The sequence below is a fragment of the Enterococcus sp. DIV0236 genome (genome assembly GCF_050558525.1).
GTDB classification, from domain to species: Bacteria; Bacillota; Bacilli; order Lactobacillales; family Enterococcaceae; genus Enterococcus; species Enterococcus faecalis.
The window spans coordinates 2,735,001-2,784,823 of the sequence record NZ_CP187891.1; the positions used below are offsets into that span (position 1 = coordinate 2,735,001).

At 39.8% G+C, this 49,823-nt stretch carries 42 protein-coding genes, 2 rRNA genes and 1 other annotated feature (1 of these 45 only partly in view); of the genes, 5 read left to right on the forward strand and 39 right to left on the reverse strand.

Annotated features, from left to right (window positions below):
* Positions 1 to 303 (reverse strand): 23S ribosomal RNA (locus tag IGK27_RS13065) (it extends 2,610 nt beyond the left edge of the window).
* A 226-nt stretch (positions 304 to 529) separates the two neighbouring features.
* Positions 530 to 2,090: ribosomal RNA gene (locus IGK27_RS13070) — 16S ribosomal RNA — on the reverse strand.
* The 16S and 23S rRNA genes sit together here, the layout of an rRNA operon.
* A 667-nt stretch (positions 2,091 to 2,757) precedes the next feature.
* Here IGK27_RS13070 and IGK27_RS13075 point away from each other — a divergent pair.
* The 3 genes from IGK27_RS13075 to serS all read left to right on the forward strand — a co-directional run bounded on the left by IGK27_RS13075 (position 2,758) and on the right by serS (position 6,224).
* Positions 2,758 to 3,447 carry a response regulator transcription factor gene (locus IGK27_RS13075; RefSeq protein ID WP_002355963.1) on the forward strand — a complete coding sequence of 230 codons (690 nt, stop codon included), beginning with the start codon at positions 2,758 to 2,760 and terminating at the stop codon, positions 3,445 to 3,447.
* A complete protein-coding gene (locus IGK27_RS13080) occupies positions 3,437 to 4,618 on the forward strand; it encodes a sensor histidine kinase (protein ID WP_002363566.1) in 1,182 nt (393 codons plus the stop codon). The genes IGK27_RS13075 and IGK27_RS13080 overlap by 11 nt, the downstream gene beginning before the upstream one ends.
* Positions 4,619 to 4,658: 40 nt before the next feature.
* Positions 4,659 to 4,865 (forward strand) — a binding site (T-box leader).
* Between the two features lie 87 nt (positions 4,866 to 4,952).
* Entirely contained in the window at positions 4,953 to 6,224 is a 1,272-nt protein-coding gene (serS, locus tag IGK27_RS13085) for a serine--tRNA ligase (protein ID WP_002355965.1), read from the forward strand.
* Between the two features lie 168 nt (positions 6,225 to 6,392).
* On the opposite strand, the gene guaB is transcribed toward serS, so the two are convergent.
* The 32 genes from guaB to IGK27_RS13245 all read right to left on the reverse strand — a co-directional run bounded on the left by guaB (position 6,393) and on the right by IGK27_RS13245 (position 43,415).
* Entirely contained in the window at positions 6,393 to 7,874 is a 1,482-nt protein-coding gene (guaB, locus tag IGK27_RS13090) for an IMP dehydrogenase (RefSeq protein WP_002355966.1), read from the reverse strand.
* Between the two features lie 157 nt (positions 7,875 to 8,031).
* Positions 8,032 to 9,714 carry a 6-pyruvoyl-tetrahydropterin synthase-related protein gene (locus tag IGK27_RS13095; RefSeq protein WP_002378667.1) on the reverse strand — a complete coding sequence of 561 codons (1,683 nt, stop codon included), beginning with the start codon at positions 9,712 to 9,714 and terminating at the stop codon, positions 8,032 to 8,034.
* 166 nt (positions 9,715 to 9,880) lie between these two features.
* Positions 9,881 to 10,570 carry a DUF1129 domain-containing protein gene (locus tag IGK27_RS13100; protein WP_002363563.1) on the reverse strand — a complete coding sequence of 230 codons (690 nt, stop codon included), beginning with the start codon at positions 10,568 to 10,570 and terminating at the stop codon, positions 9,881 to 9,883.
* Between the two features lie 108 nt (positions 10,571 to 10,678).
* Entirely contained in the window at positions 10,679 to 11,794 is a 1,116-nt protein-coding gene (gene ychF, locus IGK27_RS13105; RefSeq protein WP_002355971.1) for a redox-regulated ATPase YchF, read from the reverse strand.
* Between the two features lie 56 nt (positions 11,795 to 11,850).
* Positions 11,851 to 12,036 carry a DUF951 domain-containing protein gene (locus IGK27_RS13110; RefSeq protein WP_002355974.1) on the reverse strand — a complete coding sequence of 62 codons (186 nt, stop codon included), beginning with the start codon at positions 12,034 to 12,036 and terminating at the stop codon, positions 11,851 to 11,853.
* Between the two features lie 117 nt (positions 12,037 to 12,153).
* Positions 12,154 to 13,044 carry a ParB/RepB/Spo0J family partition protein gene (locus IGK27_RS13115; protein ID WP_002355975.1) on the reverse strand — a complete coding sequence of 297 codons (891 nt, stop codon included), beginning with the start codon at positions 13,042 to 13,044 and terminating at the stop codon, positions 12,154 to 12,156.
* Positions 13,037 to 13,798, reverse strand: coding sequence for a ParA family protein (locus IGK27_RS13120; RefSeq protein WP_002355976.1), 762 nt, complete (start codon positions 13,796 to 13,798; stop codon positions 13,037 to 13,039). Before IGK27_RS13120 ends, IGK27_RS13115 begins: the two co-directional genes overlap by 8 nt.
* Before the next feature lie 15 nt (positions 13,799 to 13,813).
* Positions 13,814 to 14,530 (reverse strand): 16S rRNA (guanine(527)-N(7))-methyltransferase RsmG, encoded by a 717-nt coding sequence (rsmG, locus tag IGK27_RS13125; RefSeq protein WP_002355977.1) that lies wholly within the window; start codon positions 14,528 to 14,530, stop codon positions 13,814 to 13,816.
* A 247-nt stretch (positions 14,531 to 14,777) separates the two neighbouring features.
* A complete protein-coding gene (locus IGK27_RS13130; RefSeq protein ID WP_010819115.1) occupies positions 14,778 to 15,764 on the reverse strand; it encodes a DUF3114 domain-containing protein in 987 nt (328 codons plus the stop codon).
* Between the two features lie 558 nt (positions 15,765 to 16,322).
* A complete protein-coding gene (locus tag IGK27_RS13135; RefSeq protein ID WP_002361446.1) occupies positions 16,323 to 18,095 on the reverse strand; it encodes an oleate hydratase in 1,773 nt (590 codons plus the stop codon).
* A gap of 200 nt (positions 18,096 to 18,295) precedes the next feature.
* The gene (locus tag IGK27_RS13140; RefSeq protein WP_002355980.1) at positions 18,296 to 18,973 is read right to left on the reverse strand and encodes a fructose-6-phosphate aldolase; all 678 of its coding nucleotides are present in this window, start codon (positions 18,971 to 18,973) and stop codon (positions 18,296 to 18,298) included.
* 27 nt (positions 18,974 to 19,000) lie between these two features.
* Positions 19,001 to 19,357 (reverse strand): PTS glucitol/sorbitol transporter subunit IIA, encoded by a 357-nt coding sequence (locus IGK27_RS13145; RefSeq protein ID WP_002355981.1) that lies wholly within the window; start codon positions 19,355 to 19,357, stop codon positions 19,001 to 19,003.
* A gap of 24 nt (positions 19,358 to 19,381) precedes the next feature.
* On the reverse strand, positions 19,382 to 20,377 hold the full coding sequence (gene srlE, locus IGK27_RS13150; RefSeq protein ID WP_002355982.1) for a PTS glucitol/sorbitol transporter subunit IIB: 996 nt from the start codon (positions 20,375 to 20,377) through the stop codon (positions 19,382 to 19,384).
* Between the two features lie 16 nt (positions 20,378 to 20,393).
* Complete coding sequence (gene srlA / locus IGK27_RS13155) at positions 20,394 to 20,948, reverse strand: PTS glucitol/sorbitol transporter subunit IIC (RefSeq protein WP_002355983.1); 555 nt, start codon at positions 20,946 to 20,948, stop codon at positions 20,394 to 20,396.
* Entirely contained in the window at positions 20,948 to 21,433 is a 486-nt protein-coding gene (locus IGK27_RS13160) for a transcriptional regulator GutM (protein WP_033626642.1), read from the reverse strand. Before IGK27_RS13160 ends, srlA begins: the two co-directional genes overlap by 1 nt.
* On the reverse strand, positions 21,430 to 23,292 hold the full coding sequence (locus IGK27_RS13165) for a BglG family transcription antiterminator (protein ID WP_002367533.1): 1,863 nt from the start codon (positions 23,290 to 23,292) through the stop codon (positions 21,430 to 21,432). The genes IGK27_RS13160 and IGK27_RS13165 overlap by 4 nt, the downstream gene beginning before the upstream one ends.
* 15 nt (positions 23,293 to 23,307) lie before the next feature.
* Positions 23,308 to 24,108: an SDR family oxidoreductase gene (locus tag IGK27_RS13170; RefSeq protein ID WP_002355987.1), complete on the reverse strand. Its 801-nt coding sequence runs from the start codon at positions 24,106 to 24,108 to the stop codon at positions 23,308 to 23,310.
* 171 nt (positions 24,109 to 24,279) lie between these two features.
* On the reverse strand, positions 24,280 to 26,178 hold the full coding sequence (gene mnmG, locus IGK27_RS13175; protein ID WP_002359195.1) for a tRNA uridine-5-carboxymethylaminomethyl(34) synthesis enzyme MnmG: 1,899 nt from the start codon (positions 26,176 to 26,178) through the stop codon (positions 24,280 to 24,282).
* Positions 26,179 to 26,197: 19 nt separating this feature from the next.
* Entirely contained in the window at positions 26,198 to 27,595 is a 1,398-nt protein-coding gene (gene mnmE / locus IGK27_RS13180; protein ID WP_002355989.1) for a tRNA uridine-5-carboxymethylaminomethyl(34) synthesis GTPase MnmE, read from the reverse strand.
* Positions 27,596 to 27,827: 232 nt separating this feature from the next.
* Positions 27,828 to 32,792: an Ig-like domain-containing protein gene (locus IGK27_RS13185; RefSeq protein ID WP_075320393.1), complete on the reverse strand. Its 4,965-nt coding sequence runs from the start codon at positions 32,790 to 32,792 to the stop codon at positions 27,828 to 27,830.
* 740 nt (positions 32,793 to 33,532) lie between these two features.
* Positions 33,533 to 34,402 (reverse strand): triphosphoribosyl-dephospho-CoA synthase CitG, encoded by an 870-nt coding sequence (gene citG / locus IGK27_RS13190; protein ID WP_033593112.1) that lies wholly within the window; start codon positions 34,400 to 34,402, stop codon positions 33,533 to 33,535.
* Positions 34,403 to 34,408: 6 nt separating this feature from the next.
* Positions 34,409 to 35,581 carry an NAD(P)-dependent malic enzyme gene (locus IGK27_RS13195; protein WP_033626615.1) on the reverse strand — a complete coding sequence of 391 codons (1,173 nt, stop codon included), beginning with the start codon at positions 35,579 to 35,581 and terminating at the stop codon, positions 34,409 to 34,411.
* A 117-nt stretch (positions 35,582 to 35,698) separates the two neighbouring features.
* Positions 35,699 to 37,096 (reverse strand): oxaloacetate decarboxylase subunit alpha, encoded by a 1,398-nt coding sequence (locus IGK27_RS13200; protein WP_002359205.1) that lies wholly within the window; start codon positions 37,094 to 37,096, stop codon positions 35,699 to 35,701.
* On the reverse strand, positions 37,089 to 37,625 hold the full coding sequence (citX, locus tag IGK27_RS13205; RefSeq protein WP_002403986.1) for a citrate lyase holo-[acyl-carrier protein] synthase: 537 nt from the start codon (positions 37,623 to 37,625) through the stop codon (positions 37,089 to 37,091). Before citX ends, IGK27_RS13200 begins: the two co-directional genes overlap by 8 nt.
* Positions 37,618 to 39,150, reverse strand: coding sequence for a citrate lyase subunit alpha (gene citF / locus IGK27_RS13210; RefSeq protein WP_002355996.1), 1,533 nt, complete (start codon positions 39,148 to 39,150; stop codon positions 37,618 to 37,620). Before citF ends, citX begins: the two co-directional genes overlap by 8 nt.
* A gap of 2 nt (positions 39,151 to 39,152) precedes the next feature.
* On the reverse strand, positions 39,153 to 40,040 hold the full coding sequence (gene citE / locus IGK27_RS13215) for a citrate (pro-3S)-lyase subunit beta (RefSeq protein WP_002355998.1): 888 nt from the start codon (positions 40,038 to 40,040) through the stop codon (positions 39,153 to 39,155).
* The gene (gene citD, locus IGK27_RS13220) at positions 40,028 to 40,336 is read right to left on the reverse strand and encodes a citrate lyase acyl carrier protein (RefSeq protein ID WP_002355999.1); all 309 of its coding nucleotides are present in this window, start codon (positions 40,334 to 40,336) and stop codon (positions 40,028 to 40,030) included. Before citD ends, citE begins: the two co-directional genes overlap by 13 nt.
* 5 nt (positions 40,337 to 40,341) lie before the next feature.
* A complete protein-coding gene (citC, locus tag IGK27_RS13225; RefSeq protein WP_002378671.1) occupies positions 40,342 to 41,334 on the reverse strand; it encodes a [citrate (pro-3S)-lyase] ligase in 993 nt (330 codons plus the stop codon).
* A gap of 32 nt (positions 41,335 to 41,366) precedes the next feature.
* Positions 41,367 to 41,501 (reverse strand): OadG-related small transporter subunit, encoded by a 135-nt coding sequence (locus IGK27_RS13230; RefSeq protein ID WP_002356001.1) that lies wholly within the window; start codon positions 41,499 to 41,501, stop codon positions 41,367 to 41,369.
* A 21-nt stretch (positions 41,502 to 41,522) separates the two neighbouring features.
* Positions 41,523 to 42,638: a sodium ion-translocating decarboxylase subunit beta gene (locus tag IGK27_RS13235; RefSeq protein ID WP_002383526.1), complete on the reverse strand. Its 1,116-nt coding sequence runs from the start codon at positions 42,636 to 42,638 to the stop codon at positions 41,523 to 41,525.
* Positions 42,639 to 42,667: 29 nt separating this feature from the next.
* Positions 42,668 to 43,069, reverse strand: a complete 402-nt coding sequence (locus IGK27_RS13240) for an acetyl-CoA carboxylase biotin carboxyl carrier protein subunit (protein WP_010830567.1) — start codon at positions 43,067 to 43,069, stop codon at positions 42,668 to 42,670.
* On the reverse strand, positions 43,053 to 43,415 hold the full coding sequence (locus IGK27_RS13245; RefSeq protein ID WP_002356004.1) for a hypothetical protein: 363 nt from the start codon (positions 43,413 to 43,415) through the stop codon (positions 43,053 to 43,055). The genes IGK27_RS13240 and IGK27_RS13245 overlap by 17 nt, the downstream gene beginning before the upstream one ends.
* A gap of 403 nt (positions 43,416 to 43,818) precedes the next feature.
* Here IGK27_RS13245 and IGK27_RS13250 point away from each other — a divergent pair, with 403 nt between their 5' ends.
* Both IGK27_RS13250 and IGK27_RS13255 read left to right on the forward strand, forming a co-directional pair.
* On the forward strand, positions 43,819 to 45,216 hold the full coding sequence (locus IGK27_RS13250) for a CitMHS family transporter (protein ID WP_002410309.1): 1,398 nt from the start codon (positions 43,819 to 43,821) through the stop codon (positions 45,214 to 45,216).
* A gap of 133 nt (positions 45,217 to 45,349) precedes the next feature.
* On the forward strand, positions 45,350 to 46,045 hold the full coding sequence (locus IGK27_RS13255; RefSeq protein ID WP_002356006.1) for a GntR family transcriptional regulator: 696 nt from the start codon (positions 45,350 to 45,352) through the stop codon (positions 46,043 to 46,045).
* Between the two features lie 43 nt (positions 46,046 to 46,088).
* On the opposite strand, the gene IGK27_RS13260 is transcribed toward IGK27_RS13255, so the two are convergent.
* The 5 genes from IGK27_RS13260 to rpmH all read right to left on the reverse strand — a co-directional run bounded on the left by IGK27_RS13260 (position 46,089) and on the right by rpmH (position 49,301).
* Positions 46,089 to 46,811, reverse strand: coding sequence for a response regulator transcription factor (locus tag IGK27_RS13260; protein WP_002363545.1), 723 nt, complete (start codon positions 46,809 to 46,811; stop codon positions 46,089 to 46,091).
* 177 nt (positions 46,812 to 46,988) lie between these two features.
* Positions 46,989 to 47,765 (reverse strand): RNA-binding cell elongation regulator Jag/EloR, encoded by a 777-nt coding sequence (jag, locus tag IGK27_RS13265; RefSeq protein ID WP_002361456.1) that lies wholly within the window; start codon positions 47,763 to 47,765, stop codon positions 46,989 to 46,991.
* Positions 47,766 to 47,779: 14 nt separating this feature from the next.
* Positions 47,780 to 48,607 (reverse strand): YidC/Oxa1 family membrane protein insertase, encoded by an 828-nt coding sequence (locus IGK27_RS13270; protein ID WP_002356010.1) that lies wholly within the window; start codon positions 48,605 to 48,607, stop codon positions 47,780 to 47,782.
* Positions 48,607 to 48,963 (reverse strand): ribonuclease P protein component, encoded by a 357-nt coding sequence (gene rnpA, locus IGK27_RS13275; RefSeq protein ID WP_002356011.1) that lies wholly within the window; start codon positions 48,961 to 48,963, stop codon positions 48,607 to 48,609. Before rnpA ends, IGK27_RS13270 begins: the two co-directional genes overlap by 1 nt.
* A gap of 203 nt (positions 48,964 to 49,166) precedes the next feature.
* Entirely contained in the window at positions 49,167 to 49,301 is a 135-nt protein-coding gene (gene rpmH / locus IGK27_RS13280) for a 50S ribosomal protein L34 (RefSeq protein ID WP_002356012.1), read from the reverse strand.
* Positions 49,302 to 49,823: the final 522 nt, after the last annotated feature.

Genomic DNA, 49,823 nt, shown 5'->3' on the forward strand with positions numbered 1-49,823 from the left:
CCTACAACCCCAACAAGCAAGCTTGTTGGTTTGGGCTCTTCCCGTTTCGCTCGCCGCTACTCAGGGAATCGAATTTTCTTTCTCTTCCTGCAGGTACTAAGATGTTTCAGTTCTCTGCGTCTACCTCTAATCAGCTATGTATTCACTGAAAAGTAATATCCTATAAAAGATATTGGGTTCCCCCATTCGGAAATCTCTGGATCATAGCTTACTTACAGCTCCCCAAAGCATATCGGTGTTAGTCCCGTCCTTCATCGGCTCCTAGTGCCAAGGCATCCACCGTGCGCCCTTATTCACTTAACCTTATCAACCTTACGGTTGGGTCTTGATCACTTCTTCTAGCGATAGAAGGTTAATCAATAAATAAGCAATTGAACTTATTAAAAAACTCATTCAACGCGGTGTTCTCGGTTTGTTTTGATTCTTTTTACTTCAATATCCAGTTTTCAATGAACGAATGTTTTGAGAGTAGACCTCTCAAAACTGAACAAAGTAAAGACGAAATGTGTATTTCCGTAATATTCCTTAGAAAGGAGGTGATCCAGCCGCACCTTCCGATACGGCTACCTTGTTACGACTTCACCCCAATCATCTATCCCACCTTAGGCGGCTGGCTCCAAAAAGGTTACCTCACCGACTTCGGGTGTTACAAACTCTCGTGGTGTGACGGGCGGTGTGTACAAGGCCCGGGAACGTATTCACCGCGGCGTGCTGATCCGCGATTACTAGCGATTCCGGCTTCATGCAGGCGAGTTGCAGCCTGCAATCCGAACTGAGAGAAGCTTTAAGAGATTTGCATGACCTCGCGGTCTAGCGACTCGTTGTACTTCCCATTGTAGCACGTGTGTAGCCCAGGTCATAAGGGGCATGATGATTTGACGTCATCCCCACCTTCCTCCGGTTTGTCACCGGCAGTCTCGCTAGAGTGCCCAACTAAATGATGGCAACTAACAATAAGGGTTGCGCTCGTTGCGGGACTTAACCCAACATCTCACGACACGAGCTGACGACAACCATGCACCACCTGTCACTTTGTCCCCGAAGGGAAAGCTCTATCTCTAGAGTGGTCAAAGGATGTCAAGACCTGGTAAGGTTCTTCGCGTTGCTTCGAATTAAACCACATGCTCCACCGCTTGTGCGGGCCCCCGTCAATTCCTTTGAGTTTCAACCTTGCGGTCGTACTCCCCAGGCGGAGTGCTTAATGCGTTTGCTGCAGCACTGAAGGGCGGAAACCCTCCAACACTTAGCACTCATCGTTTACGGCGTGGACTACCAGGGTATCTAATCCTGTTTGCTCCCCACGCTTTCGAGCCTCAGCGTCAGTTACAGACCAGAGAGCCGCCTTCGCCACTGGTGTTCCTCCATATATCTACGCATTTCACCGCTACACATGGAATTCCACTCTCCTCTTCTGCACTCAAGTCTCCCAGTTTCCAATGACCCTCCCCGGTTGAGCCGGGGGCTTTCACATCAGACTTAAGAAACCGCCTGCGCTCGCTTTACGCCCAATAAATCCGGACAACGCTTGCCACCTACGTATTACCGCGGCTGCTGGCACGTAGTTAGCCGTGGCTTTCTGGTTAGATACCGTCAGGGGACGTTCAGTTACTAACGTCCTTGTTCTTCTCTAACAACAGAGTTTTACGATCCGAAAACCTTCTTCACTCACGCGGCGTTGCTCGGTCAGACTTTCGTCCATTGCCGAAGATTCCCTACTGCTGCCTCCCGTAGGAGTCTGGGCCGTGTCTCAGTCCCAGTGTGGCCGATCACCCTCTCAGGTCGGCTATGCATCGTGGCCTTGGTGAGCCGTTACCTCACCAACTAGCTAATGCACCGCGGGTCCATCCATCAGCGACACCCGAAAGCGCCTTTCACTCTTATGCCATGCGGCATAAACTGTTATGCGGTATTAGCACCTGTTTCCAAGTGTTATCCCCCTCTGATGGGTAGGTTACCCACGTGTTACTCACCCGTCCGCCACTCCTCTTTCCAATTGAGTGCAAGCACTCGGGAGGAAAGAAGCGTTCGACTTGCATGTATTAGGCACGCCGCCAGCGTTCGTCCTGAGCCAGGATCAAACTCTCATAATAAAAGTTAGAACAATCTTGCGATTGTTAAGCTCAATTTGTTTGCTAGCATATTGCTTGCTTGTTAAAAATGTTTGTTGTCTTGAATTGAATCAAGACGCCCTACACATTTGGTTCGTCTATTCTTTGTTCAGTTTTCAAAGGTCTACGTTACCTCGCAGCAACTTTTACATCATAACAAACTTTCGTTTGAATGTCAAGAACTTTTTTAAAAAAGTTTTTTTAAGTTGTTTTGCTCGGTTGTTGTTGTCTGTTGTGACAACTTCTATATCTTATCATCTCGCTTGTTATTTGTCAACAACTTTTTTGTTGTTTTTTCAAACTTTTTTCGAGAGATTTGAAATCAAGAATTGTTATTTAATTATTGATTTCTGAATCGCTCAGCTGTGTGACTCGCCTTGCGACATGTAATAATATACCAAGATTTCAAGCATTGGTCAATCATTATTTTCACTTTTTTTAAACTTTTTTTCAATACCGATTATTATGATTGGTATAGGTATTTTCGTTCGTTTTTTACCCCCTTTCATCCTTTTTTGGCTATAGTTTATTAACTTTTAGCAAAATCTTCTAAATTTATCGTAATATATCAAGGATTTTGTCCTTTTTAGCAATTATTTGTTAAAATATGGAAAAGAGATTTTTTTATATATGGAGGAAATGAACGCTTATGAAAATTTTAGTTGCAGATGATGATAAAGAAATTGTAGAACTATTGAGTATTTATATTCATAATGAAGGATACGAAGTCGTGAAAGCTTATGATGGAAAAGAAGCGTTATCCAAATTGCACACAACACCAGATATCGATTTATTAATCTTGGACATTATGATGCCAATCATGGATGGAATGGAAGTAGTGAAAGAACTTCGAAAAGAATCGCAAATTCCAATTATTATGTTAACAGCAAAAACAACCGATATGGATAAAATCAAAGGCTTAGTTGCTGGTGCAGACGATTATGTCACCAAGCCTTTTAATCCTTTAGAAGTAATGGCTCGGGTAAAGTCTATTTTACGTAGAAGCCAAATGCAATTAACCAAAGAAGAACCCGATGAATTAGAAGTCGGCCCATTAATGATTAATAAGGACTCTCACGAAGTCAAAACAATAGAAGGAAAAGAAATTCAATTAACCGCTCTTGAGTTTGGTATCCTCTATCTATTAGCTAGTCATCCAAATCGTGTGTTTAGTGCGGATGAAATTTTTGAGCGTGTGTGGCAACAAGAAAGTATTGTTTCTGCTAAAACCGTGATGGTTCACGTCAGTCATTTAAGGGATAAGATTGAAGAAGCAACTGGTGGAGAAAAAGTCATTCAAACAGTGTGGGGAGTTGGATATAAGATCGATGCTCGTTAAACCTAAAAAGATTGAAAAACAAAAACGAATTACCTTAACTTCTAAAGAAATCAGCGAGTTATTAGCAGAAGCAATTGTGACAATTGTTTTATTACTACTATTAAATGTCTCAATTATGTTCCTTTTAGGACAACTACTTAGTGAAAACTCGCCCTTAGCTGGTGTCATCTGGGCCACTAAGGATGCGGTCGCTAAAGAATTAAATACTGATTTGTTTTGGAGCTGGAATAAATTTGTCTTACCTATTTTCTTTTTAGTAGATGCAGCTGTTCTCTATTGGCGCTTAATTCGTCGCTACCATCAAATGCAATTGCGTCATATTATCAGTGAGTTACATTACATCGCTGATGGTAATTACAATCACCGCATTCCGTTTGAATTAAGTGGTGATTTAGCAAAAGTCGTGACGAGTATTAACGGTCTGGTGGATAGTACTGTCGCAGCCATTGAAGATGAACGGCGAATTGAAAAATCAAAAGATGAATTAATTACGAATGTCAGTCATGATATTCGGACACCGTTAACTTCTATTATTGGTTATCTGGGATTGATTGAAGATCGTCAATTTCATAGCCAAGAAGATTTACTGAAATATACGCATACCGCTTACGTCAAAGCGAAACAAATGAAATTATTAGTTGATGATCTTTTTGAATATACAAAAGTCCGTCAACCAAGTGTACCGATTCATACGACGACTTTTGATATGGCACAATTAATTGAACAGCTTGCTGCCGATTTTGAATTGGAAGCGAAAAAGATTAATATGCAAATCCAAGTAAAAGCCAATCCAGCTTCTTTAATGATGGAAGGCGATACGGAAAAACTAGTCCGAGTCTTTAACAACCTTCTTTCAAACGCTTTGAAATATGGCAAAGGCGGCCATCATATTGTAATGGAAGTAGACAAAGTCGGCACCGAAGCAATTATCGCTGTTCGCAATGATGGACCAGCTATCCCTAAACATTCTTTAGATCAGTTATTTGACCGCTTCTATCGTGTCGAAGAATCCCGATCACAAGAAACGGGTGGTACTGGTTTAGGTCTGGCTATTGCACAAAGTATTGTCGCTTTACATGGTGGATATATTTATGCGAAGTCTGATCAAAAGTGGACTTCCTTTATTATTCATCTACCCTTACAGCGTACCAACAAGAAATCAGAGAGTTAATTGACATCCCTGAACTTTTTCGGTATTCTATAGAAAAGAGAAAACTAAGAGAAAAAGTATTTATGGCACTGAATTCCAGAGAGTTTGCGGGGGTGCGAGCAAACATTCATCTATAAAGAAGTCCGTCTCTTCCAGGTGTCCAGCGAAATAAGTTGGAACGGTCTGCAGCCGTTATCTGCAAATCAAGGGCAGTAACATTACTGAACTTGGGTGGTACCGCGAGATTTCCAGTCATTTCGTCCCAAGAATATTTATTTTTGGGGTGAGATGGCTTTTTTGTTGTTTTCTACAACAGTTATTATTGATTATGTACTAATTTTAAGGAGGAAAAAATATGTTAGATGTAAAAATGATGCGTCAAAATTTTGACGAAGTAAAAGCAAAGCTACAAACCCGTGGTGTGAAAGAAGAAATCTTAGTGGAATTTCTGCGTTTAGATGAAAGTCGCCGTGATTTATTAGTCAAAGTCGAAGAAATGAAAAAATACCGGAACGATGTGTCTGCTGAAATTGCTCAATTAAAACGGAACAAAGAAGATGCAACGGCCAAAATCGCGGAAATGAAAGAAGTCGGCGGTAATATTAAAGCGTTAGATGCAGAAATTAATGCTATTGACGAAGAGCTACGTGGGATCACAACTACTTTACCGAACTTGCCAGATGATTCTGTGCCTGTTGGTGCTGGTGAAGAAGAAAATGTAGAAGTACGTCGTTGGAGTGAACCAAGAACTTTTGCTTTTGAACCAAAACCACACTGGGAAGTCGCTGAAAACTTAGGCATTCTAGATTTTGAACGTGGTGCCAAAGTAGCTGGTAGCCGTTTTGTTTATTACAAAGGCCTAGGTGCTCGCTTAGAACGTGCGTTATACAACTTCATGTTAGATTTACATGTTTATGAACATGGCTATACAGAAATGATTACGCCTTATATCGTTAATGACACCGCCATGTTCGGAACTGGCCAATTTCCTAAATTTAAAGAAGATGTCTTCCAATTACAAGATACGGATTTAACGTTAATCCCAACGGCGGAAGTCCCTCTAACCAATTACTACAACAATGAAATTTTAGATGGCAAGGATTTACCAATTTACTTTACGGCCTTGAGCCCTTCTTTCCGTTCTGAAGCTGGTAGCGCTGGTCGTGACACACGTGGGTTAATTCGTTTACACCAATTTAATAAAGTCGAAATGGTTAAATTTAGTGATGCAGAGCATTCTTATGAGGAATTAGAAAAAATGACGAATAATGCCGAAGAAATTCTGCAAAAACTGGGATTACCTTACCGTGTCATGGCTCTTTCAACAGGTGACATGGGCTTCTCAGCTGCGAAAACTTATGACTTGGAAGTTTGGATTCCCGCTCAAGAGACATACCGTGAAATCAGTTCATGCTCAAACTGTGAAGATTTCCAAGCGCGCCGTGCGATGATTCGTTACCGTGATGAAAATGATAAAGTCCAATATGCGCATACACTCAATGGTTCTGGTTTAGCCGTGGGACGGACAGTCGCTGCTATTTTAGAAAACTACCAAAACGAAGATGGCTCTGTGACTGTACCAGAAGTCCTAGTTCCTTACATGGGTAACCTAACAGTTATTAAATAAAGGGAAGATGAAGGTCGTTGTCTGATATCAGATAACGGCTTTTATTCTACAGAAAAAGGAGCCTGATAAACGGTGGAAACAGAAGCAACTCCTTCATTCTACAGAAAAAGAGGCAGACGTCGAAATGACGTCTGCCTCTTTTAAATTTCAAAAAAATCAGCTTTTATTTTATTGAACAGAATAGTTTGGTGCTTCTTTTGTGATTTGAACGTCATGTGGATGTGATTCTTTCAATCCGTTACCACTCATTTGAACAAATTGTGCTTCTTCACGCAACGCTTTCAGGTCTGCTGCACCGACGTAACCCATCCCTGATTTCAAGCCACCGATTAATTGGAAGACAATATCAGAAACGCTTCCTTTGTAGGCAACACGTCCTTCGATTCCTTCTGGCACTAATTTGTTTGCTTCATTGACACTTCCTTGGAAGTAACGATCACTTGATCCTTTTTCCATTGCACCCAATGAGCCCATGCCACGGTAAGTTTTGAAACGACGGCCTTGATAAATTTCAAATTCGCCTGGAGATTCATCTGTACCTGCTAACATACTTCCTAGCATTACAGCATGTCCACCAGCAGCTAAGGCTTTCACGATATCACCAGAATATTTAATACCGCCATCAGCGATAATTGCTTTACCATATTCTCTAGCTACAGAAGCAGCATCATAAATCGCTGTTAATTGAGGAACACCAACACCAGCAACGACACGTGTTGTACAAATTGAACCAGGTCCAATACCAACTTTGACAACGTCCACGCCGACATCATACAATGCTTTGGTTGCTTCAGCAGTGGCAACATTACCAGCAATTAATGTTGCTTCAGGGAACGTTTCACGAATTTCTTTAATTTTGCGAATAACGCCGGCACTATGGCCATGTGCAGTATCGATAACAATCGCATCGGCACCTGCTTCTAATAATGCTTCCGCACGTTCGAACGTATCACTAGTGACACCGACTGCTGCCGCCACAAGTAAACGACCGTGTTCGTCTTTGGCAGCATTTGGGAATTCAATCACTTTTTCAATGTCTTTAATTGTAATTAAGCCACTTAAGCGACCTGCTTCATCAACGATTGGTAATTTTTCGATTTTATGTTTTTGTAAGATTTTTTCTGCATCTTTTAAAGATGTGCCAACTGGCGCAGTGACTAAATGATCTTTTGTCATGACTTCTTCGATTTTGATTTGGTAGTCCGTTACAAAACGCATATCACGGTTTGTAATAATTCCGACTAATTTACGGTTTTCCATTGTTTCTACAATCGGCACACCGCTAATACGGTAACGACTCATTAATTCTTCTGCATCCGCTACTAAGTTTGTTGGTGTTAGAAAGAATGGATCAATGATAACGCCGCTTTCAGAACGTTTGACTTTACGTACTTCGTCTGCTTGTTGGGCGACAGTCATATTTTTATGTACGACACCTAGTCCACCTTGACGAGCCATCGCAATTGCCATATTACTATCTGTAACAGTATCCATACTGGCACTCATCAATGGAATATTTAACTTGATATTTTTAGCTAATTGTACACTCATGTCTACATCATTTGGTAAGACATGGCTTTCTGCAGGGATTAATAGCACATCATCAAATGTAAGACCTTTTTTCGCAAATTTTGTTTCCCAATTTGACATTTTTTTGTCCACTCCTCGACTTAATTTTATATATGAAAATAACAGATAATACTAAGGAAGTCAACTAGATTTGTTTAAATAATCAATGAGGAATAAAGGACAAAACGCCAAAATCGGTTTGTCCTCTATTCAACTCTTCCTAATTAAGGTCCTACTTTCATCGTTGTTCTTTTATCTTGTGTTTCTTTTTTTGTTGTAAAAATCGGCTAAATCCAAAACCGCCGACAGAAAGCAAGGTCATCATTGTCCCTATTTTTTGCACTTTTGTTCTTTGGTAACGGATGTCGACATGTCCTGTACCAGATAAAGAAAGAGCGGCTAAGCCTCCTTGATTGGTTAGGCTCATTTTTTTAGCGCCCGTTTGGTTTTTCATTTGAATCGTGGCTTGATAGCCTAAGTAATAAATAAAAGGAACGGTCACCTTCGCTGATTGATTCACCACTTGGTAGTCAAATGAAATTTTCCCATAAGGCATTCTAACATTTGTAATGGTTACTTGTTCTGCCGAATAATCAAGTTGTCGTTTTTTCTGTTTCAATAATTCCTGATAATTGATTTCATCTGGCAAATATTCATGGCCCGCACCGATATAAAAAGGCGTTGGTTGCTCATACTCAGCTTTTGTTAACAGGCGTCCTTGTTGTGACTGAATACTTTGATATTGATAAATGCCTAAATTGCTGATGGCAAGGAAAACCAACAAAGCCACAGTCCAAGATTTACGGAAAACGCCCCATTCGTCTTGTGCAATGAAAAAAGCGAGCATTACGGAAAGAATCCCTAAAAACCGCCAAGGAAACTGAATCGTATTTAAAGGCGTGTGGTTCAGCAAGTGCCAAGGAAAAAGCGTGGTAACCATCAATAAGAGTACCAGCGTCAAACCAATAAACCGTTTGTCCTGAATTTTTTTGCTGGCAAGCGAAACCACTGCTACAACAAGCCCCACAAACAAAAGGGTTCCTAGATTCGCTGTTTTCGCGTGAAAAACACTGCTCTTTAAACTATTAATGAAAAGAGAAACAATGGGATAACTTCTTTCGGAAATATAAGTGAGTGGATTGGATGTAACTTTAAACACTTGATTTTTCATTTGTTCAGCAACTGGTAAAAGATAAAAGGCCAGCCAAAGCAGCGTCAGACCTGCAGCCTTCGCTAATGCCCACAGGACCTCCTTTTTAAAAAACTGCTGCCAATAAAACAGAATGTATAACCCAATCCAAATAGAAACCATTTCAATAGAAATAAAGTGAGCCAACCCAATGCCAGTCATCGCCAGCGTTAACAACGGCCAATATTTCGTGGTTCCCTTTCGTAATAAAAACAGGCTCGCTAAGACCAACGGAAAAAAACTTAGCGCCAAAAATTCTCCTAACGCTTGGCGATTAAACAAGTCTTGCATGCGGTAAATAGATAAGCCATACAAAATGGCAAAGAGATAGCTTCTTTTTTTAGAGAGCGCCATTAATCGGCCTGCATAATAAGTAAGACTAAATGTTGCCAAGTTTACTGCAAACACAAAAATCGCCATACTAGCGACAAAGGAAAGCCCCAGAACACGCAAAAGCGCAGGTAAATAAAGATACGCATCTGGATAAAACAAACTAGAGGCATAGCCATAGCCTCCCAAGAAAAAATAATTGATTTTAGGAAACCAGTCGTTGTTTTTAATTGCTAATGCGAGACCTTCCACCCGATTTTGATGAAAGCGAAAATCACTTGCTCGTAAAAAATTCTCTTGAAAATAGACAAAATAGAGAGAAAGTCCACTTAATAAGAGAAAACTAATAAAAATGAGTAGCCGCTCGTGTTGACGGCACCAAGACTTCACTTGTTGTCCCATAAGAGGCTCCTTTCTTTAGCAAACTTCTGAAAACAGAAGCCTGGGACACTAGTTTTTTCGACTAATCCCCCAGGCTTTAACTGTTAAAACGCTCTATTGAGAGAGCGACTTTGCTTGTTGCAGTTTCTGCGTCAGCCGAGCGCATTCACAATTGAGCGCGCGCCGTTTATTGACGTGTCATGAAACTACCTTGAATATTGTATTTTTTCTTGAAGAAATAGCGTGCTACAAAGGCTAACGCACCGATTACTAAAGCAATCATCGGATCTAAAATGGGATTGATCACTGGTGGCAACATCGCTGAACCAGCGAAAACTGCAATCCACAAGAACATCCCACCAAATAGAATGGCGGTCGTTTTTAACCAACCAGGACGTTTGCTTTTGTCGCCACCTTGACGATCAAAACGGTAAACATATTTGTGCATTAGATAGAAAACATAACCCCCAGCCATCGCACCTAAGATATATGTGGTTAATCCGAGAGGTTGTGCGGTTCCTTTTGAAAATAGAGACATCGCCGCTAACATGATTGTTAATAAACCAAGTAATAGTAAGGTATTGTCGAGCCAAATCATCCAGCCCGCTGGTTCTTTGACTTCTGCTGGTTTATTTAAAATTGCTTCCGTCCGTTCTGAAACAGTGCCAAATAACTGACGGGCTGTTTTGCCTGTTTTTTGACCGGCTACTAATTCTGGTAAAATACCGTGTAGAGCCAATGCTAACTCTTCTTCTGATAAATTAGCCGCTTTTAATGATTTTTTTAAGTCAAAAATGTATTGTTCATTTCTTTTAGTCAAATTCTGTTCTAATTGACGATTCTCAGCCACGATTGCTCGTAATGCTTCTGCTTCCATAGTTGTATCCTCCTCACCCTCATGTAGAGGGAACCTCTTTCTAAACGGCTGAATGGCCTTAAATATGTGGGCTTAGCCCAAAACAAATTGCTTGTTGGGCACATTTTTTTAAACGTTAAAACGGAACAACATAACATCGCCATCTTGAACGACGTAGTCTTTTCCTTCTAAACGAACACGGCCCGCTTCTTTGGCAGCTTGCATATTGCCATATTTATCTAGGTCTTCATAAGAAACTGTTTCCGCACGAATGAAGCCTCGTTCAAAGTCACTGTGGATAATCCCAGCTGCTTGAGGTGCCTTGATTCCCTTACGGAACGTCCATGCACGAACTTCTTGTTCACCAGCTGTAAAGTAGGTAGCTAAGCCTAACAAATCGTAAGCCGCACGAATCAATTGATCTAAGCCAGATTGTTCAATGCCCATTGCTTCTAAAAATTCAGCCTTGTCTTCTTCAGAATCCAATTCAGCAATTTCTTCTTCTGCTCGCGCACTAACTACGATTACTTCCGCATTTTCACTGGTTGCAAAATTACGAACTTGTTGTACATACTCGTTGTTGTCTGGATCCGCCACTTCATCTTCTGAAACATTTGCTACATAAAGGACCGGCTTTGTGGTTAATAAGAAAAGAGATTTAACAATTTTCTCTTCTTCTGGCGTAAATTCAATCGTACGAGCAGATAAACCTTCTTCTAAAACTGGTTTAATTTTGTCTAAAACAGCTAATTCTTCCACCGCTTCTTTATCTTTTGCTTTCGCCATTTTAGCCACGCGAGTATAGCGCTTATTGATTGAATCTAAATCTGCTAAAATTAGCTCTAAATTAATTGTATCAATGTCTGCTAAAGGATCAACGAAATCCGCATCCCGATTTTGTTCACGCATGATATTTTCGTCATCAAAACAACGAACCACGTGACAGATTGCATCTACTTGACGAATGTGACTTAAAAACTGATTTCCCAGCCCTTCTCCTTTACTGGCACCTTTAACAATTCCGGCGATGTCTGTAAATTCAAACGTTGTGGGAACTGTTTTTTTCGGTTTTACTAGTTCTGTCAAGCGTTGTAAACGGGCATCTGGTACTTCAACCATGCCGACGTTCGGATCAATCGTTGCAAAGGGATAATTTGCAGCTTCTGCTCCTGCTTTTGTAATTGCGTTAAATAGGGTCGATTTACCAACGTTTGGTAAGCCGACAATTCCAGCTGTTAGTGCCATTTGTTTTCCACTCTTTCTCTCAGTCTATTCTCTTTTCTATTAGAGGCATCAAAGCATTAGTCTGCTTTTTTCTCGATTACTTTTTTTAATTTTTTAGTAAAATCACGACGCGGCATCATGACAATATGCCCGCAATTCGTGCACTTGATTTTGATATCAGCGCCCATGCGAATGATTTGCCAACGATTTGCTTGGCAAGCATGCGGCTTTTTCATTTCGACAATATCGCCTAAATCATACATGTTCCAAGCCTTCTTTCTTCTCTTACTTATATAAAAATACCATGATTACAATACCATTTTTTAACGAAACTAGCAAAAGGATTTGTGACTTTCTGTCTTACTTTCTCACTTTGCTTTTTATTCCTCGTCAAAATGAATATCTAAAATATCTAAAATTCTAGCCAAATCCGAAGAGGACAAGTACTCAATTTCAATTTTTCCTTTGCCTTCTTTTTCTTGAATTGCTACGGTTGTCCCAAATTTATCCATTAAGCGGTCTTCACTTTCACGAATATAAATGGGTTTTTCTTTGATGGCTTTTTTCGCTTTTTTGCCCTTTTTGCCTTGTGTTTCGTTTAATTCAGCGACAAGTTGTTCTAATTGTCGAACCGTTAAATTGTCTTTAATACAACGATTAGCTAATGGCAATAGCTGTTCTTTGTTCTTCAAGCCTAATAACGTCCGTGCTTGACCCATTGACATGCTTTGTTTTTGAACCATTGCTTTGACCGCATCAGGTAAGGTTAGCAATCGTAAATAATTGGCAATATACGGGCGACTTTTGCCCAAACGTTCTGCGACTTCCGCTTGTGTTAATTTCAAATTTTTCATTAGCATTTCATAGGCTTCTGCTTCTTCTAGCGGATTTAAATCTTCCCTTTGTAAGTTTTCCAAAACAGCAACTTGCATCATGGATTCTTCATCAAATTCGCGAATAATTGCGGGAATTTTTTCTTTGCCGGCTAATTTAGAAGCCCGGAACCGACGCTCACCTGCAATAATTTCATAGCCTTTAACTGCCGATTTACGAACAATAATCGGTTGAAACACACCGGAATGTAGAATCGAGTTTGCAAGTTCTTGTAAAGAGGTTTCATCAAATGTTTTCCGTGGTTGGTAAGGATTGGGACGAAGTTCGTTTAATAGAATTTCTGTCACTTGTTCATTCTTAACATCGACATCTTCTAGCTTTGCGATATCTTGAAACAAGGCATCGATGCCTCTGCCTAAACCTTTGCCTTTATTCATTCTCCAACACTTCCTTTGCTAGTGCTTGATACACTTCGGCACCTTTTGAGCGAATATCATAGTCAATGATTGGTAAACCATGACTTGGTGCTTCGGATAAACGGACATTTCTTGGAATAATCGTGTCATAGACTTTTTCACGGAAATATTTACGGACTTCTTCCACGACTTCGGCACCTAAATTGGTCCGAGCATCGTACATGGTTAACAAGACCCCTTCAATTTTCAATTCAGGGTTAAAATGTTTTTGAACCAAGCGAATCGTATTTAGCAATTGACTCAAGCCTTCTAATGCGTAATATTCACATTGAACAGGAATTAGAATCGAATCACTTGCTGTAAAAGCATTGATTGTTAAATGCCCTAGAGAAGGCGGGCAATCAATTAAAACGAAATCATACATGTCTCTTACTTCATCAATTGCTAATTTCAAGCGCGATTCTCGAGCCATCATTGAAGTTAATTCAATTTCAGCGCCTGCTAATTGAATAGTTGCAGGGACAATATCTAAATTTTCACGGCTAGTATGTTGAACCACGCTAGTGATTGGTTCTTCATTTACAAGGACATCATACACATCATGTGCGACATCTGGTTTAGGGACACCCATGCCACTGGTAGCATTTCCTTGTGCATCAATGTCGATCAGTAAGACTTTTTTGCCTAAGTTTGCTAAACATGCGCCTAAATTTACAGTGGTCGTTGTTTTACCAACGCCGCCTTTTTGGTTCGCTACAGAAATAATTCGTGTCATGTGTGTGCCTCCATCTTATTTAATCGGTTGTTTATTTGGTAATCCAGGTTTTCTGGGATATTTTTTAGGGGTTTCTTTTTTCTTTTGAATCACGACAATGTGACGTTCGTCTGCCGTAATCGGCAAAGTAAAACCAACTTCTTTTTGAAATTGACCGCCTAATGTAGCGATTGCAGGTTTTGCTTCATTAATTTCTTCTTCACTTTTCGATGCTTTTAAGGCTAAAAAATAGCCTTCTTTTTTAACTAAGGGTAAACACAGTTCACTTAAAACATTTAATCGTGCAACTGCTCGCGCTGTAACGTAATCAAACGCGCCACGAAATTCTGCTTTTTGACCAAATGTTTCTGCACGATCATGATACAAAGAAACATTAGCCAAACCTAGTTGATTCACCAACTCTGTTAGGAAAGTAATTCGTTTATTTAAAGAGTCAACAATTGTGACATTTAATGAAGGAAAAACAATTTTCAAAGGAATACTTGGAAATCCTGCGCCTGCGCCAACATCACAAATGGCTTTGTCACTGGCAAAGTCTTCAAAGAATGCCAACGAAACAGAATCATAGAAATGTTTCAAATAAACTTCTTTTTCTTCTGTAATGGCTGTTAAATTCATTTTTTCATTCCATTCTACTAGTAAATGGAAATATTGGTCAAATTGTGTCATCTGTTGGTCTGTCAATTCAATGCCTTTTGCGGCTAATAGTTGTCTAAATTCTTCGGGTAGCATAAAGACTCCTTCCTTTTTTGTGAAACAGAAAAATGTTTCACAATCATCTTTTCCTACTTTAACGCAAATAGCAATTTCTTGCAATGCTTTTCGGAAGATTTTTACCTGAATGATAAAAGAAAAACCCGCCTTTTTATGTAGTAAAAAGTCTCTAGCCACGGGCCAAAATGTTCAATTGGCGGCAACGAAAACCGCCTTTCTCTAAGAGTAAAACAAGCCAATGTTTCATGTGAAACATTGGCTTGTTTTACTTACTATAATCATCGCACTTTATTTGTCGTTCTCTGCGGTAGTCGTATTCTTGGATACGGGGACTTAACCAACCTTTTTTGGCTGTTTTTCGTAATTGATGATCAAATCTCCCTGGTGGTGAACTATCTAGTAATTCATGGGTACGATTATTCCGATTTGCATAATTAAACGATTCACCATTCAAGACTTTTTCCTGGTATTCATTGTTTTTGGCCGCTTGATAATAAGCTGGATTACTAATTAATCTGCCTCGCCAGTCTTCAACTAACACATCCCACTGGGTTACAAAGGTCCCTTCTTCATTCAAAATAAACTCACTGTGAAAATTAGGCGTCAATCGTTTCTTATTAATCAAAGAATAAGATGCCCCCTCAGGGTATTTGTTGTGTAAACGAGCAGAGCTTTTTTTCAGTTTCCGCCCGCCCATTCCTTGCGGCTTGGCCGCAAAAACATAGCGTTTTAATGCCTGTTCATCGGTGTCCCCTTCTTGTTTAAAAAAATCGCGGATATACGTGATATTTTGACGATCAATATACATTCTTAATTGATGTATCTTTTTCGCTTTCTCTTGATTAAAGCTCCCAAGAAGACCTAACGGATAGGCTTTTTGAACTGTTTTTGCCAACAAATGCCAAAACGTCGCATGCGGTGCAACCGTCTTCGAGAAACGATAAGGTCCTACTAATTGCAACATGCCATGCTGATCCAACACTGCACCTAATTGCCATAACAGTAACGAGAGCTTTTCTTGCGGACGATAAGCCGAAAAGCGAAATAATCGCTCATACGCTGAAGAGCCCACTTCTTCCACTTCAGAAAACAGTTCCGTGACTGCTGTTTTCGCTTGCTCAAGTGGCAAGAAACGCGTGTCTTTTATGGCGCTTTCCACTAATCCATAAACAGCTTGGCGGTCCCAGCCAGCGTCAATCGCCGCCTCTACACCAGCACTCATTGCTTGTTGTAATTCTTGCCAACGTCCCATCTTCTCGCCGCCTTTTTCTATATACTTCTTCTATAATGATAATCCTTTCCCCGCAAAATGCCAACTGCTTTAACGCAAAAAAACAACCCGCCCTTTGGGGAAGGGCGGGCGGAGGAGTTAAAAAATGAAAAAGTGTTTTGTTAGGGTTTTGTTTATCGGGTATGTTTAAATAATAGCCGTTAAATGTGAAGAAACTATGGTAAAAATGCGCCTTCTTTTCAACAAAATTTTGAAAAAGTCTCTTCAGAAATTAAGATTTTTTTGCGAAGTTGTATACTTTCTACCTCCATTCGATATATTATATATTTAATATCCATAAAATCACAAAAGAAATATACATAATAATGAATATTTATTCAACGGTTGATAATCCAACAAAAAAGAGCATGGGACAAAAATCACTTTGGATTTTTGCTCCACGCTCAAAAACTGATAAACGGCGGGAACAGAAGCAACTCCTTCGGAAATAAGCCGAAATTCTCCAAAAATTATAGAACAATTTTCGGAAATTCCTTCTTATTTCTCGGAGTTAAACACTTCTATCCCGACCTCTTTCAACTAAATTAAATGATTTTCTCTTAAAATATCACCAATATACGTATCCTCAAATTTCTTCACAAAGTGTTCAACCATTTTGCGTTCCACGAACGGCATATCCATTTCTGTTAATTTTTTCTTGTCAGATAAATAATAAACAGAGTTTGCTAAGACGCGCAAGTCGTATGCAGAAGCAAACACTTCTGGTACTCCGCGTTCAACCTCTAGCAATTGATAAACAGCTTCCATCGCTGTCCGTACAGAATACTCTGTTGTAAACACCGTATCTCGTTCAGTATCTGCGAAGTTCCCAATGAAAGCAAGATTTTTAGAGCCGTTTGGTACAACTAATGGGCGATCGCCTGGTTCTCTTAACATAAAGTAAGAAGTGATAAACGGCATATAAACCGGAATAGTGGTAGCCGATTCTTCTGAAATACGTTCAATTTCCCCTTCTGGGACCCCTAAATGATAAAGTAACTCTTGCGTAATTTCTTGGCCTGTACATTGTTCGATTGGTTTTTTGATATAATTTCCTGGTTTATTAGAAAGTAATCCATATACCCAAGTTATAGATTGTTGATCATTTTGTTCTTTAAAATGCGGTTGTCTATGCATAGCGAAACTCATCATCCAATTAGAGTCTTTGATAGTAATAATACCACCTGTGACAATTTTTCCTGTGCGTAATTTACGATGTGTTAACCGAGAAAGATACGGTTCAATATCGAAATTTTCCCACGTAATCGTTGCTGAGACAAACCAACTTTCATCTGGTAAATTTTCACAGAAAACTTCTGGGTGCCCAAATTCTGGGGATTGTTTTGCTAAGTTTTTCCAGAGATTCCAACTTCCCCCTAGTTCATGAGTAATTGGTGCTGGTGTATGATGATCTCCTTGCGTCGAACTTTCAGTAATTGAGCCATTCGTTACGAAGACTAAATCATTTTCAGTTAAAGGAATTTCTTTGGTTTTGCCCGCTTGTGTCAACAATAATCGCCGAGCAACTTTAGTAGCTCCTTTGATGTCGACTTGGATATCATTGATTGTTGTTTCATATTGAAAGTCTACCCCTTGATTGGTTAAAAAGCTTAGTAATGGTTTCACTAACGATTCGTATTGATTGTATTTGGTAAACTTCAAGGCTGTAAAGTCAGGCAAACCTTTGATGTGGTGGATAAAGCGCATGATGTAACGGCGCATTTCAATGGCAGAGTGCCATTTTTCAAAAGCAAACATTGAACACCAATAGATCCAAAAGTTGGATTCAAAAAATTCTTCGCCGAAAACATCTTCAATTTTTTTGCCAATTAATTGATCTTCAGAAGTCATAAATAAATCAACGATTTCTTTTTGTGCTTTTTTGGATAAAGTAAATTGTCCATCGTCCGGGACACGTTCGCCACGGTTATGAATAATGCGGCAATTTGAAGAATTTGGATCATCTAAATCTAAACGGTAAAACTCATCTAGGACAGAGGCATCTTCTACTTCTAATGATGGTACCGAACGAAATAGATCCCACAAACACTCGAAATGGTTTTCCATTTCGCGTCCGCCGCGAGTGACAAAGCCATCATGGGGAATAAATTTACCATCTAAAGAACCGCCAGACAGCGTGAGTTCTTCAAAAATGTGAATATTTTCGCCCTTCATTTGACCGTCACGAATTAAGAAAACAGCCGTTGCTAAACCTGCTAGGCCACCACCAACGATGTAGGCACTCTTGTCATCTACACCTTTTGGTTTTCTTGGTCGAGCAAATGCTTCATAATTTCCATTTGTGTATCTCATTCTCGTTTCCTCCTATCATTTGATACCCTCATCATACTGCTACCAAAAAAAATACCCAAAAGATAACCCTTTTTTTTAAGAAATTCTTTGACAAATAAAGGAAATTGTCTAATTTTTAAGCAAGTGAATAATCGTAGATGTTTCATGTGAAACAAAAAAAGAACGAGAAGAAAAATGGCCGCTTTTTCTTCTCGTTCTTTTTATGCTAATTCGTTTACCGTTTCTACTCCAAAAACAGCAACCCAATCTTCCTGAAAATCAGTTACTGCTTTTTGAATGGCGGGCATTGCCAAGCCTTGTGTCACGAGTTCTGGTGCGATAGTGACCGCTTGCGCCCCCATTTGACAGGCTTGATTAATTTGTGCCACGTTTTTAAAACTAGCAGCTAAGATCTTACTCTTTGCGTTCGTCCGTTTAATTTCTGCAGCTAAATGCTCAATAACCTTTTGAGAATCAATTGTTAAATTCTCCATCCTATTATAATACGGCGCTAAATAATCTGCACCTGCCGCAATCGCTAGGTAGCCTTGAAATTCTGTATAAATAGCGGTTGCTGTTATCCGATAATTTGCCTGCTTTAGTTGTTTGATGGCTGCCAAGCCTGCTTCATTGACTGGGATTTTAATGAATGTTTCTTGGCCTAATTGTTGTACAATGGTTTGGGCATCTTCTAGCATCTCTTCTGTCGTTTGACCGACCACTTGGACGTGCAAACTCGCTTGTCCAATCGTTTTTTTGATTTCTTTCATCTGCGCAAAGAAGTCAATTTTTCCTGCTTGTTTAACAATACTGGGATTAGACGTTACGCCTGCCAGTGGTAAAATTTTCTGATACTTTCGAATAGCCTCAAGATTAATTGTATCTAGCATAAATTCCATCTTTTACGTTCCTCCCTTAAACGATAATTATAGAATAGTGATTGTTGTACCAACAGTTATTTCAGGAATAGCTTTTTCTTCAACATATAATGTACCTGGTAATTCAGGTGTTGTTGCGCCATCAAATTTAATAGTAATGTGACCCAATGTGTCTAAATTAGTTAATACTACCTCGCCTACAGCGGTAATCTGGTAAGTTTGTTCATCAATCACTAACGTTTGCTTGTCCGTAATCGCTTCTGTGACTGGCTGAACCTCAATGTTATAACAATAATCTGCTAAAGCATCTGGTGCATCTTTTCCAAATAAGATGACCATTTTTTCTTCTTTAAATAATTCGGCTTCTGGCCCAATAGACTGAACCTTTGTTGTAAATACTGACATTTCCCATCCTCCAAAAAAAATTTTTTAACTATACAATCCAAAACTTGCTAACCAAGCAACTAGTACTCGAGGGGCACCATTTAAGAAACGAGAATATAAAACAGAAGGGACCCCGACTTCAACGGTTTCAGCTTCAGCTTCTTCCAAGCCTAAGCCCACGGGAATAAAGTCGCACGCGTTTTGTGTATTAATAGCAAACAATGCTGGTAAGGCTAGTTGTGGCGGAATGTTGCCTTTCCCAATTTCCACACCAATTAACGTACCAATTACTTGGCTGATTACTGCTCCAGGACCTAATAAAGGAGAAAGAAATGGCAGAGAACAAATAAAACCAATAATTGTTAACCCCACAATGTTTCCTGCCAATGGCGCCATGATATTGGCAAAAAATTCACCAATTCCTGAACCTTGGATTACACCAATTAATAAAGAAACAAATGCCATAAACGGAATCACTGTGTTGATCATCGTTTGTACGCCTTCACGGGCTGATTGGTTGAATGTCGCTACAACTTTTCCTGCACCCATACCAATTTTCGCAACAAAACTTTGTTGTTCCGCTTTTTGTTCAGTAATTTTTTTACTTGTATCATATTTAAATTCTGTTTTTTTCGAGGTGGGCTTTTCTGTATCAGCAGCAGCTTCTTCTGATGTCAATGTAATCTGTTTCGGGCCTACAGCGGAAACATAAATTGTCTCATTAATGTATTGTGCTAAGGGACCACTTTTGCCAGTTGGAACAACGTTAATAGTAGGAATTCCTTTTTTAGGATAAATTCCGCAACGAAGAGTGCCTCCACAATCAATAATGGCTAATGCGATTTCATCATCTGGAATCGATGTCTTAAAACCATTGACCGCTTCCATTCCTGTCAATTCTACGATTTTATCAACGATTGCGGGTTTCTCGCCGCCACCTGTAATGTAAATAAATTTATGTTTTTCTTCTGTCGGTGTAATCACTAAGGGCCCACCATAACCGCCATTTCCTTTAACTACCTTAATACTATTGTACGTCATCTCACCTTGCTCCTTTCTAATCCACAGCAATCTCTACTGTTTTACTAAGGGTAATTCCTTGTTGTTTGCAAACATAGGCGGTAGTGAAATCGGTAACCCAACCGCCAATAAAATTCATTAATATCCCTACAAACATATAGCGAATCGCTAGGTCCATCGAATTTAGTCCTAACGTATCAATCCCTTGCGCAATCCCTAACCAAACGAACAATTCACCAGGATTAATATGAGGAAAAACTCCATTACTGGTATGACAAAATTGCGCTTGTGCAGCATAATAGCTAGGTTTATAGTATTCTGGTAAAAATCGAGCCATCGTAAAGGACATTGGATTGCCTAACATAAAAGCGGATAAAAAAGGCAGCACTAAATATCGCGTAACAGGATTTTTGGCAGAAAGTTTGGCTACCTTGGTTACTCTTTCTTCTCCTAGAAAAGCAATTAAAGTATTCATAGCTACCATTAACATCAAAACAACAGGTACGATGCCTGTCATCCAAGAAATAAATGTTTCTGCTCCTGTTTGGAAAAGGTGCATAAATCCTTCCGCAAATTTTGTAATATAAGACATTACTCGACACTTCCTTTCAATTTTGTTTGTACTTTATTTTTCCATAATTGCCATTGAATTTTGGCTCCATTAAGCGGCGTTAATGGTTGTGTTTCTTGATAATTGCCAAGCTCAACACGTAAGTAAATTTCTCGTGCATTTTCCATCGCTTGTTGGGTTAATTTATTTTCCTTTTGTACGAGTGGATGGTAATGATCCATATAATGAATATCCTCGTTCACGTACTGAGGTAAGGGATGAAATTTAGCTAGAACGGTGACACCTTGCATCTTTCTAGCGGCTAAGATTTTCCCTTGTGAATCCACAGCAAACAAGATAATCGTGCCTGCTTTTAACTTCCCTGCACGTCGACCAATCGCGACTTTTCCTAATTGTCGCAATTCTTGGTAGTTTTGATTAAAGTGTTTAATCTGTTTCATTCCCATAGCTATCTGAACGAAGTAAGCTGTTAAAAAAAGCTCCCCGAATACGTAGATAAAACTCATATGATAATCCCCTTCCTTTGCATCCACTCTTTAACCGCTAAAACATCTCGTTGCTTCCGTAATTCATTACGTAAACGTTCGTCTCCTGCGATTGTAAACAAGCGGTCATATAGTTGTAGTAACTCTGCTTCAACAGTGGCCGTCAGCTCTTCTGGAATACCCAACAGCAAAATAACATCAACTTTACCTTCTGGTGTAACCAGTGATTCTTCAAAAACCCCAATCGATAAAATAATCGTTGGTAAGGCTTGATTAATTGTATGGGGAAAGGCAATCCCCGATTCAAAAATAGTTGTTTGTTGATCTTCTCTAGTAAAAATTCGTTCGATAAATTGGGGATCTACTAATTTTTCTGCTTCTAAATCAGCAATCATTTTCTGGATATTCGCTCGGTAACCTTGAGTATTCTCTAATAATTGATAGGTCATATGAATATTTTGAGATTCCACGGAACGAATTTCTTTTGCTCTCTGCCACTCATTTCTGAGCCAAGTATCGTTAAATAAATTAGTTAAATGGATCATCGGTGTTTGTGGTCGAATATTTTTTAAGGGAATGGTTGTAAAAATAGCAAAATATTGATTCAATTCTCTTCTCTCTGCCTCTTCTTCAGAAAAATGGGCAATCTGGACGTCTGGACCCAAAACTTTTTCCAATTGCCGCTGAATGATCAAGGCCGTTCCATGACCTGTACTGCAGATTACAGCGATTTCTTTTTTGGCTCCCGCTTCATAGTTCCCTCTCAATGCTAGTTCAAAATACAAAGCGAGATACCCAAATTCAACCGTCGGCACACAACGATTCAACAAACGGCCCAATTCTTGCAAGCCAATTTTGGCTAATTCATAGGCCAAAGGATATTGTCGTTCAATTTCTCCATAAAATAAATCGTGACATTCCACATGAAAAACGAGTCGATTCATCACGTTTCTTAAATGATCTTTCATTTCTGAAAACAAGAAGTCCTCATCAAATTCAACAACAACTGAATGATGAATTTTTTTCATCATTTTTTGAAAATAGTCAGCTAAGAGTCCTTCATCAGCCAATAAAGAATTACGAATATGGTTTGTGTTGATGTTAAAAGGAAAGCTGATAAAGGAACGTTCCCATTGGCTTAACGTTACATTATAGGTTATTTCCAAGTGATACATCAGTTCTTCAATCTGCTCGTTATGACGAACATAATCAACATATTCTGGTGGTAGTTCCGTAATGAGTTTTCCAGCTAAAACACGCTGCAAAACAATTGAAACCACTCTTCGTAAAAGAAAACTATCTTGTTTTGCTAGTCTTGTTTCTTTGATTATTTTTTGTATCATTTGTTTGGTAGTTTCATGAAGAAACTGTTCTTCAAAATATTCTTGGACGTAATTCACATGAAGTAAGCGTAAATCAAACTCTTTTCCTTCTAAATGAATGCCACGGTTTGGCGTGCCTACAACCGCAACCTGCCAAGGAGCAATCAGCTCTTTCATGCGCTTAATGTCTTTATTAACTGTGCCGCGACTAACGGCGAGTTCTTCGGATAAATCATAAGTTGAAATAAATTGATCTTCTTCTATTAATCGTTTGATAATGTAGGAAACACGCTTGCTTGAAGAATTAAAATCAGATTCCCTTTTTAGCCGTCCAGACAAAACCTCTTCAAAACCTTCAAAGTTATTGATTTCTAACTGAAAGAGATTTTCCTTCTGAATAATTTGGGCGATACCGATTAATTCATCATTCAATGTATCAATGTTTTTACGAACTGTTTGAGGACTTGCGGCTAATTTCTCTTGCAATTCCTGTAAGCTCATTCCTTTGTGATCAACTAGTAATTTTATTACTTGGTACCATCTATTTACTAGCGTCATTTAGTTTTCCCACCTCTATCCTCTTGTTTTACCTCCAGCTACGTTTGTGGTGATGCCTGTAATATAGCTTGAACGGTCTGATAAATAATAGCATACTAAGTCAGCGACTTCATGGAGTTTTCCGCTACGACCTAATGGAATCGTACTTGTTTTTGAATAACCTGCTCGCAATTGCTCCACAGAAATGTTTCGTGTATAAGCCAATGCTTCTTCGTATGCTAAAGTGCGCAAGCCCGTTTCTTCCATAATGCCTGGCGCAATCCCCACGACACGGACGTTTGATTTTCCTAACTCTTTAGCCCATGAACGTGTATAACTGCTGACCGCTGCTTTCGTTGCAGCGTAGGCGCTTTGCCCTTCGGAGCCTTCTAATCCAGCTTCTGAAGACATATTAATAATGACACCTGCTTGTTTTTGTACAAGAATCCGGCCCACTGCTTGGCTCATTAGGTAGAGCCCTTTTTGATTGATGGCTACAATTTTGTCGAATACCTCATCCGATAATTCATAAGGCCCATGAGGATGATTTTTATCCACCAATAGACGAGGAATATTGATTCCGGCATTATTTACTAGGCCATCTACGGTTCCAAATTTTTCCACCACTTGAGCGACACCAGCTTCTACTTCTGCTCGAGAAGTTACATCGACTTTCACAAAGAGTAAATGCTCATGTTGCGTTTCTGATGCTGAAATATCAAAATTAGCAACATAGACCTCTTGTGCTAACAAGCTTTCAACAATGCTGCGACCAATACCAGATGAGCCTCCTGTAACAATCACTACTTTTCCTTTAATTCCTAACCAATCTGTCATTTGTTCCACTCCTATCATTTGTTTGCGCTTTCAGTATAGGTCAGTTTGTGAAATTATTTAAGACAGTCTTTTTTTGCAGTTTAGAAAAAAAAGTAGACTAATTCAAAACAAAAAAGCAGTTGCTTCTTCACAATCAATCATCCGTGAAGAAGCAACTGCTTCAAATTTTTATTATCCTTGCACTTTCGCGATTTTTCCTTGTTCGATGTAGACCATCAAAATGCTAATGTCAGCGGGGTTCACACCGCTGATACGGCTTGCTTGGGCAATCGTTTCTGGTTGGATTTTTTGTAGTTTTTGTTTTGCTTCTGTCGCCAAGCCGTTAATCGCTTGGTAATCGATGTTTTCTGGAATGCGTTTTGCTTCCATGCGTTTTAGTTTCTCAACTTTTTCCATGGCTTTTTTAATGTAGCCTTCGTACTTGATTTGAATTTCTACTTGTTCAATTACTTTTGGATCGAGCGCCTCTTCAGGTGCGGGAATAAATTGAGCGACTTCTTGATAACTGATTTCTGGGCGTTTCAGAAAATCTCTAGCTAAAATACCATCTTTTAAGCCAGCAGCGCCTTTGGTTTCCAAAAATGCTTGCACTTCTTTGGTTGGTTTAATCCGATGTTTGCCTAAGCGGGCAATTTCCGCTTCAACAGCCGCTTTTTTGACTAGATAGGCGGCATATTGTTCTTCTTTGACTAAGCCAATTTCATGACCCATTTCTGTTAAACGTAAGTCCGCATTGTCATGTCGTAAAATCAAACGATACTCCGCACGTGACGTTAATAAGCGATAAGGTTCGTTAGTGCCTTTTGTAACTAAATCGTCAATCATGACGCCAATATAGCCATCACTACGTTTTAAAACAAGAGGCTCTTTGCCTTGAATTTTCAATGCAGCATTAATTCCTGCCATCAAGCCTTGACCAGCAGCTTCTTCGTAGCCACTAGTTCCGTTCGTTTGACCTGCTGTATAAAGATTCTCAATGACCTTTGTTTCTAATGTTGGGCGTAATTGGTGAGGGACTACCACATCGTATTCAATGGCGTAACCTGTACGCATCATTTCTACTTTTTCTAATCCTTCAATAGAATGAAGCATTTCTGTTTGGACATCTTCTGGTAAAGAAGTAGATAAGCCTTGGACGTAAACTTCTTCGGTATTCAACCCTTCTGGTTCCAAGAACAATTGGTGTCTTGGTTTGTCTGCAAAACGAACAATTTTGTCCTCGATGGATGGGCAATACCGAGCGCCCACACCTTCCACAATCCCAGTAAACATTGGGGCGCGGTGTAGATTTTTTTGAATAATTTCATGCGTTGTTTCATTCGTATAAGTTAACCAACAAGGTTCTTGGTTTTGATTGTAGGCACTATCTGGCGTGCTGTAACTAAAGTGGTTGGGTTCTTTATCGCCTGGTTGTTCCTCTGTCACAGAATAATCAATCGTACTTGATTTTACTCGTGGCGGCGTTCCTGTTTTAAAGCGATCGATTTCTAAACCTAATTCTTTTAAATGATTGGCTAAACCAACGGAAGGTTGCGAATTGTTTGGTCCTGATGAATATTTTAATTCACCAATAATAATTTCGCCACGCAAGGCAGTACCGGCAGTAATCACCACTGCTTGACTACGGTATGCGGCACCTGTTGAAGTTACAACACCACAACAAACGCCATCTTCCACGATTAATTCTTCAACAATCCCTTGACGAAGGGTTAAATTTTCTTCTTTTTCAATGGTATGTTTCATTTCTGTCGCATAGGCATGTTTGTCAGCTTGCGCGCGCAACGCACGCACTGCTGGACCTTTACCAGTATTTAGCATCCGCATTTGGATGTAGGTTTTATCAATGTTTTTACCCATTTCGCCGCCTAATGCATCGATTTCTCGGACAACGACTCCTTTGGCAGGTCCACCAACAGAAGGGTTACATGGCATAAAAGCAACCATATCTAAATTAATTGTTAAAAGTAACGTTTTAACGCCCATTCGTGCGGCTGCTAAGGCTGCTTCAGAGCCAGCATGTCCAGCACCGACGACAATAACATCATATGATTCTGCTTGATATTGATTCATAAAAAATTCCTCTCTTGTCTTATTTTCCTAAACAAAATTGACTAAATAACTGTGTAATTAATTCATCTTGGACACTATCGCCGACGATTTCCCCTAAATAATCCCAACAACGGGTCATATCAATTTGAACTAAATCGACTGGCATACCTGCTTCGATGCCGTTAATCACTTCTTGTAACGAAAGCGCTGCTTGATCCAGCAAAGCAATATGACGTGTATTAGAAATATAGGTAGCATCTTTTTCGCCTGTTTGGCCGCCAAAGAAAAGATCAGCAATTTTCGCTTCTAACTGGTCTAAGCCTGTGTTTGACAACACCGAAACGGATAAAATTTCTTCTGCAGGGACTAATTCTTGTAATTCGTTAGGATCTAGTTTTGTCGGTAAGTCCATTTTATTTAAAAGAATAACGCGTTTTAAGCCTTTCGTTGCTTCCAACAGTTGACGATCTTCCTCTGTCAATTCTTCGCTTTGATTTAAGACTAACAAAATTAAATCCGAATCTGCTAACGCTTTGCGGCTGCGTTCGACACCAATTCGTTCCACAATGTCTTCTGTTTCGCGAATCCCCGCTGTATCAATTAATTTTAAAGGAACGCCGCGAACGTTAACGTATTCTTCAATGACATCACGTGTCGTTCCAGCAATATCTGTAACGATGGCTTTTTCTTCTCGTAACAGATGGTTTAACAAACTGGATTTCCCGACATTTGGTCGGCCAATAATTGCTGTACTTAGGCCTTCTCGCAAAATTTTTCCTTGTTTAGCGGTCGTTAATAATTGTTGAATCTGCGCTTTCACAAATTCGGCTTTTTCTAAAAGTAATTTCGTGGTTAATTCTTCGACATCATCATACTCTGGATAATCAATATTAACTTCTACTTGCGCTAAAGTATTTAAAATTTCTTGTCTTAATGAACGAATTAACGCCGACAAGTTACCATCTAATTGGTTCAATGCAACATTCATCGCCTTATCTGTTTTAGCACGGATTAAGTCCATCACTGCTTCTGCTTGTGAAAGATCCATTCGGCCATTTAGAAAAGCACGTTTTGTAAATTCCCCAGGTTCGGCCATTCGTGCGCCTTCACGTAACAGTAATTGCAATAATTGGTTCACCACGACAATGCCGCCATGACAGTTAATTTCTACCACGTCTTCTCGTGTAAATGTTTTCGGTGCCCGCATCACAGAAAGCATGACTTCATCAATCAATTGATCGTTTTGCGGATCAACAATATGACCATAATGAATCGTGTGCGTGGGGACTTTAGCTAAATCTTTAGTGCCTGACCGATAAACTTTGTTTGCAATAGCAACTGCTTGCTCGCCACTTAAACGAACAATACTAATCGCACCTTCACCTGGCGGCGTAGAAATCGCCGCAATTGTATCAAATTCCATTGTAGCTGATTGCATAATTAGCTTCCTTTCTTCATAACAACAAAAAAAGCGCCCACTCCTCCTGCATTAAAAAATTCAGGTTGGATTTAGCACTTTCACTGCTTGTTCCTTCGATTTTCTGAAAATAGAATAGCACATTTTATTCTATTTGGCAATTTTTCTTCATTAAATGGAACGAGAAAACGTATCATTGAGTGGGGAATTCTCAACAATACGTTTTCTCATCTATAGGAATTAAAGGAGAGAGCTAGTTTTTACGTTTGCGTTTGATGATTCCCATGCTCGCAAGGAGTGCGACAAAGGCGCCAAACAAACTTGTTGTCACGGCTGAAGACTCTTTTTCACCTGTGCTAGGTAAGAAGCCTGTTTTCCCGTGATTTCCAGTGCCATAACTGATGGTGCTTAGTTTAGGGTGGTAGCCACTACCATTTGTACCGAGGCCATTGCCTAGTGAACCTAAGCCAGAACCTGTTGTGCCTAAACCAGAACCTCCATTTGGATTTGAACCTGTGTTTGAACCATTCCCATTATTCCCGCCAGTTGCGCCATTGTTTCCTGTATTGCCGCCTGTATTGCCGTTATTTCCGCCAGTGTTACCATTGCCTCCTCCAGGATTCGTTGGGTCGGCTGGTGTCATGAAGGTTGTAGCCGTACTGTAATGTCCTGCGCCATCGGTAGCTGTCGCAAGTAAACTTTGTTGAGCAGTCGCTTGTCCCGCTGTTAATTGGATAGCGAAGTTGCCTTCAGCATCGGTGGCACCTACAGCAATCACACTTCTTAATAGTCGGTTACTAATTTGAATGATTCGGTTTGGTTCAGCTGTTCCTTTGATGAGGTAGCCGGCTTTAGACGTTCCTAAAACTGAAGAAACAGTTGGTGCCGCAATTTTAATTTCTGGTTCTCCCGTAATATCGGCTGGCGTCATAAATGTGGTTTTAGGACTCACATTTCCTTGTGTATCTGTGGTTAGTGCGGTTAATGTTTCTTTTTCTGTTGCTAACCCTGCTGCAATATGAACGGAGAAGGTACCTCCAGTAGTTGTATTGCCACTTGCCAATAATTGTTCACTGCTATTGTAAAATTGAACCGTGACATTTGGATCAGCAGTTCCAGTGACTGTATAGCCATTGGCTTTGTTTCCTTCAACCTTCGTAATAGTTGGCGCCGCTAAAACGACATCCGCTGGAATAACGGCTGTAGCTGGTTGACTTTCATTACCAGCGCCATCTTTGCTAATAATCGTAATCGTTTCTCCTGGTGTCACTACGCCAGCTGGTAGAGTCACCGTATATTGGCCGGTTTCGTTAACAGTTGTAGCAGCAATGATGGTTCCGTCTGCGTCACGGACATCAATAGTGGTTTTGGGCTCCGCCGTTCCAGTGATTTCGTAACCTTTACCAGAATTTCCGGTAATAGAATCAATGGTTGGTGTGGCTAAGTCGGCTGGTGTAGTTGCTGTAGCCGGCTGACTTTCTTTTCCTGTTGCATTTTTCGCTACAACAGTTATTGTTTCGTTAGCTGAGGCCTTCCCTGGCTCTAAAGTCACTGTGTATTTGCCATCAGTTCCAGTAGTTGCCATGCCAAGGACTGTGCCATCGGCATCACGCACCTCAACTGTTGTACCAACTTCTGCTGCTCCTACTACTTGATAGCCTTTTGTCGTGCTACCAGTGATTTTGTCAACAGTAGGTGTCGCGACTGGTGCATCTGGATCAGCAGGTGTTTTGAAAGCAGTCGGATTACTTTCTTTCCCAGCAGCATCTTTCGCAATGGCAGTTAAGGCTTCGTTAGCTGTTGCTGTGCCCGTCGGAAGAGTGATTGTAAAGGCGCCAGCACCATCAGTCGTTCCCGTAGCAATAACTAAACCTGCTTCATTGTGAATCTCAATGGTGACATTTGGCTCTGCCGTGCCGGTTACTTGATACCCAGTGGCAGTTGTTCCTGTAACAGTCGTCACAGTTGGTGCTGCTACGGTTGCATCTTCAGGGACCGTCACTTCCGTTGGTTGACTTTCATTGCCGTCACCGTCTTTTCCAACAACTGTTAATGTATCACCAGGATTAGCGGCTCCCGCTGGAAGGTCCACAGTAAAGTTTCCTTGATCATCCGTTGTCGTTGTACCAATAATTGTTCCATCTGGGTTCCGTACTTCAATGGTGGTATTAGGGTCCGCCGTCCCAGTGATTTCATAACCAGTTGTTGAATCTCCAGTAATGTCACCAATTGTTGGTGTGGTAACATCAGCGGGTGTCATAGCTGTAGTTGGTTGACTCTCAAGTCCAGTATCATTTTTAGCAACTACATTCACTGTTTGTTTAGCTGTTGCTTTTCCTGAAGCTAACGTCACAGTATATTGGCCAGTCGGTCCAGTTGTTGCGGTGCCTAAAACTGTTCCGTCTGTTGCACGAACTTCAATGGTGGTGCCAAGTTCAGCGGTACCTGTCACTTGATATCCTTGTGTTGTATTCCCAGTAACTTTGTCGACACTTGGCGGTGCCACTACTTCATCTGCTGGTGTTTGGAAGGTTGTCGGTGTACTTGTATTGCCAGCAGGATCTTTGGCTAACGCTGTCAATGTTTCATTCGCATTTGCCGTCCCAGCTGGAAGGTTCACAGCAAAGGAACCAGTCCCATCGGCAGTCCCTGTTGCAATCACGTTCCCATCTGCATCACGAATTTCAATGGTAGCATTCGGATCAGCGGTGCCTGTCACCTGATAACCAGCAACTGAATTACCTGTTACTCCTGTTACAGTTGGTGCTGTAACCGTGGCATCAGCAGGAACAAGGACTTCAGTCGGTTGACTTTCATTTCCTGCGTTATCCTTTCCAATCACTGTTAACGTATCCCCAGGATTGGTCGTTCCCGTTGGTAGCGTTACAGTAAAATCACCATTCGCATCAGAGGTACCTGTACCAATGACTGCCCCAGCTGGATCACGAACTTCGATTGTTGTGTTAGGGTCTGCTGTTCCTGTAATTTCATAACCCGAACCAGAGTTGCCTGTGATGTTATCAACTGTTGGTGCAGTGACATCAGCTGGTGTTGTCGCCGTTGCTGGTTGACTTTCCGTGCCACTAGCGTTTTTCGCTACAACGCTCAGCGTTTGATTTGCTGTTGCTTTTCCTGGATCTAAAGTCACTGTATATTTTCCGTCAGTTCCAGTTGTTGCAGTACCAAGGACCGTGCCAGCTGCATCGCGAACCTCAATGGTGGTGCCAACTTCAGCAGTCCCTTTGACCTCATAGCCTTTTGTTGTACTACCTGTTACAGTCTCAACAATTGGCGTCGCTACGGGTGTATTAGGATCCGCTGGTGTTTGGAACGTTGTTGGCGTACTTTCTGTGCCGCTGGCGTTTTTCGCTACGGCGGTTAACGTTTCATTGGCACCTGCTTCACCTGCGGGAATGGTAACTGTAAACGCTCCTGTCCCATCAGCGGTACCTGTACCTATTACGGTGCCTCCTGCATTTCGGATCTCAACCGTGGCATTGGCGTCGGCGGTGCCTTTGATCTCGTAACCTGCTGTTGAATTGCCTGTTACTCCTGTGATTGTTGGTGCGGTTACGGTTGCTTCATCCGCTGGTGTTTGGAACGTTGTTGGCGTGCTTTCTGTGCCGCTGGCGTTTTTCGCTACGGCGGTTAACGTTTCATTAGCACCTGCTTCACCTGCGGGAATGGTAACTGTAAATGCCCCTGTCCCATCGGCGGTACCTGTACCTATTACGGTGCCTCCTGCATTTCGGATCTCAACCGTGGTATTGGCATCAGCGGTGCCTTTGACCTCGTAACCTGCCGTTGAATTACCTGTCACTCCTGTGATTGTTGGTGCGGTTACGGTTGCTTCATCCGCTGGTGTTTGGAACGTTGTTGGCGTACTTTCTGTGCCGCTGGCGTTTTTCGCTACGGCGGTTAACGTTTCATTAGCACCTGCTTCACCTGCGGGAATGGTAACTGTAAATGCCCCTGTCCCATCAGCAGTACCTGTACCTATCACGGCACCTCCTGCATTTCGGATTTCAACCGTGGCATTGGCATCGGCAGTTCCTTTAACTTCGTAACCTGCCGTTGAATTGCCTGTTACTCCTGTTACGGTAGGTGCGGTTACTTCACTAGTAGTACCTGCAGCAAAATAAATGTTGGATACACCGTCTGCTGTTGCTAATAAATTAACGTCTAAAAGATCTGTTTGAACGACTGTTCCTACAAAACGAGCATCTAAATTATTGGATAAATTTTGAGGTGTTGAAACGGTAGTTGGTAAAGTAACCGTAGTTGCGCCTAGTAAAGAAGCATCCACTAACTCATTCACACCTGAACCACCAACCGCTAATAAAGGCAAAGCACCTGAAACAGCCACGTTTACCGTGCCTTTGACAGGAAGCAAGGCTGCATTTATGGCTGTGGCGACAAGATTACTTGGGATACTGGTTCCTTTTGCCTCCAAAGCTTGAACTGCCGCATTCAAATCTTGTAAGATGTTTGAAACATTTTGGGCTAAAACTAACCCTAAACCATCACTAATTGGTGCGCTAATGTATGAGCCGTCAGCTGCTAACGTTTCCGGAGCTGTAAATGAAGCAGCACCTAAGTTTTCAATGTTATTCACTAATTCCAATTGACGATTCACTTCCGTCAAATCAATATCAACACCAGTTAAATTCCCTAACGCTCCACTGGTAATTTGAGTAATCACATTGGTTAAATCATTGGCTGCATTCAAAACGGCAGTCAAAAAAGTAACTTTTGAAAGATCAATCGTAACGTTGGTATTGATTGCTGCGCTGCCTGCTGCAGCTACATTTCCTCTTAACTCAGGAGGAACCACTAACACCGCTTGTTTTTGTCCACTAAACACAGCGGAAGCATCTGCTAAAGCGCCACCAGAAACCGTGAAATTAACTGGTTGATTTTGGTTTGCGGCTGTCCAACGATTACTCGTTGAAGTGCCACTGTCATTATTTGACGTAACATTTGATAATAGTTCGATATCCAAGACCGCTGCTGATGCACTGATTGTGCCAGAGGTAACAGCTATACTTACAGGGATTGCTAATGACGTAAATAATAAACCACTTGATATTGCTAAATTAAGCATCTTGCGTTTTGTCCATTTTTTATGCTGACTTTTCCGATTAAAATCCTCAACAATTTTCTTTTTCATCTGATCGTCCCTCTTTTCTTTAAAATAAACGATAAATACCAAGATCATTAGCTTCCCCTAGTTGTTCATCTCCCCCTTTAGCGATTTAAATGGATTTAACACCTGCAGTTTAGTACATTTCCTCAGCTTTTCAAAATATAATGCTGTGAATTTTTATATAAAAATTCATTTGATAACAAACATCCTAGATATGTTAAAAAACTCACTAATTCATTAGTGAGTTATTATACAATGAGAGGAAAATGAGGAAGTTTATACATTTCTCCTCAATCATTAAAGATAAATAAATTATTTTATTATAACTTATCGTTTGATAAATCGATAATTAAATAACGGAAATTTTTTTTATTTTTTTGAGAAATTCCACTATTATTTTTTCTGCTTCTTTGACTGTTTTTATCAATTTTATGGCTGTAAGTCATAAAAACTTTACATCAAAAAAATGACTCTAATCTATAACAATTTTTTCTGTTTTTAAGATTTTTTTATGAATTTTTTTATATTAAAAAAATTTCATAAAAAAAGGCGACAGCCGTTTTTGAACGAATGCCGCCTTTTAGATAAACAAAAACCTGATTCTAAAAGAATCAGGTTTAGGAAAAGCAAATCAAGATTCGCTTCAACTGTTTATCATCGTATTTGTATACTCTGATAAGAATGATTTCGTAATAAAATATACTGTGTTTCGTGGTATTTGTCAATCGCTTTCTTGAATTCTCTTGAGACCTTTCCATAAGCATATAAGGTCAAAATAACTGACCAAATCAGCGTTGTAACTATCTTTTTAATTAAGGGGTCAGCCAATTTAATTTCATTAGTTTATCTAAAAACACCACCAAAATTAAAGCATCTGCACTGCCACCAATACTCCAATTTTTTTCTTTGAATAAGTGATTCAATCTTTCTAAACAAAGGGTTCCCCGTAACGTTTGTGTCCCCCCTGAAGCAAAATATTCCTGGATTAACGGTTGATATATTTCAAAAATTTGGACATTTTGACTTCGTTTAATCAAATTCGTATCCTCAACATAGAGCGATAAATAAAGGAGCGTATCAATGAGTTTTTGTTGTTGTGTGCCTTGATGTTTTTGATAATAAGGCACTCCCTGTTCAAAGACAGCGGGATAACCTTGTTGCGCCTCACCACGGATTCCAGTCAAGCCATGCTGAACAAATAGTCGTTCACCCCAAGTTAGTTTTTCTAGCTCATTCGTAGCGAGGTTTTCAAAGTCGGCCAGTAAGTCTTGCGTCATTGTTTGAAGCGTTTGTTGAAACAATTGTAAGGTGCAAGGGGTCTCCCAAATCATTAGACGACCACAGACAGCTAAAAAAATACCTAGAGAAAAAATCGCTCCTTTATGTGTATTGATACCTTCTGTTGCCTCAAACATCGCTCGTTCTGCTTCTAAACCAACTTGTCGAATTGCGCGAAATGTTGCCTCAATCGGCAAATGACGTAGCTCTGTCCCAGCTTGAACGAAGGTTTCAAAATAAGGAGTCAAAACCACACTACTTTCTAAAAAAGTGAAAACATCCATATCTTGATGGGCGCCTGCATCGACTGGATCCACCAAGCCTGGTTTATTTAAACAGGTCACTTCATAGAGTAGTGCCAATTGTGCTTGCTGCGCTAATTTACTCCTTGCTTGCTTTGTCATTGCCTTTTACGTCCCTTCTTCTGCCGTGGTCTTTTCTTGTTTTATATAGTCTAGTACAGCATTAAAAACCGTGTCAACTACGCCGCCATCAAATACATTAGGTATGAATTTTTCTACTGTGGGTTCTGAAATCATAGCGGCCAAGCTTCGTGCTACTGTCATTTGCAAACCGACATCGACTTTTCTGCCTCTCGCTGCCAATAACCCTTTAAAAAGACCTGGAAAAGCTAAAATGTTGTTCACTTGATTCGGATATTTGGAAGAACCAGTTGCTAATAAACGGACGCCATTGGCTTGGGCGAGGGCTGGTTCAATTTCTGGTTTAGGATTTGCTAAAGCAAAGATAATTGGGTCTTGGTTCATTGATTTAATCAGGGCTGGCGTTAGCACATCCGCTTCTGATAAGCCTAAAAAAACATCCTGATTGACGACAGCGGTGGCTAAATCTTTGTTTTCTACTGATGGTTTTATTACCTGTCGAAGCAAAGCACGTTGGTAAGGATTCAATGTCGGGTCTTCTTCTCTTAAAACACCTTGGCGATCTACTAAGGTGAGATGCGTAATCCCCGCTTGAATACATAACTTAGCGGTCGCTACACCAGAAGCACCAACTCCGTTAATCACCACACGTAATTCATTTAAAGGTTTTCCTTTAATTTTGGCTGCGTTGATTAGCCCAGCTAAAACGACAATGGCTGTGCCTTCTTGGTCATCATGATACACAGGAATGTTCAAACGTTGTTGAAGTTTTTCTTCAATTTCAAAACATTTTGGTGCAGAAATATCTTCTAAATGGATTCCTGCAAAACTATTTTGTAAATTTTCAATTGTTTGAACCATCTCGTCCACTGATTTTTGTTCCAGTGCTAAAGGAATAGCATCGACCCCCGCCAAATTTTTATAAAGTAAAGCTTTGCCTTCAACAATTGGCAAGCCCGCTTGCGTGCCCATATTGCCGAGACCCAGAACAGCTGATCCATCTGTAATAACCGCAATTAACTTACCACTAATGGTCCACTCGCGCGCTAATTCATGATTTTGGGCAATCATTAAACTCAATTCTGCGACACCAGGTGTATACATTTTGGCTAAATCATGATGGTTTAATACCGCTTCTGTTGCTTCAAGACTTAGCACACCAATATTTTTTTGATGAATTGCTAGAACTTCTTCTAACACATTGTCACTTCCTTTCACGGGCTGCCTTTTTTCTATTTGATGAAGCAAGGGTTTGAACAACCGTTATCGTCGCTCAAACCCTTGCTTCTTTATACATTTGCGGAGCACTTGCCCGTTCTATTCTGGCAAGTCAAGTTTGACTGTCACTTTCTGTAACGGTACATCGTAAAAAGGATCTTCGCGACGTCCTAAAAAGTCTTTTCCTTGTTGTGGGAACATCGCATATAATAGGACATCCTCTTCAGATTTTGCATATTGTTGGATTTCATTTTCTAAACTATGCAACTCTGGTTTCAATAAATCCGCTGGTCGACAAGTGATTACCTCTTCATCCCCAATGATTTTTTGCTTAATCTCTTCTGCGATAGGTGCTGGTGATTTGCCGTATTCTCCGCGCACATAATCTTTGATTTCATTCGGTATTAAGGAATATCTTTCCCCAGAAATCACATTCATTAAGGCTTGTGTTCCAACCATTTGTGAAAGCGGCGTAACTAGTGGTGGGTACCCTAAATCCGCTCTTACTTTAGGTACTTCAGCTAAAACTTCTTCATATTTGTCTTGTAAACCTTGCTCCGTTAATTGACTTAATAAGTTTGATAACATACCACCAGGTACTTGATAAATCAAGGTTTTCGGTTCCGTATCTTTAACTTTAGGGTTTAAAATGCCTTCACTTCTAAAGCGATCACGAATCGGATTGAAATAGTCAGCAATCTCTGTTACTTTTTCCATATTTAAACCTGTTTCAAAGCCTAAATCTTCTAACGCAATGGCTACAGATTCTGTGGCTGGTTGACTCGTACCGCCAGCGAAAGAAGAGATAGCTGTATCGATGATATCCGCACCTGCTTCAGCAACTTTTAAATAGGTCATCTCAGAAATACCACTAGTCGCATGCGTATGCACCTCTAAAGGTAAATCAATGGCATCTTTCATTTTGCTCACTAATTCAAAACCAGTTTGTGGCGTCAAAACGCCTGCCATGTCCTTAATACAAATGGAATCCGCTCCTGTTTGACTTAATTCTTTGGCTAATTTTACAAAGTAATCGATGGTATGAATTTCACTCGTGGTATAAGAAATCGCTGCTTGACAGTGTCCGCCAGCTTCTTTTGTTGTTTGAATTGCTGTTTGTAAATTACGGACATCATTCAAGGCATCGAAAATACGAATAATATCAATCCCATTTTCAACTGATTTTTCGACAAAGGCCCGCACCACATCATCAGCGTAATGACGATATCCTAGTAAATTTTGTCCTCGTAATAACATTTGAAGTTTGGTATTTTTAACTTCTTTGCGAATTTGGCGAAGACGTTCCCAAGGATCCTCGTTTAAATAGCGGACACAGGAATCAAACGTTGCCCCGCCCCACATTTCTAATGCATGAAATCCTGCCTCGTCCATTGTTTTAATAATCGGCAGCATATCTGAGGTTGGCATCCGTGTTGCAATTAAACTTTGTTGTCCATCCCGTAGCACCGTTTCTGTAAAACGAATTTTTTTACTCACTTGGCTGCTCCTTTCGTGTCAAAATTATTTCTGTTATTTTTTCTTGCATTGCTTCAAGACTGTGACGTCGATTTCGTCCACAGACTTTCGCCTCTTCTTGGCACATAAAACAGCGCCGTGGTGGCAAGCCTAAATCTCCTCGATGAAGGCTTTTTAGTTCTTTATTTCCCCATAAAACATCTAGGTCCACTAAACGACCATAAGGATGTGTTTCTTCAATTTTGACCATTCTTTGTTTTAATTCTTGTGGGGCTAACGAAACCGCCAAATAATATTCAGGCCCTGTTTTTTCATTCCGGTAAAAATTAACAATCGGTACTTGATCCAGCAATTGTTGCTCGACTTCGTCAATTACTTCTAAAAAAACAGCCGTTAAGGTGGGCGAATTTTTTACTTCTCCAGGAATATTCATTGTGGCAGATAAGAGACTAGCTTCTGGTGCTGTTTCTAACAACTCCTTCTGTGTGGCAGCTCTTTGTTCGCGAGCATCCAACATCTCTAAAAGTGTTACTTTTTCCCCATTAAACATTGCGTACCACATCAATTAGACTACCATCTCGGTATTCAATTAACGCAACGACTTTGTCTCCATATTTAATTGGTTCCGGGGTGCCAACAATGTTGTAGGCTTTGTCTTTCAACTCTTCTAACGTAAACTGAGGAACATCTAAGGTTTTAAAACAATCAATTAAGTCTGTTCTTTTTGGATTGATTGCAATGCCGACTTCTGTTACTACGACATCGACACTCGTACCTGGTGTAACGACTGTATTTACTTGCTCAACGATTGTTGGAATCCGTCCACGCACAAGTGGTGCAATCACTAGACTCATTTTACAAGCCATACTTGTATCGGAATGTCCGCCAGAAGCACCACGGATGACACCATCTGAACCAGTAATGACATTTACATTAAAATCTGTGTCCACTTCTAAAGCAGATAAAATAGCTGTATCTAATTGATTAATAACCGCCCCTTTGCTAAGCGGTGAAGCATACATATTGGCATCAATTTCATAATGATTGGCATTTTCTCCTAAAGAAATAGCTGATGGATGATCAAAGTCTTGGACGTCAATAATTTTTTCTACTAAACCTTCTTCCAAAAGTTCCACCATTGCATTCGTAATTCCGCCTAAAGCGAAACTTGCTTTAATGCCATCTTTAAGCATTTGTTCTCTCATGAACCGCGTAACTGCTAGTGAAGAGCCACCTGTTCCTGTTTGGAATGAGAAGCCTTCTTTGTAGTAAGGAGAATGTGTAATTATTTTTGCGGCATATTCAGCAATCAATAATTCTTTAGGATTCTTTGTAAAACGTGTCGCGCCTTTGGCAATTCCATCTGGATCACCAATTGCATCAATTTCTACCACATAATCAACATCTGTTTGTGGAATACTAATAGGGGTATTAGGATATGGTACTAATGTGTCAGTAATGATGACCACTTGATCCGCATATTTTGCATCGACCATCGCATATCCAAGAGAACCACAGGTAGCTTTTCCTTTGGTTCCATTCGCATTTCCATAAGCGTCTGAACTTGGTGCACCTAAGAAAGCTACATCAATATGGATATCGCCTGCTGCTACTGCCCGTGCCCGGCCACCATGTGAACGAATCACCACAGGATTTTCCATTATACCTGCTGAAATAGCGGCGCCTACTTTATCTCTCAAACCTGAAGAAGTAATGTTGGTGACTACTCCATTTTTAATGTGTTCGATCAAAGGTTCATGAACATTTGCAATTGAACTAGGTGCAATCGAAATGTTTTTCAGCCCCATGGCGGCAATCTCGGCTAAAACTAAATTCATCACATAGTCTCCTTCACGGAAATGGTGATGGAAAGAGATGGTCATGCCATCTTTCAACCCTGTTTTTTCAATTGCTTCACGAATACTTCCTAAAAGTTTTGTCTCCCGAGGTTTCACTGGTTTAATTGCTCGGCTCGCTTCTTGATAAGCATCAATGTGTGCTAATTCTCCTTCATAAATGCCATATTGCTCTGCATAAGATTGAGGAATGTCTTTGCCTACTTTATTTACTACCATGTCTATATTTCCTCCTCGGTAATTAATTTAGCCGCCAATGCTAACGCAATGACCCGTTCAGCTCGTTCAACAATTGGTTTATCAACCATTTTTCCATTTACGGAGATAACACCGGAACCTTTTGCTTCGGCTTCCCGAATGCCCCAGATTACTTCCTTAGCATTCTGGATTTCTTTTTCTGTTGGCGCATAAATAGTATTAACTAATGGGATTTGACGAGGGTTAATCACCGATTTCCCATCGAAACCTAGCTGTTTAATCAAACGAACTTCGGCTTCAAAGCCTTCCGTATTGTCTACATCTGAATAGACCGTATCAATAGCTGCAATCCCAGCTGCTCGAGCGGCATGTAAAATCATGCTACGAGCAAAGAATAGTTCTTGGCCATCTGGATGGCGGCGTGTTTTCATATTGGTAACATAGTCTTCGGCGCCTAACGCGATGCCAATCAATCGAGTTGAACTTTTGGCAATCGCGGGCGCATTTAGAACACCTTCAGCCGATTCGATAGCAGCCATCATTTTCGTTGTTCCTACGGGAATGTCATTTTGCTGTTCTACTTCTGTAATGACTGCCTCGACATCAATGATATCTTGGGCTGTTTCTGTTTTTGGTAAACGAATCACATCGACACCAGCTAAGACCATTGCTTCAATATCTTCTGCGCCACCGGCATCTAAAGCATTGATTCGAACAACAATTTCAATATTGCCATAATCGAAAGTTTTCAAAGCAGAATGGACTAAAACACGGGCAGAGTCTTTTTCTTTTAATGAAACTGCATCTTCTAAATCAAACATGATTGAATCTGCCCCATACAAAGGTGCATCTCTTAGCATTGCTGCGTTCGCTCCAGGGACAAACATCATTGTTCTTCTTAAACGTTCCATGAGTCCAACTCCTTCCAATCATACGTTTCTTTTTCAGCGCCTCGATGTAAAACTGTAATCATCCGAGCTTTGATCGTACAATCTAATGCCCCTTTATCAATCGCCTTGACCGCAACGCCTTGGACATCTAAATGTTCCAAAGTTGTCGTAATCACCTGACGAATTTGATTGCCAAATTGTTTTTCGACACTACTTTCTAATTCAATGGTATTTTCTGTTGATTCAATGGGTTGGACGGTAATCATAATATCACTTGATTCTACTGTCCCTGCAGTAGCATTTTTGATAATCTTCACTTTCTTCACCTCATTAGTTTCTTGTGTTCTACTAAGTATTGATAACTTGTTGCTGGTAAAAACTTCTTGAGTGTCTCTTTGTCGCCTTCAGCCATCGCTTTGCGAACTTTCGTCGCACTAATCAGCTCTCCATCACTCGCTAATCGCGGGACAATGGTTAGCGTTATCGTTTGTCCGAAAACTTGTTGCATTGCTTGATTGTAGACAGCGGTCACTTCTGAATAAGGCTCTTCTCCCACATAACGTTGCTGAATTTCAAGTATTGGCGCAATTCTTTCTTTAAATAACGTTGCATCAAGCGTTGCTTGAATTGCAGCTACCTCTAATGGCGCTTTTTCTTTCAAAAAATAGGTAGGAAAAGTCGCAGACGAAACTAAGTAATCTTCTGTAGATAGGACTGTCACATTGGGTAAATGGGCGACCCCTTTTTGCACCATTGCGAAACGTGCTTCTTTTGAAAATAGCGATTTATCTTCAGATAAAACAAACACATAAACGTGCGGACTTTCTTGGGCTGCTTTTTCGACTAAGTACTGATGGCCTTTCGTAAAAGGATTTGCATTCATGACAATGCTACTGGCTGGCCCTGCTTTTTTATGCTGTGTCAGGTAACCAAGATAATCGGCAAAATCTGGTTTGCCTTGCTCCATAAATAGCACCTCTTGATTCGCAACCACTTTTTGAAAGCCTAGCGACTGAAAAATTTGTTCATTTTTTGGTTTTGTATACAAAAAACTGTGTAATTGGTTTTCTTCTCTCAGTTTTTCAAGTAGATGAACCACCAATTGGGTTAACAAATTTTCAGATTGATATTTTTTACAAACGGCCACGCACTTAATCGTTTTGCCTGAAAGCGAGCCAGAGGCGATTAATGCTGTGTCATCATATATGCCAACGGTGTAATCAAGTGCTTCTGTCGTTTGCAATTCGGCTTTTTCCATTAATTCGCGCCAAGCTTGATAAGCTTTTTTATCTTTTTGCAACCAGATTCTTTTCATTGTATATACGCTGCTCACAGCAATAACCTCCTTTATTTTTTAATTGGAAATAATTTTGTTAGTAATTTAGATGCTAGATAAATGATAAATAAAACAACGAAAACGCCGCCCCAACCAAAACCTAACAGTTCAAAAGCAATTTTTAAATCTTCCATGTTAACAGACATGTATTCGTTCTCCTTTCTGTCCTATGTTAAAAAGGCTAATAGTAAGCCACCAGCAATTACAGAAGCGATTTGTCCTGAAACGTTGGCACCAGCAGCATGCATTAAAATAAAGTTTTGTGGGTCTTCATCTGTAGCCATTTTTTGAATGACCCGACTAGACATTGGGAAAGCGGAAATACCCGCAGCACCAATCATGGGATTGATTTTTTCTTTTCTAAATAAATTCAAGAATTTAGCAAAAAGCACGCCGCCGACTGAGTCCATAATAAAGGCGACTAACCCTAAGCCAATAACCATCAATGTATCGACTTTTAAGAACTCTGCATAGTTCATGCTAACGGAAATAGATAGTCCTAGCAAGATACTAATAATATTTACCAATTCATTTTGAGCTGTAATGGATAAACGATCCAAAACGCCACATTCTCTTAATAAGTTCCCAAACATTAAGAAACCAACTAATGGTAATGACACCGGCGCAATTAACCCTGCGACAATCGTAATAACAACCGGGAAAAGAATTTTCGCTGTTTGAGAAACTTCACCGGCCCGATAAGTCATACGGATACGACGTTCGGCTTTCGTCGTCACTGCTTTAATCGCTACTGGTTGAATAATCGGAACTAACGCCATGTAGGAGTAAGCGGCAACCATTATGGCCCCCATGTATTTTGAATGTAAGGTATTTGCTACGAAAATAGACGTTGGACCATCAGCGGCACCAATAATCCCAATCGAAGCAGCATCGTTTAAATCAAAACCTAATAAAACAGCCATAATAACTGTAAAGAAAATCCCAAACTGTGCAGCGGCACCAAACATCAACATAAACGGATTTTGTAACAATGGACCGAAATCAATCATTGCCCCAATCCCAATAAATAATAATAACGGGAATAATTCTGTTTTTATTCCAAAATCAAAAAGAACATTAAACGGACCTGGCTCGCCGCCAGCGCTCAATACGCCGGAATTAGGAAAGTTCACTAAAATCGTTCCTAAACCCATCGGCACTAAAAGTGTTGGTTCATACTCTTTTTTTATTCCTAAATACATTAATAGTCCACCAATCAGCATCATCACAATGCGTCCTGGTTCTTGGCCCATTCCTATAACACCTTGAATCAGTGTCTCCACACAAATCACTTCCTCTTCTTAAATTAATTCTAGTTAATTGTTATTAATGGTTCCCCTGGATTCACAATTTGGCCTTGGGTAACATGAATTCCTGTTACCGTACCTGCTTTTCCTGCAACGATTTCATTTTCCATCTTCATTGCTTCTAAAATTAACAATGGTTGGTTCTCAGACACCGTATCACCAACATTGACTAATACTTTTAACACAGTTCCTGGCATTGGCGCAGGCATTGCATCTGCTCCTGCTGGGGCGGCTGGCTGTGCTGCTGGCGCTGGGGCTTCTTCAACAGCAGGGGCTGGTATTTCTGTCGTAGCAACTGGCGCTGTTGGTTGTGGCGCAACAGGTGCTGGTTGTGGGACGCCACCGATTTCTTCCATCTCGACTAAATATTCTTTCCCATCAATTGAAATTTTAAATTTGCGTAACATAATGATCCTCCTCAAGGTTTTGTTTTGAAATTCTTTTGACAACTAGCTGAGACTCTTCTGAAAGCTCTGCAGCTATACTGGCTGCAATAATGGCAACTTCTTTTGCTTCTGGATTTCGTTTTGCGATTTTTTTGATAACAAAACGACTTTCTGGAAACTCTCCTGCTGCGATGGCAGTGGCCACAATACTTACCAATTGATATTCTTTTGGCTCAGCAGGAATATATGCTGGTATATCTATCCATCGCTTTTCCAAGTTATCCGCTTCACGTTGGATAACGCTTTCATTAATCTCGGTATCCTGTGTGTGTTGCTCTTTCTTGAATAAGGACTTAAATAGGCCCATATTGTCTCTCCTTTCACTAATTCTTGGTATACGTTCATTATAGAAAAAACCGTTAAAAAACCTAGTGAAAACACTAGCTCAGATTGTTCTTTTATTGTTTATTTTGTGAAAAAAACTCTGTAAACATTGGTATATAAGCATTTATCAGCCGTTAAGATTCTATTAATATTATATTAAGTTATTAATAAGAATTTGATTGTTGAATTGTTTTTTTGATGTTCTTTTTGTTTTAGGCTATTTATTCTCTGCGAAAGTTTGTATATTCTCACACTATAGACAAACACAAAAAATATTTTTTGTTGTAAACCAGAATACTGTGAAACATTTCTCATGGCTATTCTTTTTTATTAACACCGGTTGTTAACGCTTACAAAAAAGTTCTAAAAAAGAAAGGAAGAAAAACATGTTACTCACTATTTTAGCTTATGGTATGATTATCATCTTTATGTATGTAATCATGAAAAAGAAATTGTCACCGTTTACATCTTTAGTAATTATTCCTCTTATTTTTACTTTGATTGCAATTGCAACTGGAGTAGCGAGTCCGCCACCTGGTGCTGACGGTGTTGTCCCTGAAGTCAACATTGGGAATTTCGTCTTAGATGGGATTTCAACTACTTCAAAAACTGGTATTATGTTATTATTTGCCATTCTTTACTTCTCTATTATGTTGGATGCTGGTTTGTTTGACCCAATCACCAAAAAAATGATTTACTTTGCTAAAGGCGATCCAATGAAAGTCTTGATGGCTACTGCGGTAGTTGCTGCTGCTGTTTCCTTAAACGGAGATGGAACAACTACGACCTTGATTTGCTGTTCTGCGTTTATTCCCATCTACAAAAAACTTAATATGAAATTGATGAATTTAGGTGTGCTTGTTATCTTACAAAACACCATTATGAACTTATTACCTTGGGGCGGTCCAACAGCTCGTGCCATGGCCGTACTAGAAGTTGATGCCGACATTCTTTCTTATTTAGCACCTGGTATGATTTTATCTGTATTGTATGTTATCTTCTTTGTTGCTTATCGCATGGGGAAAAAAGAACGTGCTCGCTTAGGCGTGACAACACTTACTGATAAAGAATTGGAAGAAATGACTATTGTTAACGATCCTGAGTTATTAGAAATTCGTCGTCCAAAGAATTTTGCATTCAATGGTATTTTAACGATTATCTTAATCGGTTGGTTAGTCCTAAGTTCATTCGTTGGTCAATTAGGTTTGCCTTCGTGGATTGAAATGCCACCGTTATTATTATTCCTAGTTGGTACTTGTATCGCTTTAATGATCAACTATCCAAAATTAAAAGATCAAAGCAGCCGTATCAGTGCAAATGCTGGTGATGCTGTGCAAGTAGTTATCTTAGTTTTTGCTGCTGGCGTCTTCATGGGCTTATTCCAAGGTTCTGGTATGGCCAATGCCTTAGCAAATAGCTTTGTTAATATTATTCCAAAACAATTAGCCGGCGCTTGGGGCTTAGTGATTGCGTTCATTTCAGCACCAGGAACATTCTTTATTTCAAACGACGGTTTCTATTTCGGTGTCTTACCAGTCCTAGCAGAAGCTGGACGTTCTTATGGATTTGACAATATGTCTATGGCTTTAGCTTCCTTAATGGGGCAAGCGTTCCACTTATTAAGTCCATTAGTGGCATTTATTTACTTGCTATTACGTTTAACTGGTTTAGATATGGGCCAATGGCAAAAAGAATCAGCAAAATATGCCTTAGGAATTTTCGTTATTTTCGTTGTTACAATTGTTGCTTTAGGTCACATGCCTTTATTTATTCCACAAAATTAAACGTCGTCGCTGAAACCGTAGGAGTACCTTTTCTCCTCGGTTTTCTTTTCATTTTGTCTTTTCTTGCGTTATATTTTCATTTTTAATATTATATTTATTATCTATAAAAATAACCTATAGGGAGGTGCCTCATATGAATCCAACGGTTGAAGCAGTAAAACGGAACTTAGATTTAACCAGCAGTAAACCTCTAAAAATTTGTACCTATGAAGCCTTTAAAAAAACCATTATTTTAGGGGATATTCCTGCAGGTGAACGGATTAACGAAAAAGAATTTTCCGAGCAATTAAACATTAGTCGGACGCCCATTCGCTTTGCTTTACAAGAATTGGTCAAAGAACAATTGGTGGAACATATACCTATGGTGGGTATCGTGGTTAAAGGGATTAGTATGAAAGATGCTTATGAAATTTATGATATTCGTAAATCTTTGGACACTTTAGCAACCATTAAAGCCATGGAACTCATGACACCAGAAGATTTTGATGAATTGGAAGCCTTACTTCTCGAAGGAGAACAATACAATAAAAATAACCAAGTAGATGACTTACTACAGAACTTTTCAGATTTTAATTCCTTTATTTATACTAAGAGTCAGATGCTACGTTTAAAAAAAATTGTGACTGATCTCCATGCTTACTTAATCTATTTCAGAGATATTGCGATTCGTGCCTCAGAACGTCGTAGTATTGCCCTAGAAGAACATTGGTTAATTTTCCGCGGAATGAAAACAAAGAATATTGACCAGATCACACTTTTAACCCATGAACATCTAAATCGTTCGCTTCAATTTATTTTGAAAGAAATGGAACGTCGACAAATTGAATAATCAAAAAAGGCCCGCAGTCGCTCGTGCAACTGCGGGCCTTTTTTCATTTTTTTTGTACGCAACCATCTGGCGTAAAGGTATAACCAATGCCCCAAACGGTCCGAAGGTAACAAGGTTCTTTCGGGTTTTCTTCTAATTTACTTCGTAAACGATTAATAAAAACCATAATCGTATTCGCATCGACATCCCCAGTACCCCAAACACTGCTGTAAATTTGTTCTTTAGAGAATACTTGCTCGGGATTCTCCAGAAAAAATTGAATTAATTGAACTTCTTTCGAAGACAATGAAATAGGTAAATCCTTTTTAAATAGTTGATAACGACCATAATCAAAACGGAAATCGCCTACCTGTAGCTCTTCTTTTTTATAAACATTCAATTGTTTTCGAATCATTCGAGCTCGATTCAACGAAGCAATCACCTGAGCCTTAAAAACATTCAAGGAAAAAGGTTTCGTTATATAACTATCCACGCCCATTTCCAAGGCTGCAATGATATCCTCTTCTTCTTTTTTGCTACTAAAAAAGATAATTGGCACTAGTGGATATTTCTCTCTAATCATTTGGACTAAGTAGTAACCATCGCTGTCATGTTCCAAGTTATCATCTAAAATGAACAAATCAAAGGTAACTCTGGACACGATATCTTTTGTTTTTTCAATTGATTCACTTTGGTAAATAAGAATACCTGTTGATTGTAATGCTTTCCAAATCAAGCGACGAACTGCTGCATCATCATCTACAACCAGTATTTTCTCCGTACGCATACCTGTTGCTCCCCCTACGTCTCTTTACAAAACTTTTTCATTTGAATTTACTACTGGAGTAATTACTGATTATCATAACATAAAAAAAGAAACGGAGACGGCTAAAAAATCATTTAACAAAGAAACGTTAGCAACTATTCAGTCCCTGCTGAGAGTTGCCAACGTTTCTTTGTTTGTTTAAAAATACTTCTTAACTGGTTCAACCACTAAATACCGATAAGGTTCATCCCCTTCAGAATGGGTTTTGATTTGCTCATCTTTACTTAGCGTGTGATGAATTTGTTTTCTTTCAAAAGCCGGCATTGGTTCCAAGAAGACTGGCCGCCCAGTGCGTTTGGCTTTTTCCGCGGTGCGTTTCGCTAAACGTTCCAAAATTTCATGACGTTTTTCACGATAATTTCCGACATTCACAACAATCGATAGCTTATTGCTTGCAATGCGGTGAATAAAGACTTGCGCTAAATACTGTAACGCATTTAACACTTTTCCGTGTTTTCCAATTAAGATACCTTGTTTTTCTGTTTCTAAATGGAAGATAATATTGCCATTCTCGCGCGCTATGCGAACCATGGCAGGGGCGTTCAGTTCATTTGAAATATTCGTTAAATACATCGCTAATTCAGTAATAGCAGCTTCGTCTTCCAGATTTTCTAAAGAATGTGTTGATTCCTCTGAGAGACTAGGAATTGCTTCGGTTAATTCCTCAACTGCTTCTTCCACTGCTGTTGCTTCATCGGCAACAACAATATCTTCCACTGTTTCTTCGACCGCTTCTGTGACTTGCTCACTAATCGTTGGTTCCATTGAAATTTGGGCAAGTTTTTTTCCTAGACCTAAAAATCCTTTTTTTCCTTCGTCTAACACATCAATTGTAACATCCTCTTTGGTTAAACCAAGTGCTTGTAAGCCTTTCTGCGTTGCTTCTTCGATTGTATTTCCTTCATAAATCGGCATCTGAACGACCTCCTTTATTTTTTCTTCCCTTTTTTCTTAGGACTTTTTGCTCGTTCAAGCGCTCGCTCCCGTGCTTTGGCTTGACGTGCTGCTTCCTCCCGCTCTTTACGGATTTTGAATGGGTTGTTTAATAACAATGTTTGCCCTGTTTGGAAGGCATTTGAGACCACCCAGTAAAGAGATAAACTGCTGGCTAATGAAATCCCCATAAAGAAGATCATCGCTGGCATAACGTAATTCATAATTTTCAGTGAGGCATTTGTTTCTAGTTGGCTCATACTTGAAAGATACGTACTAGCAAACGTAAAGACAGCCGCTAAAATCGGTAAAATTAAATACGGATCCGGCTTATCGAGGCTTAACCACAAGAACGTTCCTTCTTTTAACTCAGGCACGCGTGAAATGGCTTGATACAAAGCCATCATGATTGGTAGTTGAACCAACAGTGGTAAACAGCCAATGTAAGGATTCACATTATTCTCTGCATACAAACGTTGCTGTTCTTCTCGGAATAAGCGTTGTGTTTCAGGATCTTTTGAAGAATATTTTTGTTGCAAGGCCTTTAATTGCGGTTGCAACTCTTGTGTTTTACGCATACTCTTCGTTTGGAAATGCATCAACGGCAATAAAATAATCCGGATGACTAACGTAAATAGGATAATCCCAATTCCGACACTGCCGCCTAATGATAGGAACTTAATCGCTTGGGCAAAATAATAAACAATGTATCGATCCCAAATTCCTGTACTACTTTCACTTACGGGCGCGGTTCCGCAGGCGGATAAAACAAAGACTAAGGTCACTAACCCAGCCATTAATAATAAGCGCTTATACTTCTTCACTACTCAATTCCCTCTCTTACATCTAATATTTTAGCTAAATTTAACACATGTGTTAAATTAGCTTTCACTTCTTCAGACGATAATTTTTCCAATCCTGGACGTGCAATCACGATAAAATCAATTTCTGGAGAGATACGGTCTTTTAATTGAAATAAACTCGCGCGGATTTTCCGCTTCACAGCATTTCTTGTGACCGCGTTTCCAATTTTCTTCCCAACAGAAATCCCCACTCGAAAATGGGCTTGTTGTGGTTTCTCTAAAACGTACACCACGAAACGACGATTTGCACAAGATTGTTTTTTATTAAACACCTGTTGAAATTCTTTTTCTTTCTTGACACGGTAGGACTTTTTCATCGGCATCCCTTTGTTTCTATATTTTTTTACTTCTTAATAATAATAGCATATTTCCGCTCTTTTTTAGTAGCCTTTTCTATAGAATCCTGCTTTCTTTTATTGAAAACAGAAAAAGAACCCTTAGTTATCTTCACATCTTCCAAAAAATTATGGAGATAACTAAGGGTTCTTAGAAATTGACTGTTTAAAAGACCAGACCATCATTAAGCAGAAATAACTTTTCTACCTTTACGACGACGGCTTGCTAATACGCGACGGCCATTTTTAGTGCTCATACGTTTACGGAATCCGTGAACTTTTTGGCGTTTACGTTTGTTTGGTTGATACGTTCTTTTCATGCAATTACACCTCCTGAAATTGTAACTATCCATCAATATATAGACATACTTTGATAGTATAACGAGTAATGGGGTCTTTTGTCAATAAAATTTAAGAAATATTTCCTGAGAAAGATTCGTTTCAATTATCCACAAATTAAATTTTCCTGTGAGTAGCTTGTGGATAGTTTTCCACATTTTTTTCTGTTCACAGCCATTTTTCCACTAGTTTTACACAAAAAAACAGCCTGTTAAAAAGTTTTGCACAGGTGTTTTTTCAGCTGTTGATAAGTTCTTGAAACATGATTGTGCCAAGCTTAATTATTCTCAACTTTTTGTGGATAACTAATTCAGCAACCACTTTCTTCCGCAAGTGTCGACAACCTGTGGAAAACTTTTTTCACCCTTGTGTACTTTTTTTCCACATTGAACAATTGCTTGTGGAAAAAGTTTTAAAAAAATGCTAAAATCGACTATGCTCATTCTTTTAAGTTATCCACATTTTTTAGATAACCAAAATTTAAACATATAGGAGGTCACTGT

Coding starts and splice junctions, on each gene's coding strand:
- jag (WP_002361456.1), bottom strand. CDS start 47,765: ATGCCGATTTATGAAGGAAATACAATCGAAGAAGCAACGCAGAAAGGC.
- IGK27_RS13230 (WP_002356001.1), bottom strand. CDS start 41,501: ATGTCTGTTAACATGGAAGATTTAAAAATTGCTTTTGAACTGTTAGGT.
- IGK27_RS13140 (WP_002355980.1), bottom strand. CDS start 18,973: ATGGAATTTATGCTAGATACAATTAATCTTGAGGCTATTCGAAAGTAT.
- serS (WP_002355965.1), top strand. CDS start 4,953: ATGTTAGATGTAAAAATGATGCGTCAAAATTTTGACGAAGTAAAAGCA.
- IGK27_RS13250 (WP_002410309.1), top strand. CDS start 43,819: ATGTTACTCACTATTTTAGCTTATGGTATGATTATCATCTTTATGTAT.
- citX (WP_002403986.1), bottom strand. CDS start 37,625: ATGTTTAATGGGGAAAAAGTAACACTTTTAGAGATGTTGGATGCTCGC.
- ychF (WP_002355971.1), bottom strand. CDS start 11,794: ATGGCACTAACAGCTGGAATTGTCGGCTTACCAAACGTTGGTAAATCG.
- mnmG (WP_002359195.1), bottom strand. CDS start 26,178: ATGAATCAATATCAAGCAGAATCATATGATGTTATTGTCGTCGGTGCT.
- IGK27_RS13095 (WP_002378667.1), bottom strand. CDS start 9,714: ATGGGACAACAAGTGAAGTCTTGGTGCCGTCAACACGAGCGGCTACTC.
- IGK27_RS13260 (WP_002363545.1), bottom strand. CDS start 46,811: ATGCGTACGGAGAAAATACTGGTTGTAGATGATGATGCAGCAGTTCGT.
- IGK27_RS13080 (WP_002363566.1), top strand. CDS start 3,437: ATGCTCGTTAAACCTAAAAAGATTGAAAAACAAAAACGAATTACCTTA.
- IGK27_RS13240 (WP_010830567.1), bottom strand. CDS start 43,069: ATGTTACGCAAATTTAAAATTTCAATTGATGGGAAAGAATATTTAGTC.
- rpmH (WP_002356012.1), bottom strand. CDS start 49,301: ATGAAAAGAACGTATCAACCAAACAAACGTAAACGCCAAAAAGTTCAC.
- IGK27_RS13100 (WP_002363563.1), bottom strand. CDS start 10,570: ATGGAAGCAGAAGCATTACGAGCAATCGTGGCTGAGAATCGTCAATTA.
- mnmE (WP_002355989.1), bottom strand. CDS start 27,595: ATGCAATCAGCTACAATGGAATTTGATACAATTGCGGCGATTTCTACG.
- IGK27_RS13160 (WP_033626642.1), bottom strand. CDS start 21,433: ATGAGTTTTATCTACGTATTCGGGGAGCTTTTTTTAACAGCTTACTTC.
- IGK27_RS13135 (WP_002361446.1), bottom strand. CDS start 18,095: ATGAGATACACAAATGGAAATTATGAAGCATTTGCTCGACCAAGAAAA.
- IGK27_RS13165 (WP_002367533.1), bottom strand. CDS start 23,292: ATGACGCTAGTAAATAGATGGTACCAAGTAATAAAATTACTAGTTGAT.
- IGK27_RS13130 (WP_010819115.1), bottom strand. CDS start 15,764: ATGGGACGTTGGCAAGAATTACAACAAGCAATGAGTGCTGGTGTAGAG.
- IGK27_RS13120 (WP_002355976.1), bottom strand. CDS start 13,798: ATGACACGAATTATTTCTGTAGCGAACCAAAAAGGCGGCGTTGGTAAA.
- rnpA (WP_002356011.1), bottom strand. CDS start 48,963: ATGAAAAAGTCCTACCGTGTCAAGAAAGAAAAAGAATTTCAACAGGTG.
- IGK27_RS13255 (WP_002356006.1), top strand. CDS start 45,350: ATGAATCCAACGGTTGAAGCAGTAAAACGGAACTTAGATTTAACCAGC.
- IGK27_RS13115 (WP_002355975.1), bottom strand. CDS start 13,044: ATGAATAAAGGCAAAGGTTTAGGCAGAGGCATCGATGCCTTGTTTCAA.
- srlE (WP_002355982.1), bottom strand. CDS start 20,377: ATGACGTACAATAGTATTAAGGTAGTTAAAGGAAATGGCGGTTATGGT.
- citE (WP_002355998.1), bottom strand. CDS start 40,040: ATGGAACGTTTAAGAAGAACAATGATGTTTGTCCCTGGAGCGAACGCA.
- IGK27_RS13110 (WP_002355974.1), bottom strand. CDS start 12,036: ATGTATGATTTAGGCGATATTGTCGAAATGAAAAAGCCGCATGCTTGC.
- srlA (WP_002355983.1), bottom strand. CDS start 20,948: ATGTCTTATATTACAAAATTTGCGGAAGGATTTATGCACCTTTTCCAA.
- IGK27_RS13145 (WP_002355981.1), bottom strand. CDS start 19,357: ATGTCAGTATTTACAACAAAGGTTCAGTCTATTGGGCCAGAAGCCGAA.
- citC (WP_002378671.1), bottom strand. CDS start 41,334: ATGAAAAGAATCTGGTTGCAAAAAGATAAAAAAGCTTATCAAGCTTGG.
- rsmG (WP_002355977.1), bottom strand. CDS start 14,530: ATGCTACCCGAAGAATTTAGACAACTATTAGCCGCAAAAGGCATTGAA.
- citF (WP_002355996.1), bottom strand. CDS start 39,150: ATGGTAGTAAATAAAGTAGGCAAAGACATTCCTCAATCTTATGCAGAG.
- IGK27_RS13170 (WP_002355987.1), bottom strand. CDS start 24,108: ATGACAGATTGGTTAGGAATTAAAGGAAAAGTAGTGATTGTTACAGGA.
- IGK27_RS13075 (WP_002355963.1), top strand. CDS start 2,758: ATGAAAATTTTAGTTGCAGATGATGATAAAGAAATTGTAGAACTATTG.
- citG (WP_033593112.1), bottom strand. CDS start 34,402: ATGACAAAGCAAGCAAGGAGTAAATTAGCGCAGCAAGCACAATTGGCA.
- IGK27_RS13245 (WP_002356004.1), bottom strand. CDS start 43,415: ATGGGCCTATTTAAGTCCTTATTCAAGAAAGAGCAACACACACAGGAT.
- IGK27_RS13185 (WP_075320393.1), bottom strand. CDS start 32,792: ATGATCTTGGTATTTATCGTTTATTTTAAAGAAAAGAGGGACGATCAG.
- guaB (WP_002355966.1), bottom strand. CDS start 7,874: ATGTCAAATTGGGAAACAAAATTTGCGAAAAAAGGTCTTACATTTGAT.